The sequence below is a fragment of the Dactylosporangium sp. NPDC049742 genome (assembly GCF_040674675.1).
Classification (GTDB): Bacteria; Actinomycetota; Actinomycetes; order Mycobacteriales; family Micromonosporaceae; genus Dactylosporangium; species Dactylosporangium maewongense.
The window spans coordinates 1-55,488 of sequence record NZ_JBFANF010000003.1 but is presented as its reverse complement, the minus strand read 5'-3'; the positions used below and the strand labels follow the sequence as shown (position 1 = coordinate 55,488).

At 72.0% G+C, this 55,488-nt stretch carries 59 protein-coding genes (1 of these 59 only partly in view); 30 read left to right on the top strand and 29 right to left on the bottom strand.

The window, feature by feature from the left end:
• A protein-coding gene (locus AB0J72_RS05670; protein WP_363394756.1) for a dihydrofolate reductase family protein crosses the window boundary here: on the bottom strand, positions 1–162 show its start. It extends 393 nt beyond the left edge of the window; 162 of the gene's 555 nt are visible here — the first part of the coding sequence; it begins with the start codon at positions 160–162; its stop codon lies off the left edge, out of view.
• Between the two features lie 125 nt (positions 163–287).
• Here AB0J72_RS05670 and AB0J72_RS05665 point away from each other — a divergent pair, with 125 nt between their 5' ends.
• A complete protein-coding gene (locus AB0J72_RS05665) occupies positions 288–875 on the top strand; it encodes a dihydrofolate reductase family protein (protein WP_363394754.1) in 588 nt (195 codons plus the stop codon).
• On the opposite strand, the gene AB0J72_RS05660 is transcribed toward AB0J72_RS05665, so the two are convergent.
• The 3 genes from AB0J72_RS05660 to AB0J72_RS05650 are packed head-to-tail and all read right to left on the bottom strand — an operon-like array spanning position 856 to position 3,313.
• Complete coding sequence (locus tag AB0J72_RS05660) at positions 856–1,566, bottom strand: ABC transporter ATP-binding protein (RefSeq protein ID WP_363394752.1); 711 nt, start codon at positions 1,564–1,566, stop codon at positions 856–858. The genes AB0J72_RS05665 and AB0J72_RS05660 overlap by 20 nt on opposite strands.
• Positions 1,539–2,354, bottom strand: coding sequence for an ABC transporter permease (locus AB0J72_RS05655; protein ID WP_363394750.1), 816 nt, complete (start codon positions 2,352–2,354; stop codon positions 1,539–1,541). The genes AB0J72_RS05660 and AB0J72_RS05655 overlap by 28 nt, the downstream gene beginning before the upstream one ends.
• Complete coding sequence (locus AB0J72_RS05650) at positions 2,351–3,313, bottom strand: aliphatic sulfonate ABC transporter substrate-binding protein (RefSeq protein ID WP_363394748.1); 963 nt, start codon at positions 3,311–3,313, stop codon at positions 2,351–2,353. The genes AB0J72_RS05655 and AB0J72_RS05650 overlap by 4 nt, the downstream gene beginning before the upstream one ends.
• A 120-nt stretch (positions 3,314–3,433) precedes the next feature.
• Here AB0J72_RS05650 and AB0J72_RS05645 point away from each other — a divergent pair, with 120 nt between their 5' ends.
• The 6 genes from AB0J72_RS05645 (at position 3,434) to AB0J72_RS05620 (ending at position 7,590) form a co-directional block, all read left to right on the top strand.
• Positions 3,434–4,204: a hypothetical protein gene (locus AB0J72_RS05645; RefSeq protein ID WP_363394746.1), complete on the top strand. Its 771-nt coding sequence runs from the start codon at positions 3,434–3,436 to the stop codon at positions 4,202–4,204.
• 43 nt (positions 4,205–4,247) lie between these two features.
• Positions 4,248–5,018 carry a hypothetical protein gene (locus AB0J72_RS05640; protein ID WP_363394744.1) on the top strand — a complete coding sequence of 257 codons (771 nt, stop codon included), beginning with the start codon at positions 4,248–4,250 and terminating at the stop codon, positions 5,016–5,018.
• A 43-nt stretch (positions 5,019–5,061) separates the two neighbouring features.
• Positions 5,062–5,748 (top strand): hypothetical protein, encoded by a 687-nt coding sequence (locus AB0J72_RS05635; protein WP_363394742.1) that lies wholly within the window; start codon positions 5,062–5,064, stop codon positions 5,746–5,748.
• A 43-nt stretch (positions 5,749–5,791) separates the two neighbouring features.
• A complete protein-coding gene (locus AB0J72_RS05630; protein WP_363394740.1) occupies positions 5,792–6,472 on the top strand; it encodes a hypothetical protein in 681 nt (226 codons plus the stop codon).
• Between the two features lie 2 nt (positions 6,473–6,474).
• Entirely contained in the window at positions 6,475–7,218 is a 744-nt protein-coding gene (locus tag AB0J72_RS05625; protein ID WP_363394738.1) for a DUF5995 family protein, read from the top strand.
• A gap of 81 nt (positions 7,219–7,299) precedes the next feature.
• Positions 7,300–7,590 carry a peptidoglycan-binding domain-containing protein gene (locus tag AB0J72_RS05620; protein ID WP_363394736.1) on the top strand — a complete coding sequence of 97 codons (291 nt, stop codon included), beginning with the start codon at positions 7,300–7,302 and terminating at the stop codon, positions 7,588–7,590.
• A 28-nt stretch (positions 7,591–7,618) separates the two neighbouring features.
• On the opposite strand, the gene corA is transcribed toward AB0J72_RS05620, so the two are convergent.
• On the bottom strand, positions 7,619–8,635 hold the full coding sequence (gene corA / locus AB0J72_RS05615; protein ID WP_363394734.1) for a magnesium/cobalt transporter CorA: 1,017 nt from the start codon (positions 8,633–8,635) through the stop codon (positions 7,619–7,621).
• A gap of 215 nt (positions 8,636–8,850) precedes the next feature.
• Between corA and AB0J72_RS05610 the strand changes: the two genes are divergently transcribed.
• Positions 8,851–9,279: an STAS domain-containing protein gene (locus tag AB0J72_RS05610; protein ID WP_363394732.1), complete on the top strand. Its 429-nt coding sequence runs from the start codon at positions 8,851–8,853 to the stop codon at positions 9,277–9,279.
• Between the two features lie 24 nt (positions 9,280–9,303).
• Here the strand turns inward: AB0J72_RS05610 and AB0J72_RS05605 are convergent, their stop codons facing one another.
• From AB0J72_RS05605 to AB0J72_RS05585, 5 genes are all read right to left on the bottom strand, one after another.
• Positions 9,304–9,705 (bottom strand): VOC family protein, encoded by a 402-nt coding sequence (locus AB0J72_RS05605; RefSeq protein WP_363394730.1) that lies wholly within the window; start codon positions 9,703–9,705, stop codon positions 9,304–9,306.
• A complete protein-coding gene (locus AB0J72_RS05600) occupies positions 9,702–10,547 on the bottom strand; it encodes an AraC family transcriptional regulator (protein ID WP_363394728.1) in 846 nt (281 codons plus the stop codon). The genes AB0J72_RS05605 and AB0J72_RS05600 overlap by 4 nt, the downstream gene beginning before the upstream one ends.
• A 4-nt stretch (positions 10,548–10,551) precedes the next feature.
• Positions 10,552–10,878 carry a plasmid stabilization protein gene (locus tag AB0J72_RS05595; RefSeq protein WP_363394726.1) on the bottom strand — a complete coding sequence of 109 codons (327 nt, stop codon included), beginning with the start codon at positions 10,876–10,878 and terminating at the stop codon, positions 10,552–10,554.
• 14 nt (positions 10,879–10,892) lie between these two features.
• Complete coding sequence (locus AB0J72_RS05590; protein ID WP_363394725.1) at positions 10,893–11,183, bottom strand: LLM class flavin-dependent oxidoreductase; 291 nt, start codon at positions 11,181–11,183, stop codon at positions 10,893–10,895.
• Positions 11,184–11,320: 137 nt separating this feature from the next.
• The gene (locus AB0J72_RS05585; protein WP_363394723.1) at positions 11,321–12,421 is read right to left on the bottom strand and encodes a glycosyltransferase; all 1,101 of its coding nucleotides are present in this window, start codon (positions 12,419–12,421) and stop codon (positions 11,321–11,323) included.
• A gap of 79 nt (positions 12,422–12,500) precedes the next feature.
• On the opposite strand from AB0J72_RS05585, the gene AB0J72_RS05580 reads away from it, so the two are divergent.
• Complete coding sequence (locus tag AB0J72_RS05580) at positions 12,501–14,414, top strand: ATP-binding cassette domain-containing protein (RefSeq protein WP_363394721.1); 1,914 nt, start codon at positions 12,501–12,503, stop codon at positions 14,412–14,414.
• 2 nt (positions 14,415–14,416) lie between these two features.
• Entirely contained in the window at positions 14,417–15,640 is a 1,224-nt protein-coding gene (locus AB0J72_RS05575) for a multidrug effflux MFS transporter (RefSeq protein ID WP_363394719.1), read from the top strand.
• Positions 15,641–15,759: 119 nt separating this feature from the next.
• Here the strand turns inward: AB0J72_RS05575 and AB0J72_RS05570 are convergent, their stop codons facing one another.
• A complete protein-coding gene (locus AB0J72_RS05570; RefSeq protein WP_363394718.1) occupies positions 15,760–16,113 on the bottom strand; it encodes an Lsr2 family protein in 354 nt (117 codons plus the stop codon).
• Positions 16,114–16,240: 127 nt separating this feature from the next.
• On the opposite strand from AB0J72_RS05570, the gene AB0J72_RS05565 reads away from it, so the two are divergent.
• From AB0J72_RS05565 to AB0J72_RS05555, 3 genes are read left to right on the top strand one after another with little or no spacing between them, the layout of a single operon-like run.
• Complete coding sequence (locus AB0J72_RS05565) at positions 16,241–16,915, top strand: DinB family protein (RefSeq protein ID WP_363394716.1); 675 nt, start codon at positions 16,241–16,243, stop codon at positions 16,913–16,915.
• Positions 16,916–16,951: 36 nt separating this feature from the next.
• Entirely contained in the window at positions 16,952–18,232 is a 1,281-nt protein-coding gene (locus tag AB0J72_RS05560; protein WP_363394714.1) for an AMP-binding protein, read from the top strand.
• Entirely contained in the window at positions 18,229–18,807 is a 579-nt protein-coding gene (locus AB0J72_RS05555; RefSeq protein WP_363394712.1) for a GNAT family N-acetyltransferase, read from the top strand. Before AB0J72_RS05560 ends, AB0J72_RS05555 begins: the two co-directional genes overlap by 4 nt.
• Before the next feature lie 33 nt (positions 18,808–18,840).
• On the opposite strand, the gene AB0J72_RS05550 is transcribed toward AB0J72_RS05555, so the two are convergent.
• Genes AB0J72_RS05550 through AB0J72_RS05525 form a run of 6 tightly spaced genes read right to left on the bottom strand, consistent with a single transcriptional unit; the run spans position 18,841 to position 24,927 of the window.
• A complete protein-coding gene (locus AB0J72_RS05550) occupies positions 18,841–19,860 on the bottom strand; it encodes a hypothetical protein (protein WP_363394710.1) in 1,020 nt (339 codons plus the stop codon).
• Positions 19,861–19,868: 8 nt separating this feature from the next.
• Entirely contained in the window at positions 19,869–21,134 is a 1,266-nt protein-coding gene (locus tag AB0J72_RS05545) for a hypothetical protein (protein WP_363394708.1), read from the bottom strand.
• A complete protein-coding gene (locus AB0J72_RS05540; protein WP_363394707.1) occupies positions 21,131–21,796 on the bottom strand; it encodes a hypothetical protein in 666 nt (221 codons plus the stop codon). Before AB0J72_RS05540 ends, AB0J72_RS05545 begins: the two co-directional genes overlap by 4 nt.
• On the bottom strand, positions 21,793–22,977 hold the full coding sequence (locus AB0J72_RS05535) for an ATP-grasp domain-containing protein (RefSeq protein WP_363394705.1): 1,185 nt from the start codon (positions 22,975–22,977) through the stop codon (positions 21,793–21,795). Before AB0J72_RS05535 ends, AB0J72_RS05540 begins: the two co-directional genes overlap by 4 nt.
• Positions 22,974–23,948, bottom strand: a complete 975-nt coding sequence (locus AB0J72_RS05530; protein WP_363394703.1) for a glycosyltransferase family 2 protein — start codon at positions 23,946–23,948, stop codon at positions 22,974–22,976. The genes AB0J72_RS05535 and AB0J72_RS05530 overlap by 4 nt, the downstream gene beginning before the upstream one ends.
• Positions 23,949–23,961: 13 nt before the next feature.
• Positions 23,962–24,927, bottom strand: coding sequence for an NAD-dependent epimerase/dehydratase family protein (locus tag AB0J72_RS05525; protein ID WP_363394701.1), 966 nt, complete (start codon positions 24,925–24,927; stop codon positions 23,962–23,964).
• On the opposite strand from AB0J72_RS05525, the gene AB0J72_RS05520 reads away from it, so the two are divergent.
• Positions 24,823–25,068 carry a hypothetical protein gene (locus AB0J72_RS05520; protein ID WP_363395343.1) on the top strand — a complete coding sequence of 82 codons (246 nt, stop codon included), beginning with the start codon at positions 24,823–24,825 and terminating at the stop codon, positions 25,066–25,068. The two genes, AB0J72_RS05525 and AB0J72_RS05520, sit on opposite strands and share 105 nt — an antisense overlap.
• Positions 25,069–25,365: 297 nt before the next feature.
• Positions 25,366–25,908, top strand: coding sequence for a hypothetical protein (locus AB0J72_RS05515; protein ID WP_363394699.1), 543 nt, complete (start codon positions 25,366–25,368; stop codon positions 25,906–25,908).
• Here the strand turns inward: AB0J72_RS05515 and AB0J72_RS05510 are convergent.
• Positions 25,896–26,711: an SDR family NAD(P)-dependent oxidoreductase gene (locus AB0J72_RS05510; RefSeq protein ID WP_363394697.1), complete on the bottom strand. Its 816-nt coding sequence runs from the start codon at positions 26,709–26,711 to the stop codon at positions 25,896–25,898. The genes AB0J72_RS05515 and AB0J72_RS05510 overlap by 13 nt on opposite strands.
• Positions 26,712–26,788: 77 nt before the next feature.
• Between AB0J72_RS05510 and AB0J72_RS05505 the strand changes: the two genes are divergently transcribed.
• The 3 genes from AB0J72_RS05505 (at position 26,789) to AB0J72_RS05495 (ending at position 28,734) form a co-directional block, all read left to right on the top strand.
• The gene (locus AB0J72_RS05505) at positions 26,789–27,172 is read left to right on the top strand and encodes a helix-turn-helix domain-containing protein (RefSeq protein WP_363394695.1); all 384 of its coding nucleotides are present in this window, start codon (positions 26,789–26,791) and stop codon (positions 27,170–27,172) included.
• Positions 27,173–27,241: 69 nt separating this feature from the next.
• Positions 27,242–27,508, top strand: a complete 267-nt coding sequence (locus AB0J72_RS05500) for a hypothetical protein (RefSeq protein WP_363394694.1) — start codon at positions 27,242–27,244, stop codon at positions 27,506–27,508.
• The gene (locus tag AB0J72_RS05495) at positions 27,505–28,734 is read left to right on the top strand and encodes a nucleotide disphospho-sugar-binding domain-containing protein (RefSeq protein ID WP_363394692.1); all 1,230 of its coding nucleotides are present in this window, start codon (positions 27,505–27,507) and stop codon (positions 28,732–28,734) included. Before AB0J72_RS05500 ends, AB0J72_RS05495 begins: the two co-directional genes overlap by 4 nt.
• On the opposite strand, the gene AB0J72_RS05490 is transcribed toward AB0J72_RS05495, so the two are convergent.
• On the bottom strand, positions 28,731–29,144 hold the full coding sequence (locus AB0J72_RS05490; protein WP_363394690.1) for a hypothetical protein: 414 nt from the start codon (positions 29,142–29,144) through the stop codon (positions 28,731–28,733). The two genes, AB0J72_RS05495 and AB0J72_RS05490, sit on opposite strands and share 4 nt — an antisense overlap.
• Positions 29,145–29,295: 151 nt before the next feature.
• On the opposite strand from AB0J72_RS05490, the gene AB0J72_RS05485 reads away from it, so the two are divergent.
• The 3 genes from AB0J72_RS05485 (at position 29,296) to AB0J72_RS05475 (ending at position 35,087) form a co-directional block, all read left to right on the top strand.
• Complete coding sequence (locus tag AB0J72_RS05485) at positions 29,296–30,600, top strand: ThuA domain-containing protein (RefSeq protein ID WP_363394688.1); 1,305 nt, start codon at positions 29,296–29,298, stop codon at positions 30,598–30,600.
• 157 nt (positions 30,601–30,757) lie between these two features.
• Positions 30,758–32,953 (top strand): cellulose binding domain-containing protein, encoded by a 2,196-nt coding sequence (locus AB0J72_RS05480; RefSeq protein WP_363394687.1) that lies wholly within the window; start codon positions 30,758–30,760, stop codon positions 32,951–32,953.
• A gap of 34 nt (positions 32,954–32,987) precedes the next feature.
• Complete coding sequence (locus AB0J72_RS05475; protein ID WP_363394685.1) at positions 32,988–35,087, top strand: discoidin domain-containing protein; 2,100 nt, start codon at positions 32,988–32,990, stop codon at positions 35,085–35,087.
• A 1,324-nt stretch (positions 35,088–36,411) separates the two neighbouring features.
• Here AB0J72_RS05475 and AB0J72_RS05470 read toward each other — a convergent pair.
• From AB0J72_RS05470 to AB0J72_RS05455, 4 genes are all read right to left on the bottom strand, one after another.
• Entirely contained in the window at positions 36,412–36,909 is a 498-nt protein-coding gene (locus AB0J72_RS05470) for a hypothetical protein (RefSeq protein WP_363394683.1), read from the bottom strand.
• A complete protein-coding gene (locus tag AB0J72_RS05465; protein WP_363394681.1) occupies positions 36,906–37,301 on the bottom strand; it encodes a hypothetical protein in 396 nt (131 codons plus the stop codon). Before AB0J72_RS05465 ends, AB0J72_RS05470 begins: the two co-directional genes overlap by 4 nt.
• Before the next feature lie 74 nt (positions 37,302–37,375).
• A complete protein-coding gene (locus AB0J72_RS05460; RefSeq protein ID WP_363394679.1) occupies positions 37,376–37,669 on the bottom strand; it encodes a DUF2316 family protein in 294 nt (97 codons plus the stop codon).
• Positions 37,670–37,719: 50 nt separating this feature from the next.
• Positions 37,720–38,142 (bottom strand): MarR family transcriptional regulator, encoded by a 423-nt coding sequence (locus AB0J72_RS05455; RefSeq protein WP_363394677.1) that lies wholly within the window; start codon positions 38,140–38,142, stop codon positions 37,720–37,722.
• A 70-nt stretch (positions 38,143–38,212) separates the two neighbouring features.
• Here AB0J72_RS05455 and AB0J72_RS05450 point away from each other — a divergent pair, with 70 nt between their 5' ends.
• Together AB0J72_RS05450 and AB0J72_RS05445 are read left to right on the top strand one after the other, a co-directional pair.
• Positions 38,213–38,836: a maleylpyruvate isomerase N-terminal domain-containing protein gene (locus tag AB0J72_RS05450; protein ID WP_363395313.1), complete on the top strand. Its 624-nt coding sequence runs from the start codon at positions 38,213–38,215 to the stop codon at positions 38,834–38,836.
• A 25-nt stretch (positions 38,837–38,861) separates the two neighbouring features.
• Positions 38,862–39,329, top strand: coding sequence for a DUF5990 family protein (locus AB0J72_RS05445; protein ID WP_363394675.1), 468 nt, complete (start codon positions 38,862–38,864; stop codon positions 39,327–39,329).
• A 259-nt stretch (positions 39,330–39,588) separates the two neighbouring features.
• Here AB0J72_RS05445 and mmsB read toward each other — a convergent pair whose 3' ends face one another.
• The 3 genes from mmsB to chvE are packed head-to-tail and all read right to left on the bottom strand — an operon-like array spanning position 39,589 to position 43,480.
• Positions 39,589–40,806, bottom strand: a complete 1,218-nt coding sequence (gene mmsB, locus AB0J72_RS05440) for a multiple monosaccharide ABC transporter permease (protein ID WP_354898693.1) — start codon at positions 40,804–40,806, stop codon at positions 39,589–39,591.
• Positions 40,803–42,347 (bottom strand): multiple monosaccharide ABC transporter ATP-binding protein, encoded by a 1,545-nt coding sequence (gene mmsA, locus AB0J72_RS05435; RefSeq protein WP_363394673.1) that lies wholly within the window; start codon positions 42,345–42,347, stop codon positions 40,803–40,805. Before mmsA ends, mmsB begins: the two co-directional genes overlap by 4 nt.
• Positions 42,348–42,349: 2 nt before the next feature.
• Positions 42,350–43,480 carry a multiple monosaccharide ABC transporter substrate-binding protein gene (gene chvE / locus AB0J72_RS05430; RefSeq protein ID WP_363394671.1) on the bottom strand — a complete coding sequence of 377 codons (1,131 nt, stop codon included), beginning with the start codon at positions 43,478–43,480 and terminating at the stop codon, positions 42,350–42,352.
• Between the two features lie 224 nt (positions 43,481–43,704).
• Between chvE and AB0J72_RS05425 the strand changes: the two genes are divergently transcribed.
• From AB0J72_RS05425 to AB0J72_RS05400, 6 genes are all read left to right on the top strand, one after another.
• Positions 43,705–45,045 (top strand): AMP-binding protein, encoded by a 1,341-nt coding sequence (locus tag AB0J72_RS05425; RefSeq protein ID WP_363394669.1) that lies wholly within the window; start codon positions 43,705–43,707, stop codon positions 45,043–45,045.
• A 48-nt stretch (positions 45,046–45,093) separates the two neighbouring features.
• Positions 45,094–45,531, top strand: a complete 438-nt coding sequence (locus AB0J72_RS05420; RefSeq protein WP_344504391.1) for a cold shock domain-containing protein — start codon at positions 45,094–45,096, stop codon at positions 45,529–45,531.
• Positions 45,532–45,533: 2 nt separating this feature from the next.
• On the top strand, positions 45,534–46,520 hold the full coding sequence (locus AB0J72_RS05415; protein WP_363394667.1) for an SDR family oxidoreductase: 987 nt from the start codon (positions 45,534–45,536) through the stop codon (positions 46,518–46,520).
• Between the two features lie 83 nt (positions 46,521–46,603).
• Positions 46,604–47,023: a hypothetical protein gene (locus tag AB0J72_RS05410; RefSeq protein ID WP_363394665.1), complete on the top strand. Its 420-nt coding sequence runs from the start codon at positions 46,604–46,606 to the stop codon at positions 47,021–47,023.
• Positions 47,024–47,044: 21 nt separating this feature from the next.
• A complete protein-coding gene (locus AB0J72_RS05405) occupies positions 47,045–47,227 on the top strand; it encodes a hypothetical protein (RefSeq protein ID WP_363394664.1) in 183 nt (60 codons plus the stop codon).
• A gap of 174 nt (positions 47,228–47,401) precedes the next feature.
• Complete coding sequence (locus AB0J72_RS05400; protein WP_363394662.1) at positions 47,402–47,617, top strand: hypothetical protein; 216 nt, start codon at positions 47,402–47,404, stop codon at positions 47,615–47,617.
• A gap of 94 nt (positions 47,618–47,711) precedes the next feature.
• On the opposite strand, the gene AB0J72_RS05395 is transcribed toward AB0J72_RS05400, so the two are convergent.
• Positions 47,712–48,539, bottom strand: coding sequence for a hypothetical protein (locus AB0J72_RS05395; RefSeq protein ID WP_363394660.1), 828 nt, complete (start codon positions 48,537–48,539; stop codon positions 47,712–47,714).
• Positions 48,540–48,942: 403 nt separating this feature from the next.
• Between AB0J72_RS05395 and AB0J72_RS05390 the strand changes: the two genes are divergently transcribed.
• Positions 48,943–52,851 carry an NACHT domain-containing protein gene (locus AB0J72_RS05390; protein ID WP_363394658.1) on the top strand — a complete coding sequence of 1,303 codons (3,909 nt, stop codon included), beginning with the start codon at positions 48,943–48,945 and terminating at the stop codon, positions 52,849–52,851.
• A gap of 52 nt (positions 52,852–52,903) precedes the next feature.
• Here AB0J72_RS05390 and AB0J72_RS05385 read toward each other — a convergent pair whose 3' ends face one another.
• Complete coding sequence (locus AB0J72_RS05385; RefSeq protein WP_363395310.1) at positions 52,904–54,472, bottom strand: cellulase family glycosylhydrolase; 1,569 nt, start codon at positions 54,470–54,472, stop codon at positions 52,904–52,906.
• Between the two features lie 179 nt (positions 54,473–54,651).
• A partial coding sequence (locus AB0J72_RS05380; RefSeq protein ID WP_363394656.1) for a DUF305 domain-containing protein occupies positions 54,652–55,488 on the bottom strand: 837 nt, incomplete at its 5' end.

The window sequence follows — 55,488 nt, the reverse complement described above, 5'->3', positions numbered from 1 at the left end:
CGAGTACGTGCGCCGGCCGTTGAGCATGCCACCGGCGGCGCCGATCTCCTCGTTGAAGTGGATGTGCAGCTCGTCGGAGATGTCCTGCCAGGCAAGACTGTGCTCGGTCGTCTCGAAGTAGCCGTCCAGTGACATCGACATCATGAAGATGATCTTGTTCACGAGGGTTCGTCCTTCCGGATGCAGGGACACTCCAATACTGACGACGGCGACACTCCCAACTCATCGGGTACACCAGAAAGAAATCGGTACACCCGAAGAACACGAAACCGGAAGGACGGCAGAACATGGCTTTGGTCGAGGCGAACATCTCGATGTCGGTGGACGGCTACGTCACCGGGCCGGACCTGGACCGGCACCCCGGGCTCGGCGCGGGCGGCGACGCACTGCACGCGTGGGTCTGGACCGCCGACGGCAAGCGCCTGCTCAAGGAGACGTTCGGCGCGGCAGGTGCGGTGGTGACGAGCCGGCAGGTGTACGACGCGACCAACGGCTGGGCGAGCGAGAACGGCTACTTCGGCATGCCGGTCTTCGTCGTCACCCACCGCCCGCAGGAGCCGGTGACCAGGGGCGAGACGGCGTTCACGTTCGTCGAGGGGGTCGAGGCGGCGATCCGCGCGGCGGCCACCGTCGCCCAGGAGCGGATGGTGCACATCATGGGCGGCGCGAGCATCATCCAGCAGGCGCTGCGAGCCGGCCTGGTCGACCGGCTCGCCCTGCACGTGGCCCCGGTGCTGCTCGGCGGCGGCACGCCGCTGTTCGAGACCGGAGCCGACAAGAGCCCGGTGACGCTCATCCCGCTGGAGCAGCACCACACCGCCGAGGCCACCCACCTGACCTACCGCGTGGAGAAGCTCAACCAACCGGAACGTTGAGCAGCCCCAGCAGCGACCGGCGGGAAGCGCCGAACCCCGGCATGTCCACCGCCCGCGGGCGCGGCAGCGGCACCAGCCGGTCCTCGGCGATCCGGCCGCCGTCCAGGACCAGGACCCGGTCGGCGAGCAGCAGCGCCTCGTCCACGTCGTGCGTCACGAACAGCGCGGCGAAGCCGTGCGTCGCCCGCAGGCGGCCGAAGAGGGTCTGCATCCGCAGGCGGGTGAGGGCGTCGAGCGCACCGAACGCCTCGTCGAGCAGGAGGAGGTCGGGTTCCCGTACGAGCGCCCGGGCGAACGCCACCCGCTGCGCCTGCCCGCCGGACAGCTCCGCGGGCCAGGCGTCGCGACGATCGGCGAGGCCGACCTCCTCGAGGGCGGCGTCGACCCGCTCCCTGAGGGCGGGGCCGCGCACGCCGAGGGCGACGTTTGCCGCGACCCGCTTCCACGGCAGCAGCCGGTGCTCCTGGAACACGACGGCGGTGGCGTCGGTGGTGGACACGTCGCCGGTCGCCTCGCCGTCCAGGCCCGCGAGGATGCGCAGCAGCGTGCTCTTGCCGGAGCCGCTGCCACCCAGCAGCGCGACGACCTCGCCGGCGGCGATGCTGATGTCGACCCCGTCGAGGACGACGGTGTCGCCGAAGGCCCGCCGGACCCCGGTCGCGGTCACCGGGCCCGCAGTCCGTGCCGCCATGCCAGCAACCTCCTCTCACCGAGGCGCAGCAGCAGGTCGGAGACCAGGCCGAGCAGCGCGTACGTGACGAGGCCCAGCACGACGACGTCGGTCTGGCTGAACTCGCGGGCCTCCATCATCATGAACCCGAGCCCGCCCTGCCCGTTGACCTGCTCGCCGACGACGAGGCTGAGCCAGCCGGCGGCGAAGGCGAGCCGCACCCCGAGGAACAGCGACGGCAGCGCGCCGGGCACCACGACGTGCCAGACGCGCTCGAGGCCGGAGAGTCCGCAGGTGCGAGCGGCCTCCACGAGGCGTTCGTCGATGTTGCGGATGCCGGAGTACGTGTTGAGGTAGATGGGGAAGAACGCGCCGAGCGCCACGAGCGTCACCTTCAGGGACTCGCCGATGCCGACCCAGATGATGAGCAGCGGCACCAGGCCCAGGTGCGGCAGCATGCGGGCCATCTGCACGGTCGGGTCGACGAGGTCGTCGCCGAGCCGGACGAGCCCGGCGAGCGTGCCCAGCGCCAGGCCGAGCAGGCCGCCGATGAGCAGCCCGAGGACGGCCCGCTGGACGGAGTCGAGCAGGTAGTCGCCGAGGGTGCCTTCGAGCGCGAGCCGCCAGCCGGTCTCCAGCACCGCGCTCGGGGCGGGCAGCTTGTCGGGATCGAGCAGCCCGCCGCGGACCCCGCCCTCCCACCCGGCGAGCAGGACCAGCGGCGTCACCGCCCGCAGCCAGCGCCGGGCCGCGGGGCGCCGCCGCGGCGGGACCCGCAGCGACGGCGGGCGGGTCAGGAGCGTCGTCAACGCAGGATGTCCGAGAACTGCTCGTCGACGCGGCCCTTGATGTCGACCTTGCCGGGGATGAGTTGCAGCTCGGTGAACCCGTCGGCGATCTCCTGCAGCTCGGTGCCGATGGACGCGTCGATCGCGGCGAGCGGCTGGGCGCTGCGGTCCAGGGCGCGGCGGGCGACGTCCTCGGGGATGTTCAGCTCGGGTGCGAGGATCTTGACCCGCTCGTCGGGGTTGCCGATGCCCCAGTCGGTGACCTCGCGGTAGGTCTTGAGGAACTCGCGGATCTTCCCGGGCTTCGACTTCAGCGCCTGCGGCGACACGAGGATGTACTCGCGGTTGTTGGCCAGGCCGGTCGCGTCGGCGAGCACCTTCACGCCCGGCGTTTCGGCGAGGGAGAAGTACGGGTCCCAGATAATCCACGCGTCGACCTGGTCGTTGTCGAACGCGGGCCGGGCGTCGGCGGGCTTGAGGTAGTGCACGTCGATGTCCTTGATGGTCATGCCGTTCGCTTCGAGGAGGCGCACGAGCAGCCAGTTGACGTTGGACCCCTTGTTGAGCGCGACCTTCTTGCCCTTGAGGTCCTTGAAGGAGGTGTACCCCTTGGCCGCCTTGACGAGGACGGCTTCGCCCTTCGGCACCGGCTTCGAGGTACCGATGATCCTGAAGTCGATCTTGCCGGCCGCCGCGAAGATCGGCGGCGCCTCACCCACCTGGCCGATGTCGATCGCGCCGGCCTTGATGCCCTCGGTGAGCGCCGGCCCGCTCTCGAACAGCGACCAGGTCGTCCCGGCGGCCTCCGCCTTGCGCGCCTTCACCAGGCTGAGCCCGCCGAAGCGCTGGTACCCGACGCGCAACGGCTCCTCCGCCGCACCCGGCTGCGCGGCGGCCGGCTCCTTGTCCGCGGCACACCCCGCCAGGGTGGTGCCGAGCAGGACCATGACACCGGCCAGAACGACCGAGAGCCGACGCATCGATGACACTCCTCATTGACAGCCGTGTACAGCAACGTTCGAGCGGCACTATACCCACAACACCTACCGGTTGACTAGGGATTGATTGCCGGCGCCGCCGCGTTGCCGCACACTGCGACCGTGACCTCGCTGCCCTCACCCGCCTTCGCCCGGCCCTGGCGCGCGGGCACCGTCCCGCTCGCCGTGGCGGTCGCGCTGGTGCTGGCCTGGCTCACCGCCGCACTCATCTGGGGCGACGGCTGGAGCACCTCGGTGCGGGCCGAGGCATTGATGCTGCCGCCGGTGCTCTTCACCGGCTCCACGCTCGGCTACCTCACGTGGAGTCTCGCGCGCTCCCGCCCGGTGGCCTTCGAGGTCCGCGACGGGGCCTTCGTCGTCCCGCCTGCCGACCAGCTGTCGGCGGCGTTCGCGACGTCCGTGCTCGCCGGCGCCACCGCCAGCGCCGGGATGCTGATGTTCGACCGGTCGGAGGACTGGCTCGGCGAGTTCGTCGCCACCTGGTACATCTGCCTCGCGCTCACGGCGGCAACCTTCGTGTTGCGGCTCCTCATTCGCGCCCGCAGGACGGGCCGGATGCTGCTGCGCCCCGAAGGGCTGCTGATCACGTACGCGTACGGCAGCCGCGAGATCCCATGGGAAGCGGTGTCGGGCGGCCCGCCACGGACCGGGCTCACGGACCCGAGGCTGCGCATCGGCCGGCCAGACCTGGTGCGCGCCACCGGCCTCGCCCGCCGTGGCGCGGTGAAGGCCTTCCTGCCCACGGGCGACGCCTGGGTCCGGCGCGAGTTCCTGACCGACGCGATCAACTACTACCTGGCCGTCCCCGCCGCCCAGCAGAGTATCGGCACCGCCGAGGGGTACGTCCACCTGCGCCGCGTCCTGCGCGCCTGACAAACGCTTGTCGATGCTCGCACCGTTGCCGCACACTGCGACCGTGACCTCGCTGACCGCACCCGCCGTCGGCCGCCCCCGCCGCGCGGGCACCGCCGTCCTGGTGGCGGCGGTGACGCTGGTGCCGGCCTGGCTCACCGCCGGTCTCCTCTGGAGCGGCGGCTGGAGCGAGTCGGCGCGGGAAGACGCCCTGGTGGTTCCGCCGCTGCTGTTCGCCACCGTCACGTTCGCCTATCTCACGTCGTGTCACCGGCGCCGCGGCCCGGTGGCCTTCGAGGTCCGCGACGGCGCCTTCATCGCCCCGCCGGCCGACCGGCTGTCGGCGGCGGCCGCGGTCGCGGCGCTCGCGGGCAGCACCGTCGGCGCGGGCACGCTGCTGGTCGACGGGCCGGAGACCATGCCGGGCAGCGCCGTCGCCGGCTGGTGCACCGTCATCGCGCTCATGGTGGCGGCCTTCCTGCGACGGCTTCACATGCGCGCCCGCAGCGCCGGCCGGATACTGCTGCGCCCCGAAGGACTGCTGATCACGTACGCCTACGGCACCCGCGAGGTCCCGTGGGACGCGGTGTCGGCGGGGCCGCCACGGACCGGGCTCATGGCGCCGAAGCTGCGCATCGGCCGGCCGGACCTCGTGCGCGCCACCGGCCTCGCCCGCCGCGGCGCGGTGAAGGCGTCCCTGCCCACGGCCGAGGCCTGGGTCCTGCGCGAATTCCTGGCCGACACGATCAACCACTACCTGACCGATCCCGCCGCACGGCAGCACATCGGCACCGCCGAGGAGCACGAGCACCTGCGCCGCGTCCTGTGCGGCTGAGGAACACTTGTCGATGCCGGCGCGGCTGCCGCACACTGCGACCGTGACCTCACCGACGGCATTCATCGCCCCGCGCCCTCTCCGGTCCGCGGCGGTCGGCCTTGTGGTGCTGTCGGCGTCGGTACTGGTGTGGTACGCCGTCGCCCGGCGCTGGCACAACGCCTGGCACGACGACGCAGCTGGCTTCGCCGCCTTCTTCCTGCCACCGCTGGCGCTCGTCATCGGCGCGCTGATCGTCGTAGGGGTCCTGAAGGCGCGGCCGCGGCCGGCCGCGTTCGAGGTCACCGGGGGCGCCTTCGTCGCACCGGCGGCCACTCAGGTGGCGGCGGCGAGCGCGGCGTTGCTGCTCACCCTGGCGCACTCGTCGGCCATCCTGTCCCTGCAACAGATGCCCGACGACTGGTGGTCGCCCTTCCCGGTGCGGTTCCACCGTGTCATCCTCGCGTGCCTGGTGGCCGGCTTCCTGGTGAAGGTCGCCGCGCTGGCCCGGCAGTCCGGGCGGATCGAACTGCGCCCCGCGGGGCTGCGCGTCAGGTCCCTCTTCGCCGACCGCGACGTGTCCTGGGAGCAACTGGCGGCGAAGTCTTCCACCTGGCCGGCGGACGAGGCATGGGTCCGCCGCGAGTTCCTGACCGCCGCGATCAACCACTACCTGGCCGATCCGGCCGCGCGGGAGAACATCGGCACCGCTGAAGGGTATGAGCACCTGCGCCGCGCCCTGTGCGGCTGACGAACGCTTGTCGATGCTTGCGCGGTTGCCGCACACTGCGGTCGTGACCTCACCGAGCGCACCCGTCGCTCTGCGGTCCATTCGGGGTGCCATGGTCGCCGTCTGGGTGGCAGCCGCGCTGGCGGCGGCCTGGATCGCGGCGGCCGTGCGCTGGCACGAGACCTTCCTCCACGACATGGTGCTCGGCATCGGCGTCTTCTTCCTGCCGCCGACCGTGTTCTTCGGCGCCATGCAGGTCATCAGGTGGCGGCTGCAGCCACTGCGGCGCCCGGCCGCGTTCGAGATCGACGGCGGTGCCTTCGTGGCACCGGTGGCCACGAAGGCGCAGGCGGTGAACGCCGCGACCGCGCTCGCCGTCGCGACCGCCCTGGTTTGCACGTACGGGTGGCAGGAGCCCGGTAACTACTTCGACCTCGTGGCCTCGCGGGTCGGCATTCCGCTCATGGCGGTCCTGTTCCTGGTGCGGGTCGCCCGGCTGGCCCGCCGCGCCGGGCGGATCGAGCTGCGGCCCGAAGGACTGCGGGTCACCTCCCTCTTCGGTGTCCGCGAGCTGCCCTGGGAGACGGTCGAGGCGGCACGGTACGGACAGCCGACGCACACGCCCGGCGACACCTGGGTCCGGCCCGAGTTCCTGGCCGGTGCGGTCAACCAGTACCTCAGCAACCCGGCCGCCCGGCAGGCGATCGGGACCGCTGAAGGATACGAACAGCTCCGGGCGAGGTGAGCATGGACGACGCGGTCGCTGGGGTCATCCGGCGGATGGAGGACGGGCTCGCGCGGCTCGCACCCGCCGACGCGCGGCGGCACTTCCACGGGACGTACCTGCGGACCACCTTTGCCGTCGCGGAGGAGATCGAGCGGGGCGGGTTCCTGGACGCGGCGTGGCTGAACCGGTGGGACGTCGCGTTCGCCGAGCTGTACCTGGACGCGCTCGACGCGGACCTCGCGGGCGAGGAGGTGTCGCGGCCGTGGCGGATCGCGTTCGACACGGCGCGGGAGCGGCCGGGGCTGCCGGCGCTGCGGCATGTGCTGCTCGGCATGAACGCGCACATCAACTACGACCTGCCGCAGTCGCTGATCGCGGTGATCGGGCCGGCCGAGTTCGACGACGAGGAGCTGCGGGCCGCCCGGGAACGCGACCACACGCACGTCGACACCGTGTTGCTCGCGCGGGTCAGGGCCGAGGAGGTGGAGGGTCGCACCGCCGCCAGGCCGAGCCTGCTGGACCGGGTCCTGGCGCCGGTGAACCGGGCCGCGACCCGCCGGCTGCTCACCGAGGCGCGGGCCAAGGTGTGGCGCAACACGGCCGTGCTCGATGCCGCCAGGAGGCAGGGGCGGGAGTCGTACGACACCCGCATCCGCCAACTCGAGGACGCCTCGGCGGCGAAGCTGGCCACGCTCACCGCGCCGGGGCAGGTCCTGCTGCGCCTCGCCCGCACCGGATTCGGCGTCGTCATTCCAGGTGCTTAGGTGTGCCTCAGGGCAAACTCAGGGTCGGAGTGACCGAAAGCCCTGACGCGGCGGGCGGCCCGGCCGACCACACTTGAGGGCATGACAGTCCGCCGCACCCTGCAGGCCGTCGGCGCCGCGCTCGCCGGTGCCGTCAGCGCTCCCGAGACCGCCGCGCCGCCCGCCGACCCGCGCGAGGTCCGTGACCTCCTCGCCGAGATCGGCCTGCTGCACCCGCGCTCCCCCGTGTCCGACGTGCCGCTCACGCTGTGCCGGTTCCAGGCCAGGGCCGGGCTCACCATCGACGGCGTCGCCGGCCCCCGGACCGTGCAGGCGCTGACCCGGGCCGCCCGCGAGACCCGCCACATGCGCTCCCTCGGCCTGGCGGCGTAAGGCAAGTCGAAGCCGCAGCCGGACAAAGTCACAGCCAGCCGTTGCGGCGCAGCGCCCGGTAGAGCAGCAGCCCGCTGCCGAACATCAGCGCCAGGGCGAAGAAGTAGCCGTAGCGCCAGTGCAGCTCCGGCATGAAGACGAAGTTCATCCCGTAGATGCCGGCGATCGCGGTCTGCAGCGCGGCGAGCGCCGCCCACGACGCGATCTTGCGCATGTCGTCGTTCTGGTCGATGGTGACCTGCGCCAGGCGGGCCTGCAGGATCGAGTTGAGGATGTCGTCGTAGTTGACGATCTGCTCCACGACCCGGGTCTGGTGGTCGTTGACGTCGCGGAAGTACCGGCGGATCTCCTTGGCCAGGGCGAACGTCTGCTTGTCCAGCAGCGTGACCAGCGGCCGCTGCAGCGGGACCGCCGCCGTGCGGAACTCCATCAGCTCCCGCTTCAGCTGGTAGACGCGCTCGATGCTGATGCCGCTGTCCCGGCGGAACACGGCCATCTCCAGGGCCTGCACGTCGGTGTCGATGGCGGTGACGATGGCCAGGTAGGCGTCGACGATCCGGTCGAGGATCGCGTGCAGCACCGCCCACGGGCCGGCGGCCAGCTGCGCCGGGTTGGCCTCCAGGTCGTGCCTGGCGGAGCGCAGCTCACCGGCCTCGCCGTGACGCACCGTGACCACGAACTGGCGGCCGAGGAACACCCTGACCGACCCCGTGTCGATCACCTCGCTGGTCTCGGTCAGCTCCTCGTGCGGCACGTAGCGGGCGGTCCGGGCGACGAAGAACGTCACGTCCTCGTACCGCTCGACCTTCGGCCGCTGCGGCATCGGGTTCAGCGCGTCCTCGACGGCCAGCGGGTGCAGCCCGAACACCTTCTCGGCCTCGGCGAACTGGTCCGGATCCGGTTCGTGCAGGCCGATCCAGACGAACGCATCCGGTTGGTCGCAGGCCCGCTCGTACAGTTCGGCGAGCGGCAGCTCGTCAGGCTGCCGGACGCCGCCGACGTACAGCGCGCAGTCCACGACCGCCGGCCGAGTGTCCAATTTCACCGCAGAAGCACCTTTCGTCCGGGCGTGACGGTTCGCGGGGGCTACTGGTTGCGTACCCACCCCGGTTCGTCCATGAACACCCGCCCGACCAATGACCGGCCGCTGCTCGGATCACCCGAAGCGACGTCCGGCTGTCCAGTCACCGGCCAGTCGGGTGGTCCCTCCACCTGGACAGAGGTTCACGGACCGTCACGGCGGACCGTATCGTCGGCAGCATGGCAGCTCTCACCTTCGCGGTGGACCGACTCGCTGCCGCGACGGTGCTGACGTGTCACGGCGCGCTGGTCGCGGCCAGTGCAATGCAGCTGGAGACCGCGCTCTCCCAGCTGTTGCTGCGCCCCGAGCCCAGGATCGTGATCGACCTGGCGAAGGTCACCGCCATCGACTGCACCGGCGTGATGATGCTGCGCGTCACTGCGGGTATCGCCCTTGAGCAGGGCGGATCGCTGGTCCTGGCGGTGCCGGCGCCGGCGGTCGTCCACACGCTGCGTGAAGGCGGGACGCTGTCCACGATCCAGACGTACCGGACGCTGGAAAGCGCTCTCGCCGCCGACCCGCGCGGCCTGGTCACCGACGCGGACGCCGCCGCCCAGGCGACCGCCACCCCGTGGCCGATGAACTCGGACCGCCGCCGCAGCGCCTGAAGCACCACGGCAGCGATCAAGCGCTCAGCTGGGCTCGCCGCGGTAGGTGCCGAACGACCAGCGGTTGCCCTCGGGGTCGCGGACGATGAAGTCGCGGGAGCCGTAGTCGGTGTCGGTGAGCTCCATGACGACCTCGGCGCCGGCGTCGACCGCGCGCTTGTAGAGGGCGTCGGGGTCGTCGGTGACCACGTAGGCGCCGAACGTGCCGGGCCGCAGCGGCCACCTGTCGCCGTCGGCGTCGCGGACGCTGCCGAGCATGATGCCGCCGCCCAGCGGCCAGGCGAGCTGGGCGTGGTCGACCCGGTCGCCGTCGCCGTGCACAACGACCTCCCGGAAGCCGAAGACGTCGACGAGGAACCGGATGAGGGCGCGGGCGTCGGTGGCGCGCAGGGTCGGCCACACCTGCGGTGCTGGTGTCGTTGTCATGCGGCCCAGTCTGCCGACCAGGGCACGTCCGGGTCTTGGACGTTTCGGAACGGCGGCAGCCGCTCCTCGGCGAGCCACCGCGCCGGCGGCAGCCCGGCCAGGGCGCTGAACTCCCGGGTCAGGTGCGCCTGGTCGTAGTAGCCGCAGGCGGCCGCGACCGCGGCGAGGGAGTCCGCGCCCTCCTGCATGCGGCGGCGGGCGTCGTCGAAGCGGGCGACCCTGGCCGCCGCCTTCGGTGCCAGACCGATCTCCTCGTTGAACCGTCTGCTGAGGTACCGCCCGCTCCACCCGACCTCCCGGGCCACCGCCGCGGCGGTGACGGTGCCGCCGCGCAGCAGCCGCCACGCGTGCACGACCTCCGGCGCGGGCAGCACCGGGTCGGTGAGCCTCGTCGCCAGCATCTCGTCGACGATCCGGAACCGCTCGGCCCAGGTGCCCACCGCCCGCACCCGGTCGCGCAGCAGGTCGATGAACGGGCCGAAGACGTCCGTGGCGGCGACGTCCAGCGACGCGAGCTCACCGGCGGGCAGGCCGAGCAGGGCGCGGGCGCCGAGCGGCGACAGGCCGATCTGGATGCCGGACTGCCGGCCGTCGTGCACGATCGTCGCCGGCGTCGTGTGCAGCCCGCCGAGCAGCGTGTCGTACACCCCCGGCGGCGTCTGCGCCGAAGGGTGCGCCGCGACCCGCAACGGGTCGTCGAGAGTGACGATGAGCGTCAGGGTCGGTGACGGCAGCCCCCGGTGCACGGCGGGCGCGACCCCGGTCTCGCGGTAGCCGCTGTACCAGGTCGCGAACGGTCGCACCCGCGGCCCGGCGGGGCGGCGCACGTACTCCGACAGCACCCCGTCACCGTAGCGCCTTCTCCAGCTCCGCCTTCGTCATCCGGGAGCGGCCCTTGACGTTCTTGCGCCTGGCCTCCTCGTAGAGCTGGTCCCGGGTGCGGCCGGCCGGGCCGGTGGTCCGGGCCCGCAGCGCCCCGCGCTGTGCCGACGACATGTCCTGCGTCGACGTGCGGCTCGCCGTGCGCGACTCGCCGGCGCGGGCGCGTTCCTTGTTCACCACCCGGGCCGCGATCTCCTCCGCGACCTCCTCCGGCCGGCCCTGGGCCTTCTGCTGGCGTTTGACGTGCTCGTACTGCCGCTCCCGCTTGGCACTCCACACCCCTTGCGGCATGACAGCTCCCCCAATCACAGGAATTCGCGCTTGTACAGGTCGATGAGCTCGGCGTAGTGCGGTCCGACGTTCGCCATGAACCCGTCCGCGATCCGCCCGGCGAGCTCCAGGGCCTTCGGCCCGAACGCCGACATGTACACCTTCGGCGGGGTCTCCGGGCGCGTGTACACCTGGGCCTGCTCGACGGTGTAGTGGGTGCCGCGGTGGCTGACGAACCCGCCCTCCCACAGCTCCCGCATCACGGCGACGGCCTCGTCGAGCATCTCCAGGCGCTCGGCCGCGCTGGGCCACGCGTCGCTATCCACAGCCCGGTGAAGCCGGCGTCCTGGGCGAGCTTCGCCTGCTCGATCAGCTGCGCCGGGGTGTACTCCTCGCAGGACAGGAAGTAGCCGATTCGCATGCCCTTGCCCATACCCAGCCCGCCACGATCGACGCGCCGGCGTCAGGACATGGCGTGCAGCCGGTCCACCAGGCGCTTGAGCTCGGCCAGGTGCTCCGGCGGGTAGACCCGGCCGGCGGGGTCGACGACCCGCTGCACCGGCTGCAGCAGCCGCCACGCCTCGGCGACGTCGCCGAGCTGCGCGAGGGCCTGCGCGTCGAGCCAGTCGCAGTAGTCGCGGGCGACGCCGGCGCCGCGCAGCTGCGCGGTCAGCACCAGCACCGCCTCGTCCATGCCGGCGCCGAGCAGCAGCCGGGCGAGCGCGTCGGTGCCGAGGACCCACTGCCGGGTGCCGGGCGCCAGCTCCCGCAGCGTCTCGAACGCGTCGACGGCGTCCTGGGTGCGGCCCGCCCCGACGAGGCTGCGCCCCAGGTCCAGCAGGATGTCCGCGACCCGCACCGGGTCCCGGGCGCCGTCCGTGGAGCCGTCGGCGATCCCGTCCAGCATCGCCTGGGCCAGCTCGACGTTGCGTTCGGCCTTGCTGCGTCGTTCGTCCGGGTCCGCGTACCCCTGATGCTCCAGGCGGATCGCGTCGCGCGGCGCCGACGGCCACTCCGCGATCCCGATCCCCTGCACCGTGCCCGTCGCCTGCAGGTGCCCGGTGCCGACGCCGGTGCCGTGCCCGCGGTCGACGAACACGTCCGGCGCGGCGCCGCCGGCGATGCGGACCAGGTGCTCGTGCACCCGGCCCTGCCACCGCAGCTGCGCCGGGCGGAAGAGCCGGGCCGTGCGGAACGTGTAGGGCAGCTCGTCGTGGGCGTTGTCGATGTCGACCAGCAGCGCGTCGGCGGTCGTCGCGGCCAGGACCTCGCGGAGCTTGCCGGGCACGGCGACGGCCCGGTCGTCGGCGTCGATGCTGAGCACCCAGTCCGCCGGCGTCCACGGGGCGCCGCGGGCGGTGGCCGCCTCGGCGAGCGCGGTGTTGCGGGCGGCGGCGAAGTCGCCGGTCCAGGTGCCGTGGCTGACGACGGCGTCGAGCGCGGCCGCGATGGCCGGGGTGTCGTCCTTCGAGCCGGTGTCGTGCACGTGGATGAGGTCGACGACCCCACGCAGCGACGTCAGACACCGGTCCAGCATGGCGGCCGAGTCACGCACGATCAGCACCGCGGCAAGGTTCACCTCCGCCCGATCGGCGGCCGTCCGGCCGACCTGAGCGTTTACCTGCGCGAGGCACCATAGATGGATGGCGATCGAAAGTGCCGACCCGGCAGACGATCTCGCGGTCCCCTACTGGTTGACGGCCACCGCCGAGGCGGCGTCGGCGTCGTTCGGCCGGATGGTGCGCCGGCTGCCGGGGCTGCTGCTGCAGGCGTGGCGCCTGGCGTGGCGGACCGACCGGCGCACCACCGCCGTCGTCGTGGTGGGCAACCTCGCCGCCGGGGTCGCCTCCGGCGTCGGCCTCGTCAACGTCGTCGGCGTCCTCGACGGGCTGCTGCGCGAGGGCCCCACCCCCGACCGGATCCGCGCCGCCGTGCCGTCGCTGCTGGTCATGGTCGCCGCCGGCGCCGCCCGCACGCTGCTGGCCGCCGCGGCGACGGCCGCGCAGGGCAGGCTGTCGCCGCAGGTGTACGAGGCGGCCGAGCTGCGGCTGCTGGAGCTGACCACCCGGGTCGACCTGGCGACGTTCGACGACGCCGACTGGCGCGACCGGATGCAGCGGGCCCGCGACCGGGGCATCGACGCCGCGCAACGGGTCGTCGACCACGCCATCGAGCTCGGCACCAACGTCGTGTCGCTGGCCGCGGCCGCCGGGGTCCTGGCCGTGCTCCACCCGATCCTGCTGCCGCTGCTGGTGCTCGCCGTCGTGCCGAACTTCTGGGCCGCCGTGCGCTCCGCCCGTCTCGGGTACCGCCAGCAGCTGCGCCTCATCGCCGTGTGGCGGCGCAAGTGGATGCTGTCGGAGCTGCTCGCCGAGCGGGACCAGGCCGGCGAGCTGCGCGCGTTCACCCTGCAGCGGTACCTGCTGGCCGAGGTCCGGCGCCTCCTCGACGCGGTGACCCGCGAGCAGATCAAGGTGTCGTCCGCGCAGGTCCGCACCAACCTCGTCGGTCACGCGCTCGGCGCGCTCGCGACCGGCGCCGCGTACGCCGCCCTCCTCGGGCTGCTGCTGACCGGCCGGATGGACATCGCCGTCGGCGGCGCCGCGGCGTACGCGATCAGCACCGGCATCAACGCGCTCACCCAGGTCGCGTTCGCGGTGAACCACCTCTACGAGCAGGGCCTCTACTTCGGCGACTACGAGTCCTTCCGCGCGCTCGCCACCGCCCGCTCCGAGCCGCTCGACCTGCCGCCCGCGCCGGCCGGCTTCGAGACGCTGACCCTGGACGGCGTCACCTTCACCTACCCCGGCGCGCAGCGGCCCGCGGTGTCCGGCGTGAGCCTGACCATCCGCCGCGGGCAGACGATCGCGCTCGTCGGCGAGAACGGGTCCGGCAAGTCCACCCTCGCGAAGCTGCTCGCCGCGCTGTACCGGCCGGACCATGGCGTCATCGCGTGGGATGGCGCCGACCTCGCCGGGCGCGACCCCGACAGCGTCCGGGAGCACGTCGCGGTCGTCATGCAGGACCCGACCAACTGGCCGCTGTCCGCGGCGGAGAACATCACGGCCGGCCGGCACGACCGGGCCACGACCCAGGCCGAGATCGAGGCCGCCGCCGGCCGCGGCGACGCCCACGACTTCATCGTGGAGCTGCCCCGCCAGTACCAGACGCTGCTCTCCAGGCACTTCAACGACGGTGCGGAGCTGTCCGGCGGCCAGTGGCAGCGCCTCGCGATCGCCCGCGCGTTCTTTCGCGACGCGCCGCTGCTGATCTGCGACGAGCCGACCGCGAACCTCGACCCCCGCGCCGAGCACGCCGTCTACGGCCGGCTGCGGGAGCTCGCCGCCGGCCGGACCGTGGTGCTGATCACGCACCGCATGGCGAGCGTCCGCGAGGTCGACCGGATCTTCGTCCTCGACCACGGCGCCCTGGTCGAGGAGGGCACGCACGACGAGCTGACCGCCGCCGGCGGCCTCTACGCCCAGCTGTACGCCCTTCAGGCGACCGCGTATCAAGGGAATGAAACGTCTGTCCACACGCTTGACCACAGGATGTGACCGTGAACCCCGTCCGTCTTGTGCTCGTCCTCGGTTCGCTCATCGCGATCGGCCCGCTGACCATCGACATGTACCTGCCGGCGCTGCCGAGCATCACCGGCGACCTGCACACCACCTCGACGGCGGTGCAGCTCACCCTCACCGGCACCCTCGCCGGCCTGGCGCTCGGCCAGCTCGCCATCGGCCCCTGGTCCGACGCGGTCGGCCGCCGGCTGCCGCTGGTCGCCGGGCTCGTCCTGCACGTGCTCGCGTCGGTCGCCTGCGTGTTCGCGCCCAACGTCGGCGTCCTCGGCGGCCTGCGGGTGCTGCAGGGCCTCGGCGTCGCCGCGTCGTCGGTCGTCGCGATGGCGATCGTGCGCGACCTGTTCAGCGGTGCCGCGTTCGCCCGCCTGTTCTCCCGGCTGATGCTGGTCATGGGTGCCGCCCCGATCCTCGCGCCCACCCTCGGCAGCGCCGTGCTGCGCTGGACCGAGTGGCGCGGGGTCTTCGTGGTGCTCGCCGCGTTCGGGGTCCTGCTCACCACCCTGGCGGTGCTCGCCCTGCCCGAGACCCTCCCGCCGGCCCGCCGCCGCTCCGGCCGCGTCACCGGCGTCCTGCGCGTCTACGGCTCCCTGCTGCGCGACCGGATCTTCGTCGGCCTGGTGCTCGTGGCCGGTTTCGCGATGGCGGCGCTCTTCGCCTACGTCGGCGGCTCCTCGTTCGTCCTGCAGCAGGTGTACGGCCTGAGCGAAGCGCAGTTCGGACTGGCCTTCGGCGCCGGCGCCGTCGGACTGATCGGCGGCACGCAGTACAACGTGCGGCTGTTGCGCCGGTACTCGCCGCAGCGCATCCTCGTGTCGGCCCTGGCGGGTGGCACGCTCGCCGGAGCGGTCATGGTCCTGCTGGCCGCCACCGGCCTCGGCGGGCTGCCGGCCCTGCTGGCGGCGCTGTGGGCGGTCCTCACCGCGGCGGGCCTGGCCCTGCCCAACGCCCCGGCGCTCGCCATGTCCCGCCACGGCGAGGCGGCGGGGACGGCGGCGGCGCTGCTCGGGGCGGTCCAGTTCGGGGTCGGCGCGGTCGCGGCCCCGCTCGTCGGCGTGCTCGGCACCGGCGCGACGGCGATGGCGGTGGTGATCGCCGGCGGCATGCTCACCGCGACCGCGACGCTGTTCCTGGTCGTCCGCCCCGGCTCCCTGCCGGTGACCGTGGACGACGCCACGGAGCCGGCCCTGGCCGCCGCCCACTGACCACGCTGTTGATCGAATGGCGGATCCGGTCGTGATGACGGCCGGATCCGCTACTCGATCATGGATGGCTCTTGGCGGCGGCGGGTGGCGGCGGCTTCAGCGGACGACGGTGGTGGTGGTCAGCGGCCGGCGGCGGCGTGGTACTGGTCGACGATCTCCTGCTTGATCCGGCCCCGGTCGGAGACCTGGTAGCCGGCGCCCAGCGCCCACTCGCGGATGGCCCGGTTCTGGTCGCGGTCACCCCGGCTGGCACCCCGCCCGCGGCCCGAACCGGACCGGGCGGCGGGCATCGCGCCACGCCCGACCTTCGTGCCAGCGGAAATGTAGGGCTTCAACGCGACGCGCAGTTTCTCGGCGTTCTTCTTCGACAGGTCGATCGCATACTGCACGCCGTCGAGGCCGAACTGCACGCTCTCGTCGGCCGGCTTGCCGTCCAAGTCGTCGATCAGTTCTTGAATGACGCGCTTGGCCATGACGGCGCCTCCTCGGCAAGGGAAACGGGTGACGGCGGCGACCGAACGGCCGCCATCGCAGAAAATAGTATCGCCCATTCTGCGGATTTGAAGTCCGCTCGGTTTCAAATAGGCACGATCACCGATCGTGTCGGTCCAATTACGACCCGGGTGGGTCGCTGCGCCTGATCCCGGCATCGGCGAGACTCTACCCATGACGAACACTTCCACACCCGATTGGGGCGACCTGCTCACCGGCCAGTTGGCGTTCTACTGGGACGCGCATCTGCGACCCAGGCTGGACGGCCTCACCGACGAGGAATATTTCTGGGAACCGGTGGCGGGCTGCCTGTCGGTCCGCCCGGACGCCGACGGGAATTACCGCGCCGAGCCCGGCAGCCGCGACGCGGACCCGGCGCCGGTCACGACCATCGCATGGCGCATGATGCACATCGCCGTCGGTTGTTTCGTGATCCGGAGCAGCACGTTCTTCGGCGACGGAAGTGCCGGCGACGGCGCCGACATGTTCGACCCGCGGCACGTACCGGCGGATCTGCCGCACACCGCCGAGGATGCCGTAGCGTTCCTGGACGCCAGTTACCGCGAGTGGCACGGGCACGTTTCCGCACTCGACGAGGCCGCACTGAGCGCGCCATTGGGACCGAAGGGCGCCTATTTCTCCGCGGACCCGATGGCGGCCCTGATCGCGCACGTCAACCGCGAGACGATGCACCACGGCGGCGAGATCGGAGTGCTGCGGGACCTGTTCCGGGCGACCGGCGCGGCACAGCGCACCGACCGGCTCGCCGCGACGAGTTCGTGACATCGATCCAGGGCCCGGTCTGGAAGACTTCCGGGCATGTCGACGATCGATGGCCTTCTTTCTATCCGGTCCGTGCTGCGGGCGCAGCGCCATGACCGGGGCACGCTCGACCGGTTGACCCTGGCCGGGCTGCGGGACGCGCTCGAGCACGCTCGCACCCGCGTCCCGGCCTACAGCGGCGACCGGTACGACATCGGCACCCCACACGACCTCGCCGACTTCGCGCGCCTGCCCATGCTCCGCAAGGCCGACGTGCTCGCGCTCGGCGAGGACCGGTTCCGCGACCCGGCCTTCACCCGCGACGCCGTCACCGTCTACACCACCAGCGGCACCAGCGGGCAGATCCTCGAGGCGTGGCACGATCCCGCCAACTACGCCCACGACCGCGCCTGCAACATCCGCCGCTTCGCCGCCGCCGGCGGGCGCTACCGGCCCTGGTCGCGCCTCGTGCACTTCAAGCCGTTCCCGCTCGACACCGCGTGGTATCAGAAGCTCGGCGTCTTCCGCCGCGCCGTCGTGCTCAGCGCGCTGCCCGTCCGCACCCGGGTCGAGCACCTGCTGCGCGAGCGCCCGCACGCGGTCATCGGGTATCCGGTGCTGCTCCGCGACCTGCTGCGCGGCATGCGGCCCGACGAGCTCACGACGCTGCGCCGCACGCTGCGCGCCGTCTTCACCGAGTCGGAGCTGCTGACCCCCGAGGTCCGCCACCAGCTCACCGAGGGCTTCGGCGTGCCGATCTTCAACGAGTACTCCGCCTACGAGCTCATGCACATCGCGTACGACTGCGCCGAAGGCCAGCTCCACGTCGCCGAGGACCGCGTCCACGTCGAGATCGTCGACCCCGACGGCCACCCCGTCCCCGACGGCACCGAAGGCCACGTGGTCGTCACCGGCTGGCGCGAGCGCGCGATGCCGCTGCTGCGGTACTGGCTCGGCGACCGCGCCACCCGCCACACCGGCCGCTGCGCGTGCGGCCGGACCTTCGCCCGCCTGCACCTGACCAAGGGCCGCGCCGACGACTACGTCGTCCTTCCCGACGGCGAGCGCATCTACGCCGGCACGTTCATCGGCATGGCCATCAGCACCCCCGGCGTCGCCGAGTGCATGGTCCGCCAGGACTCCGCCGGCAACATCACCATCTTCCTCGTCCCCGACGGCCGCGCCGACCGCGGCTTCGACGACCTCGCCCGCGAGGCCCGCGCCTGGCTGCACACCACCGCCGGCCGCCCCTTCGACCTCGACGTCCGCCACGCCGACGCGCTGGAGCTCACCGCCGGCGGCAAGGGCCGCTTCGTCGTCTCGGAGTTCCAGCGATGACCTCCACCCGCCGGCTTCCACCGTCGCCCCAGGCCGCGGCGGTGACGCCCGCCGGAGACATCCGGACCGAGCGCCTCCTGCTGCGCCGCCCCGCGGTCGGGGACGTCGAGGCCATCCTCGACGTCCACCGCGACCCGCTCGCCTGCCTGCACAACCCGGGCGACCGCCTGCGGACCCGCTCCGAGGCGCTCGAACGCCTGCACCACTGGACGACCCACTGGGACCGTCACGGCTTCGGCTACTGGACCGTGCTGACCGCGCCGGCCGCCGCACCCCCGGCGCTGGTCGGCTTCTGCGGCCTCAAACTCATGCCGCTGCGGGGCGAACCGGCGCTGAACCTGTTCTACCGCCTCGCACCCACCGCATGGCACCAGGGCTACGCCACCGAGGCCGCGGCGGCCGCCGTCGCCTGGGCCGCCCAGCACCGCCCGGACCTCCCCTTGGTGGCCCGCGTCCGCCCGGCCAACGTGGCGTCCCAGCGCGTCGCCACCCGGATCGGCCTGCACCGCGCCCCCCACCTGGACCATGGCGGCGAGGACGGCCCCGACCTGCTCTACCAGGCCACCCCGGCATAGCCCTCGACCCACCCGCGACCGCCGGCCACCACGTCAGGCGGTCACGGCGCCGTGCTGGGGAACGAGGTGGGCGCCGAGGTCGGACTTCAGCTCGGACATGCCCTTGCCGAGGATCATGCCGCGCGCCCCGCGGTCCACGACGCGCTCCACGAGGCGGCGGAACAGGTCGAAGTACAGGTGCCGCCGGCCGCCGTCCTCGACGGGCAGCGCGCCCCACGACAGCCAGACCGGCCAGACCGGGTCGTCCAGGATCGTCGCGGCGCCGAGGAGCCGGCCGGCGGCGTCGCGGTACGCCACGACGCACACGTCGGCACGGCCGGCCACCGCCGCCTGCCACACCTCCGAGCGGGGGCCGCTGCGCAGCTCGACGCTGCCGGCCGCGTGCTTGGCGAAGTTGAGCCGGGTCAGGTGGGCGAGCTCCGCCGGGGTGACGACCTCGCCGACCCTGCCCGTGCGCACCAGAAGGTCGGGGTCGGCGGCGACGAGCCGCTGGGTGCGGCGCACGCTCGCCCGGCGCTTCTGACCCAGGCCGGCCAGCCACGCGTCGACCGACGCAGGTGCGTCCAGCACAGCGAGTGGCTCGGTGTCTCTGGTGTACCGCGGCCACGGCAGCCACGCGTCGTCACCGTCGCCGAGCTGCCGCCACAGCACCCCCCGGACACCCGGCCCGAGGGTCCGCCGGGCCGCGCGGCGGAACGCGCGCACCAGCGACGCCCGCTCCTGCACCGCGGACGGCGCGAACCAGAATCCCGGCACGGCGCTGCTCTGCGGCGCCTGGACGTGCAGGTACCCCAGCCGCGGAAACCCGGGTCCGCCGGCCCGGTGGCGCGGCGCCACCACCGACGCGGCGACCAGGCCCACCGGACCCTCCACATCGGACAGCACCGCGAGCAGCACCGGGTCGGCGCCGGAGAGCACCCCGGCCCGCATGACCGGCCAGGCCCAGTTGGCGCGCAGGCCGGCGCGGGCGCGCAGGGCCTCCCAGTCGGCCGGCTCCGGGTCGGTGACCGGGTCGTGCAGCCCGACCGTCAAGCCCTCCCTGACAGCTGTCACATCTACCATCATGATCCCCCGTGTGGAACTGTGCGACGCCACCTTCCACTGAGGCCGGCGTCGAGACTCAGCGCGCTCGCTCCGGCGGACAGCAGCAGCGCCGCCATCGCGCCGGACGAGGCGGCGTGCGGGACCAGTACCGCCGCCGAAACCGTGACGACGACCAGCCCCACGGCCGCGGCGGCAGCGGTGAGGCGGGGCGAGCGGCCGTCGGTGTTCTCCACCAGGTAGCCGGCGTAGGCGACGAGCGCGAAGAGCGGCGTCTCCAGGCAGGTCAGCAGGGTGAGCAGCAGCGTGCCCGGCGCCAGGAACGCGACCAGCGGCACGCCGGGCAGGCAGAGCAGCACCGCGAACCGCAGGATCCGCCGCGCCTTCGCCCGCCCCGCCCGGCCCGCGGGGCCGCGCAACCGCAGCGACGTCACCGGTTGGCGGAGGCGCAGCAGGTACGTGAGCGCCGCCGAACAGAAGCCCGACGCGGTCACGGCGACGTAGAAGGGGCCGCTCTCGGTGCCGTGGCCGGCGATGCGCAGGACCAGGTAGCACACGGCGAGGCTCAGGCTGGCGATCAGCTCGGGCAGGCCGAGCAGGACGCAGGTCCGCAGCACCAGCCGGGCGACCCGGCGGCGGCGCACGGCGGTCCCGACACCCCGGGCGGCACGACCCGACACCGACCAGCCGGACGGCAGGCGCCACAGCAGGACCGCGGACGCGGTGAGGGCCGCCGCCGCCAGCATGGTGAGCTGCCACAGCGGCGGCCACGCGAAGTGGAACGTGACGGCGGACAGGGTCAGCAGCGCGCCGGTCATCACGGCGAACGTGACCGCGTCGGTGCGGGGGTGGCCGCGGACCCGGTGCAGGCCGACGGCGAGCTGCAGCAGGCCGAGCGCGGCGGACCACAGCAGCGCGGCGGCGACCACCCGCAGGTGGTCGCGCCCAGACAGGAACGCGGCGGCGAACGCGACCGCCGCCACCGTGACCGGCACCGCGGCGACCCGCAGCACGACCCGGGCGATGTACCCGCCGAGGCGGGGGGTGCGGGGCACCAGCTTGAGGGCGGCCTTCTCGCCGCTGGAGGCGACGAACACCGTCCACGCCGACACGCCGACGGCGCCGGCGTAGTCGGCGAAGCGGGCCGCGCCCCACGGCACGGCGAGCACCAGCGGCGCGAGCTGGCTGGTCGCCCGGAACGCGCCGCGGCCGGCGAACAGCGCCAGCATCATCCCGCCGCCGGGGGCGGCGGTGCGCGGCTCTGCCTCCGGTGCGAGCAGGGTCATGAGCGGTCGGCGAGGAAGCCACCGCCGCGGGCGGTGTCACGGCCGGCCGGCGCGGCACCCGCGGGCGGGCCCACCAGGCGCGGCGGGGACGGCCAGCACAGCACCGCGACGGCGGCGACGAGGTGGGCGGCGATGAAGACGTACGCCTCCGTACGACTCGCGACGTGGCCGAGCCGGACGGTCATGTGGTCGGCCCAGTCCCACCGCTGCGGCACCGGCTGCCCGCGCCACAGCCAGAACGACAGGTCCTCCAGCCCCGACAGCATGACGAGGATGCTCGCGTAGCAGATCCGCCGCACGGTCGCCGACGCCGAGCCGCCCAGCCGCTGGTGCAGCGCGAACGCGAGGATCAGCAGCGGCGCGAGCACCCGGACCAGCGAGTAGAAGCCCTCGAAGTCGTCCGCGATGACCCGGTCGAACATGCGCGGGACGAAGCCGCAGAACACGGCCGTGAACGTGAGGACCCCGACGACCTCGGGCAGCCGCCACCGGCGCAGCCATTCGGGTTCCAGCGCGGCGATGGTCTCCGTGGCGAGGACGAAGGGCAGCAGGTACGCCAGGAACAGCCACAGCGAGTCGAGCTGCTTGCCGTCCGGGGCGAGCGCCACCAGCAGCACCCCGGAGACCAGCGTGGCGGCGACGAGGCCGAAGAAGCGCTTCACGGCCGCACCTCGAAGCGCACCGTCGACAGCAGCCGGTCGGCGGCGGCGCGTAACCGTTCGGGGGTGTCGGCGGTCAGCAGGGCGTAGCCGAGCTTGCTGGTGAGGTCGATCGTCGAGGTGACGGCCCGGCCCGGCTCGGCCAGCAGCGCGATCCTGAGCACCTCCGGCCAGGTGCGCGCCTCCTCGACGCCGTGGATCGCGGCGAGTGTACCGGTGTCCGCCGCGTTCAGCAGCTGCACCATCACCGGGTGCGGCACCATGGCGGGCGGGACCGGTGGCAGCGGCGCGCCGACGGCGACGCTGATCGACGCCTCGATCGGGTCGACGCCGTAGCAGTGCTTGGCGAGCTCGCCGAGGGGGTCGCCGCCGGTGCGGGCGCCCATCTCGATGAGCCGGGGCCGGCCGTCGGCGTCGACGACGAGGTCGAGGTTGAGCGGGCCGCGGCGGTACCCGAGCCGGGCGCAGATCGCGTCGACGTCGGCGACGATGGCGTCGTGGGTGCCGTCGGGGACGCCGGCCGGCAGCAGGTGCGCGGTGGTGGTCGCCTGCGGCGGCGGGGTGAGCCGGCGTTCGGTGAGGGCCATGAAGACGACCCGCCCGCCGTCGATGACGCACTCGCAGCCGCAGTGCTGCCCCTGGACCTCTTCCTCGATGACGATCCCGGCGCCGTACGAGAAGCGGAGCGCCTCGGCGATCGCCGCGTCCACTGTGGACTCGTCCGGGCAGCGGGCCACGCCGCGGCTGCTCTGCGCGTCGGCGGGCTTGACCACGAGCGGGAACGTCAGACCCGCGCCGCGCCAGTCGGCGCCGTCGACCCAGCGGTAGCCGGGCAGGCCGAGCTCGTCGCAGACGGCGCGGAAGCGGCGCTTGTCCACCGACGCCGCGACGGTCTCCTCGGTGAGGCCGCACGGCAGCCCGAACCGTTCGGCGAGCGCGAGCTGCGTCGGCAGCGCGATGTCGCTGCTGGGGGCGAGGACCCCGGCGACGTCGGTGCGCCGGCGCAGGATCTCGCTGAGGGCGGCGACGTCGCGGGTGCTGACGGGCAGCAGCTCGTCGGCGAGCGCGACGGCCGGCGCGGTGTCGCGCAGGTCGACGGCGATCGTCCGGAACCCCAGCGCCCGGGCGGTGCGGTAGGTCGCCATCGCACCGTCGGCGGCGCCCAGGATCAGCAGGCTCTTCATGCGGCGTCTCCACGCTGTACGGGGATGTGCGGCACCGCTCTGGCGCCGGGGAACAGCTGGTCGGAGGCGTCGACCGGGATCGACGCCTCGCGGATGTAGAACATGGCGGGGCGCGGCTGCGCGTCGGCGACGAGCACCGTGTAGCGGAGCATGACGGCGGCGCCGGCGAGCGCGACGCACTCGGCGAGCAGCGCGCCGCCGATCGCGGGCGCGACGCCGACCCAGCCGGCGAACGCGGCGGCCGCCAGCCCGGCCGTCACGAGCGCGGCGAGCAGCAGCACGATCGCGACCCAGTGCACGGCGCGGCGGGAGAAGGCGACGTACAGCTCCAGCGCGTGCCCGATGAGCCGCCCGAGGCGGAACTTCGACGTGCCGCGGGTGCGTTCCCGGTGCTCGACCGGCACGGTCGCGATCCTCGACGTGAGCAGCGGGACGGTGGCCAGGAAGTACGGCGTGCCGAGGCGCAGCTCGACGACCCGCCGGGCGAGCTCGGTGCGCAGCACCCGGAACGTGGTCGCGCCGGGTGGGATGCGGACGCGCAGCCGCCGGCCGAGCCAGTGGTAGCAGGCGGCGCCCCACCGGCGGTGCCACGGGTCGTGCCGGGTGCGCCGCACCCCGAACACGGCGTCGAAGCCCTCCAGGGCCCGCTCCACCAGCAGGTGCACCTCGGCCGGCGGGAACTGCAGGTCGGCGTCGAGGTGCACGAGCCACGGTTTCCGCGCGTACTTGTACCCTGCCGAGAACGCCGCCTCGAAGCCGAAGTTGCGGCTGAACGACAGGTACTGGACGCGGTCGTCGGTGGCGGCGAGCCGCTGGATCTCCGCGAGCGTGCCGTCGCCGCTGCCGTCGTCGACGAAGAGGATCTCCAGGTCGTAGCCGCCGAGCGCGGCCACGATCTCGGCGTGGGTCTGCGCGACGCTGTCCGCCTCGTCGTAGCAGGGCACGACGGCGGTGAGGCCTAACGGGTGCATAGGGCCGGCGGGTTCAGCGGGCGGCGAGCGCGAGCGGCTCGGGGGCCGTCCAGTGCTCGCCCTGGGTGGCGATGAACCAGTCGACGGTGCGCTCCAGGCCCGTCTCGAGCGACACGAGGTCGGCGGGGTCGATGCCGACGGCGCGCAGCGTCTCGGCGTTCGCGCTGACGACGGCGCCGGCCTGCTCGCCGGGGCGCATCGGCAGGTCCACGATCTCGACCCGCGGGTAGCCCTTGCGCTCGCACTGGTCGATGACGATCTCGGCGACGTGGCGGATCGTGGTCGACGAGACGGGGCCGCACTCCACCACGTGGTCCAGGACGGTGCCGGCCTCGGCGGCCTCGAACGCGGAGACGAGCGCCTTGGCGACGTCGCCGACCCACACCATGTCGGAGACCTGGTGGCCGCCGCCGTAGAGCTCGACCGGCATCCCGCACAGGGCGCGGCAGACGACCGCCGGGGTGATCTTGCGGACCTTGCCGGGCCCGAACGGCGCGGCGGCGAGCTGGCGCGGCCCGTAGGCGTTGACGGCGCGCACCACGTTGACCCGGCTGCCGCGGTCGGCGTTGAACATCGACACGAACCGCTCGACGGCGGTCTTGGAGATGGAGTAGCTGTTGTTCATCCAGTGGTTGCCGACCCCGATGTAGACGCCCGGCAGCTGGTACTGGGTGACGGCCTCGAGGAAGTTCAGCCCGCCGACGAGGTTCGTCTCGGCGGCCGGGCGAGGGTTCAGGATCGTCTCCTGGGTGCCGAGCACGGCGGCGAGGTGGATGATGCCGTCGCAGTGGGCGGCGAGCTCGACCATGGCGGTCGCGTCGCGGATGTCACCGAGCATCACCTCACGCTCGGGCGCCTCCGGACGGCGCCGGGCGTGCGCGTGGTGATCAAATACCAACGCCTCATGTCCTCGCGCCTCGATCTCCTCACAGACGTACCGCCCGATGAAACCATTACCCCCGGTCACGCCGATCTTCATTGGCCGTTTCCTATTCACTCGATGGGCGGGTCCTCGCCCACGGCAGGCTTCGGCGACCCCCTCCACGGGGTGGTGCCCCGGGTTGGGAACGCCGTTGAACAGCAAAAACACGATGAGGACATCGATCTTCGCCAGGAGTGATCGAATCCTCACGCCGCGGTCGCAATCTACCGTCCAGGCGCCAGTGATCACAGTCCGAGGGGAAAGATTTATTGACTCAGTCGCATGTGAGGCATCGTTTTGCCGACGTTGCCCACGATCCGGCGGAATTTACGTGAAGCGATGGTTTTTGCGCCTCTCACGGACGGCGGAACCTCCCGGAACGCTGTGATCCCTGGCAAAACCCTGGCAAACGCTCCGCCCCACACAGAGGTGGTCGAAGTTGACCCCGTCGGGCCGAGCGGCGCCCGGCTGCACGGCACCACGGATGGAGCACATGTGACCTCGATCAGCGGCATCAGCGGCATCTCGGGCTCGTTCGCCAGCCAACGGACGGCGCTGCGACCCCCACCGCCACCGAAGGACGGCCAGGACCCGATGAGCGCGGTGTCCAAGGCGCTCGGCCTGTCGGGCGACCAGCTGAAGACCAAGCTGGACAGCGGACAGAGCCTCACCGAGGTCGCGGAGGAGCAGGGCGTCTCGCACGACGACCTGATCGCCGCGATCAAGGCCGGCAAGCCGGCGAGCGCGGCCACCGCGGTCTCGGCGTCCGTCGAGGAGGACGACGACGCCGTCGCCGAGCGGATCGCGGCACAGAAGGGCACGCCCGGCCCGCCGCCCGGCGCACCCCGCGGCGGCGCCGCCGGCCTGTCGGACGAGTCGAAGCTGCAACAGCTCAGCACCCTGCTGGAGACCGACAGCGGGTCCCTGCGCGGCAGCAGCGCCACCGACGTCGTGAAACGCGTGCAGGACAAGGGCATCGACCTGTCCCGGCTCCGCTCGGTCCTCGACAGCGGCGACCTGGTCGACTACGCCGCCTGACCCTCAGCCCTCAACAGCAGCCGCCCGGTGAGATCCATCAGCCGGGCGGCTGCCGCGGCGTCCAGGGTCGGGAAGTCCGGCGGGAGGCGCCGGCCCCGGTCGACCGCGGTCAGCGCGTCCGCCGGCGGCTCGTCCACGAACCCGTGGATCGGCGCGACCGACGCGGCCACCGGCCGGGCCGCCAGCGACGCGACCGCGAGCAGCCCCCGGACCACCGGTGGCAGGCCCGAGCGGTCGCCGCTGCGGGTGAAGCCCGGGTGGTAGAGCACGTACCGGGCGCGGCTGCCGGACCGTTGCGCGAAGCCCGCGCCGAGCAGGTCGTTGGCGCGCCCGGCCTGCAGCTGCGCCCGTACCGTGGAATAGCCGGTCGACAGCTGCGGGTCGGCCCACTGCACGGCGCCCTTGGTGACCCCCACGCCGGCGACGTTGACGATCACCGGGCGCTCGGCGCGGTCCAGGGCCGGCCGGAGACCGAAGCTCAGCAGGTACCGGCTGACGTAGTACAGCGCGAAGGTGCGTTCGAGACCGTCGGCGGTCACCTCGCGCCGCGCCGACACGGCGTTGGCGAACAGCGCGAGGGCGTCGACCACCGGGTGCGCGGCGAGGACCTCCTCGACCACCCGCCGGTTCTCCGCCACGCTGCTCAGGTCCGCGGGCAGGAACGTGATCGCGCCGCCCACCATCGCCTCGCCCCGCTCGCGGTCGCGCCCCACGACGACGACCCGGTCGCCGCGCTCGGCGCGCCCGAGGGCGAACGCGCGCCCCATGCCGTTCGTGCCGCCGCTGACCACGACCACGCCCATCTGCGCCCCCACTACCGTTGGTTGCCGACGGGCTCATCCTCGGCGCGACGGCCGGGGCGGCGGAAGAAGGCACTGTCATGTCCACTGCGCACACCGGTGTGCCCACCCCGCTCCGGGAGCACGCCCTGCCGGCGCCGGTGCCGGCCGGCGAATACGAGCAGTGCCCGGTCACCGAGCTGCTGCGGCGGCTCGGCGACAAGTGGACGCTGGTGACACTGTCGTTGCTGGCGCGGCGGCCGTACCGCTTCAACGAGCTGCACCGCGCGGTCGAGGGCATCAGCCAGCGGATGCTGACCCGGACCCTGCGCACCCTCGAGTCCGACGGGCTCGTCGAGCGCGAGGTGTTCGCGACCCTGCCGCCCAGCGTCGAATACCGGCTGACCCCGCTCGGCGTCAGCCTCCTGGAGCCGCTGTCGGCCCTGGCGGCCTGGGCGGTCGCGAACCCACGCCGCGTCGGGTAGCCGACGCCCGGGCCGGACCCGGACCTGGTCGCCGCCGCGTTCCGGCGGCACTACAGCCGGTGGGCGCTGGTGCTGGAGCGCAACCTCACCCAGGAGGACAGCTCGCCGGCGCTGAAGGCCAACGCCGAGGGCGGCCGGGCCGCGCACCGGGCCTGGCTCGCCGCCGCGTTCCCGGGCCTCGATCCCCGCACGTCCGGCCGGCTCGCCGGCGTCACCGGCGTCGAGCTGTGGCTGGTCCTCACCAAGCACGAAGGCCTCAGCGTCGACGACGCCGAGGCGACCGTCGCAATGCTCATCCGATCCGTCATCCCATCCGATCAAGGACAGTCATCATGAACCGATACCTGGTCTACACCCCGCCCGCCGCCGGGCACGTCTTCCCGCTCGTGCCGGGGCTGCTGCGCCTCCGGGAGCGCGGCCACGCCGTGCACGTGCGGACCGCGCCGGACCTCGTCGAGCGGCTGCGCGCCGAGGGCCTGGACGCCGAGCCCGTCGACGAGCGGATCACCGCGTCGGTCCGCCGGCCCGGCGGTCCCGGCGGCGTCGACGGCATGGCCGACCTGTTCGCCCGCGGCGGCTGGGAGGCCGAGGACCTGCGCCGGGCGGTCGCCGAGGTCGCGCCGACCGCGCTGCTGGTCGACACCAACACCTACGGCGCCGCGACCGCCGCGCAGGCCACCGGGCTGCCCTGGGCGATCGCCGTGCCGTCGATCCTCGCCATGAAGGGCAAGGGGATCCCGCCGTACGGCATCGGCCTCGCACCGAAGCGCGGTCCGCTGGGCGCGGTCCGGGACGCGATCCTGTGGAAGGTCGTCGAGCGGGTGTTCGGCAAGGACATGCTGCCGGGCCTCAACACGCTGCGCGCCGCCGCCGGACTCCCCGCGCTGCGCAGCCCGCTGGAGTACTACCGGCTCCCCGACCGGCTCATCGTGCTCACCGGCGACCCCCTGGAGTACCCGCGCACCGACCTGCCCGCGCACGTACGCATGGTGGGCGGGCAGGTGTGGGACCCGCCGGCCGCGACCCCGGACTGGCTGCTGGAGCCGGGCGACCCGTGGGTGCTGGTGACCTGCTCCACCCATTACCTCGGCGACGAGGACCTCGCCGTCAAGGCCGTCGAGGCGTTGCGGGACAGGCCGGTCCGGGTGCTGGTGACGCTCGCCGACGCGTACACCTCCCAGACCCTGCCGACCGCGGCCAATGTGCGGGTCGAGCGGTTCGTCCCGCACGGCCCCGTGCTGCGTCGCGCCGCCGCGGTGGTCTGCCCGGCCGGCATGGGGATCGTCACGAAGGCCGTCGCCGCGGGTGTACCGGTCGTCGCCGTCCCCTGGGGCCGCGACCAGCCGGAGGTCGCCCGGCGGGTGCAGCAGGCCGGCACCGGCGTGATCCTGCCCGCGAAGCGGCTCACCTCAGCCCGGCTCGCCGCGGCCGTCGACACGGCGCTCGGGCTGCGCGACCGGGCCCGCGCGGTGGCGGCCGGCATCGACCCCACCCGCGCGGCGGAGCGCTTCGCCGACGCCGCCGAGGAGGTCGCCGTACGACGCCCGCAGCCGGCGGCCTAGCTCCGCGCGATCCGCGTCATCACCGCGACCAGCACGGCGCCGACGGCAACGACGACGGTGTACGGGAACCAGGGCGTGGGGTAGGTGGCGGCCACCAGGCCGACCACCGGCGGTCCGGCCAGCGCGGCGACGGTGCCGACCAGCGTCGGCGACATGGCCCGGCCGACGAGCGTGCCCCGCACCAGCAGCGAGATCCCCACGCCGGCGGCGAACAGCGGCACCCCGATCACGGCCAGGAAGAACGCGGTAAGGAACTGGATGTCGGGCTGGCCGCACCACGTGCCGCCGCACAGCGCCCACGTCCAGGGGCCGAAGGCGTAGGCGACGAAACCTGTGGTCACGGTCAGGCCGAGCCCCACGAACCAGAGCGTCATCACGTTGTCGGTCCGGATACGCGCGGCAGCGTCCATGCCCGACACCCTAGCGCCACCTGCGCGGACGACTTAATTGGAGACTTACTTTAACTATTAGGACTCTTTACCTTGTGGTGGCGTCATCGATGGCTGATGATGCGAGGGGAGCGGATCCGCCCATCCCCTCCCGCCTACCGAAGGACCACCCGTGCTCAACAAGCTCCCCTTGAGCGCGCGACGCCTCGTGCTCGCCGCGCTCGCCCTGGTGACCGCGCTGGGGGTGGGCCTGGTCATCAGGCCCGCCCTGGCCGCCGCCGCCCCGTTCAAGGTGCTCGCCTTCTACAACGGCACCTGGGACGCGGCCCACATCGACTTCGACAAGGAGGCCCGGGACTGGTTCCCGGCGCAGGCCGCGCAGAACGGCTTCACCTGGGAGGCGACCACCGACTGGAGCCTGCTCAACACCGGCAACCTGGCCCAGTACAAAGTCATCATGTTCCTCGACGACGCGCCGCCGTCGGGACAGCGGGCCGCGTTCCAGCAGTACATGAACAACGGCGGCGCCTGGATGGGCTTCCACGTCAGCGCGTTCACCACCGACCCCAACTCGTGGAGCTGGTACTACAACACGTTCCTCGGCTCGGGCGCGTTCCGGACCAACACGTGGGGGCCGACCGCGGTCACGCTGAAGGTCGAGGACCGGGCGCACCCGTCGACGGTACGACTGCCGGCCACGTTCCGGTCCGCGGTCAGCGAGTGGTACTCGTGGAGCAACGACCTGCGCCAGAACCCCGCCATCGACATCCTCGCCTCGGTGGACCCCAGCAGCTTCCCGGTCGGCACCGACCCCAACCAGTCGTGGTACAGCGGCTACTACCCGATCCTGTGGACGAACCGTAACTACAAGATGCTGTACGCCAACTTCGGCCACAACGGCATGAACTACTCCACCAACACCCGCACGTCCTCGACGTTCGCCAGCGCCGACCAGAACCGCTGGATCATCGACGGCATCCTGTGGCTCGCCGGCGCCTCCACCACCCCGCCGTCGTCGTCGCCCACCCCGTCGGCCAGCACGGGACCGATCTCGCCGACCGCCTGGTACGGCGTCATCAACAAGAACTCGTCGAAGTGCGTCGACGCGCGGGCGGCCGGCACCACCAACGGCACGGCGATCCAGCAGTACGCGTGCAACGGCTCCAACGCGCAGCAGTTCCAGTTCCAGCCGACCAGCGGCGGGTTCGTGCGCATCAACAACCGCGGCAACAGCGCGCAGGCCCTGGACGTCACCAACGTGTCGAGCGCCGACAACGCGCTGATCCAGACCTGGACCTACGGCGGCGGCAACAACCAGCAGTGGCAGCCCGTGGCCGAGGGCGGCGGCTGGTACCACTTCGTGAGCCGCCTGTCGGGCAAGTGCCTGGACGTGCCGGCCGCGTCGACCGCCGACAGCGTGCAGCTCGTGCAGTACACCTGCAACGGCACGGCGGCGCAGTCCTTCCGGCTGTCCTGAAAGTTTCGGCTTCCAGGACCGCTCCGAGCATTGACGCGTGGTGATGCATTGCCCGGCCCTGGACACCGGGACTACGGTCTCGCCGTCCCGGGTCGGGCAATTGTGACATTGTGACACTCGCCCGACCGCCCGCATGTTGTACAGCGAGGAGCGGATCGTGCGGTTCATCCCCCATCGGCGGCGGGCCGTCGCCATCGTCGCGGCCGGCGCGGTGGCCGTCGCCGCGGCCGCCGTCACCGTGACCGTGGCCTCGGCCGCCGCGTCCGGCTGCCGCGTCACGTACACCGTGACCAACTCCTGGCAGGGCGGCTTCGGCGCGAACGTCGACATCACCAACCTCGGCGACGCCGTGAACGGCTGGACCCTGGCGTGGACGTTCCCGGCCGGGCAGACGGTCACCCAGGCGTGGAACGCGACCGTCACGACCAGCGGCGGCCAGGCCCGCGCGACGGACGCCGGCTACAACGCGCCGATCGCGACCGGGGCGACCGTGTCGTTCGGCTTCAACGGTACGTGGACGGGCAGCAATCCATCACCTGTTGGATTTTCGCTGAACGGCGTCACCTGCACCGGAGCTCCCACGTCGTCGTCCGCGCCGCCGCCCTCTTCTTCGGCGCCGCCGCCTCCCACGGGCAACGCCAAGCAGATGGAGGATCTCGACCGCGGGCTCATCTCCGTGCGGTCCGGCAGTGGCAACCTCGTCTCCTGGCGGCTGCTCGGCACCGAGGCCCTGTCGACGGCGTTCAACCTGTACCGCGGCGGCACCCGCATCGCGACGGTCACCACCGGCACGAACTACCTCGACGCCGGCGCCGCCGCGGACGCCTCCTACACGGTGCGTGCGGTCGTCGGCGGCACCGAGCAGGCCGCGTCCGGTGCGTCCCTGCGCTTCGCCAACGGCTACCTCGACGTGCCGATCTCCTCCCCCGGCTCCGGCTACACCGCCAACGACGCCTCCGTGGGCGACCTCGACGGCGACGGCGACTACGAGATCGTGCTGAAGTGGGACCCCGCCGATGCCAAGGACAACTCGCAGTCCGGTGTCACCGGCGTCGTGTACGTCGACGCGTACCGGCTGGACGGGCAGCGCCTGTGGCGGATCAACCTCGGGCGCAACATCCGGGCCGGCGCCCACTACACGCAGTTCCAGGTGTACGACTACGACGGCGACGGCCGCGCCGAGGTCGCCATGAAGACCGCGGACGCGACGGTCGACGGCACCGGCCGCGTCATCGGCAACGCCTCCGCCGACTACCGCAACAGCTCCGGCTACGTGCTCAGCGGCCCCGAGTTCCTCACCATGTTCAACGGCCTCACCGGCGCCGCCATGTCCACAGTGGACTACGTGGTGCCGCGCGGCACCGTCTCGTCGTGGGGCGACAGCTACGGCAACCGGGTCGACCGGTTCCTGGCCGGCACCGCGTACCTCGACGGGCAGCGCCCATCGCTGATCATGGCCCGGGGGTACTACACCCGGTCGGTCATCGTCGCCTGGGACTTCCGCAACGGGTCGCTGACCCGGCGCTGGACGTTCGACAGCAACAGCTCCGGCAACAGCGCCTACGCCGGCCAGGGCAACCACCAGCTCGCCGTCGCCGACGTCGACCAGGACGGCCGCGACGAGATCGTGTACGGGTCGATGGCCGTCGACGACAACGGCGCCCGCCTCTGGAACACCGGCAACGGCCACGGCGACGCCCTGCACGTCGGCGACCTCGACCCGTCCCGCCCCGGCCTGGAGGAGTTCAAGGTCGACGAGGACGGCAGCAAGCCCTCCTCGTGGATGGCCGACGCGCGCACCGGGCAGATCCTGTGGACCACCCCGGCCAACGGCGACAACGGCCGCGGCGTGTCCGGCGACATCTGGGCCGGCAGCGCCGGCGCCGAGTCGTGGTCCTCGGCCGCCGACGGCGTCCGCAACCCCAAGGGCACCGTCGTCTCGACCCGCAAGCCGAGCTCGACCAACTTCCTCGCCTGGTGGGACGGCGACACGACCCGGGAGCTCCTCGACGGCACCCACATCGACAAGTACGGCACCTCCGGCGACACCCGCCTGCTGACCGCCTCCGGCGTGCACTCCAACAACGGCACGAAGTCGACGCCGTCGCTGTCCGGCGACATCCTCGGCGACTGGCGCGAGGAGGTGATCTGGCCCACGTCGGAGAACACCGCGCTGCGCATCTACAGCACGCCCGACCCGACGTCGACGCGGCTCTTCACGCTGATGCACGACCCGCAGTACCGGTGCGCGATCGCCTGGCAGAACACCGCCTACAACCAGCCGCCGCATCCGTCGTACTTCATCGGCAGCGGCATGTCGACGCCGCCGGCGCCCGTCATCTACGTGCGTTAGCGTTCCTGTCATACCTGGGCGGTAGCTTGTTGGCATGACGTCGGCGAGCTCGGACCTGATCCGCAGGGTGGATCGGTGCGTGCTCGCCGGCGACGTGCCGGGATTCCCCGTGGTGCCCGACGGGTGGCTGGCCGTAGCGGTCGCCCCCGCCGTTTCCGTCACCGCCTCGGACCTCGCCGCGGCCGTGCCGCCCGACGCCGAGCGCGTCGTGCTGCTCGCCGCGGGCCCGCTCGGCCCCGACCTCGCCGCGGCGCTGGACCGGCCCGTCGTCGCACCAGACGGCCCGGTCGTGCAGACGCCCGGCGGGGTGATGGTCACGACCGACGCCGGCGGCGGCTGGTGGCGGCACCGGCCCGGCCGGCCCGCCGAGCCGCTCGGCCCGCGCTGGCCCGCACCCGACTGGCAGGGGTCCGCGCCGCTGTGGCCCTCCACGGTCATCGCCCAGCCCGTCCCCGCCGGCTGGCTGCTGTCCCCCGGCCCGGTGGGCTCGGCCGCCGCCTTCGACGGGGTCGAGTTCGCCGTCGCCGTGGACCCGTCCCGCCCGCGGCTGCTGCTCGACCCGGCCCTCACCGGCGAGCAGCTCGCGCAGGCCATGGCCGCCCTGCCGACCCGCGTGCGGCGCGTCGCCGACCTCGTGCCGCTGGGCGCGGGCCAGGGCGCCGGCCGGATGGTCGCCGCGACCGCCGCCGCCCGCCTCGGCGAGCCCGTCCACCTGGTCAACGGGGTGCCCCTGCACACGCCCGCCGGGTCGATCGTGGTGTTCGCCCTCGACGCCCACCGCCGGCCCGTCTGGGCGGAGCCCGCGTGGCTGCTGCGCCTCACCCCTGACGGCGGCGAGGAGGTCGTGGCGTCGTCCCCGCCGCACGCCTCGCTGCGGCAGCTCTCCCCCGCCACCTATGCGATGGACATGGGCTGGCAGGTGCGGTTGAGCGGCGGCGGGATCCATGCGTTCCCCGGCCCTCCCCCGCCACCCGCGAAGGGCCGCGCCTCGTTGCCCGACACCGCGGCCGTCACCCAGTCGTTCGCCGCTGTGGATGCGGGCCTCCCCGGTGGTCCCTCGGTCCCGGCTTCGTCCTCCGCTTCGTCCTTCGCTTCGTTCGTCGAGCGGCCGGGTGCCTACCGGGTCGTCGTCGGCAGCGCCGGGGAGGCGATCGACGACCTGGTGTGGCCGCCGCTGTCGGCGATGTTCACCGCGCTCCTGTCCGACATTCCCGCCGCCGTCGACCTCGTCGTGGAGGGCACGTCCTCGGCGTGGGGCGAGGCCGCCGAGCGGGAGCTCGCCGAGCGGCACCCCGGCGGCGGCGTGACCAACGGGCAGGCGCGCGAGTTCCAGCGCGCCGACCTGCTGCCCATGCCGCCCGCACCCCTGCCGCCCGACCCACCGGCCGCGGTCCGCCGCGCCCGCAACGGCCTGGCCCTGCTGGCCGCCGCGGCGGTGGTCGTGCTGCTGCTCGCGGTCGCGGGCCTGGTCGCGTTCTGGCCGCGCGGCGGCGACGGCGCCAACCTCGCCGGCGACGCCGGGCCGCAGGCGGCGACGCCCCCCGGCACCGCGCCCGGCACCCCGTCCGCGGCGGCTTCGGCGAGCGGCAGCGCCACCCCTCGGGCCAGCACGTCCGCCTCGCCCCGCGGCTCCACCCAGGCGTCGGCGTCCGCCGCGGCCGGCCCCAGCCTCACAACCTCGGCCGCCGGCACGCCCCCGCTGCCACTGGACACCGGCACCGACGTCGCACGCGGCCGGCCGGCCACGGAGAGCAGCCACACCGAGTCGTATGCCGCGAGCCGCACCACCGACGGCGACCCGATGAGCTACTGGGAGAGCCGCAACAACGCCTTCCCCCAGTGGATCCAGGTCGACCTCGGCGCCCCGGTCGCGGTCCGCCGCATCGTCCTGCGCCTGCCCCCGTCGTCCGCCTGGCCCGCCCGCACCCAGACCGTGACGGTCCTCGGCAGCCCCGACGGCGCCACCTTCAGCGTCCTCATCCCGGGCGCCGCCTGCCGCTTCGACCCCAACAGCGGCCAGCAGGCCACACTCGCCGTCAACTCAGGCAACCACCGCTACGTCCGCATCCTCATCTCCTCCAACACAGCCCAGCCCGCCGGCCAACTCTCCGCAATCGAGCTGTACCGCGGCTAACCCGTAGGACCGCGCCCAGACCACTCACGCCATCGCCCCGCCACGCCATCGCACCGCCACGCCATCGTCGCGCCGCGCCGGTGCTCCCTGCGACGCCCCGCAACACGCGGCTTCGACCCCACCAGCGGCCAGCGCGCCACGCTCGCCGTCGGCTCAGACGACCACCGCTACGTCCGCATCCTCATCTCCTCCAACACAGTCCAACCCGCCGGCCAACTCTCCGCAATCGAGCTGTACCGCGGCTAACCCGTAGGACCGCGCCCAGACCACTCACGCCATCGCACCGCCACGCCATCGTCGCGCCGGTGCTCCCTGCGACGCCCCGCAACACGCGGCTTCGACCCCACCAGCGGCCAGCGCGCCACGCTCGCCGTCGGCTCAGACGACCACCGCTACGTCCGCATCCTCATCTCCTCCAACACAGTCCAACCCGCCGGCCAGCTTTCCTCGATCGAGCTGTACCGCGGCTGACCACCTCCCACCACGTGGGCCGCCACGCCGGACCACTCCGGATCACGGCTGACCCTCACGACCACGCGCCAGCCCACCACGCGGACCGCTCATGACCACATCACCGTCGCGGAACACGCCAGGCGCCACCGGGCGTGGAGCCACCGCCGTGGGGTCGTGCCCCCGTTGGCGTTGTCGCCGCCACCACCAGCCATGGCGCTCTGCCTGTCACACCAAGCCATCGAGTCGGGCCGCGTCATCTCGCGTCACACGCCGCGCCAGGCCACCACGCCAGGCCACACCATCGTCGCGTCATGCACTGCGCCACCACGCCGAGCCACCACGCCGAGCCACCACGCCACGCCGAGACACTACGTAGGCCACCACGCCGGACCATGTCACCGTCGCGTCGCACCGCCAGGCCGGCACGCCAGGCCGTCGTGCGGGGCGACCGTGCCGGGGAGCGTCATTGTGCGTCGCGCGCCACGTACACCGGCAAACCCCGGGCGAACCTCCGCTCACCGGACACAGCGTCCAACCAGGAGAGGGCCAGCATCGCCAGCAACGCCACACCTTCAGGGCCATGGCGGCGAACACCGCACCGCTCAACCGCGGCGGCGCACCGTCCCGACCGTCCAGGCAGCCCGGCCACCACATGCCGCACTGCTCGCTCACACGACGAGAGATCGAAGGACGGATTCGGCCGCCCGCACGACCAGGACCGTCCTTGGATCACAGCGGGGCGTCGGCGAACTCGGCAAGCCGGACCGGGACGTGCGGACGTTCGCCGGAACCGGCGAGCAGCACCATCGCCGCCGCGGGTGCGCCGCGGGCCGCGAATCCGATCGTCGTGCCGAGCCGGTGAGGGCAGGTGTTAGTCGTGCGAGTAGCTGTCGACGGTGATGCCGTCGCGGCGGACGGTGATGTGGGCGTGCTCGCCGAACGCGTCGAGCAGTACCTGGTCGAACGCCTCGCTCTCGAGGGCGTCGGTGAGGGCACGGGCCCGGTCGAACCGCGCCTCGTCCGGGCCGGTGTATGCGCCGTACTTCCAGCGCCCCCTGACCGACCTGCACTCCCGGCGACCGAGCGACGGGTGCTCCCCGCCGTCGAGCCGGAGCTGGTAGGTCAGCTGCGGCTCCAGGACCGGGTCATCAGGGGTCCGGAACCACGGCGTGCGGACGCTGAACACGCACGGGTCCCCGTCGTTGTAGTAGGGCGTGTACTGCGTCCAGCCGAACTCGACGATCATGTCGTCGGCGAGGAGTGCGCGGATCAGGGGTTCGAGGTCCGACAGCGGGCGCTGCTCCACCGTGGGGGCGGGGCGGATGATGGTCCCGTCGACCGGGATGCCGAGGAAGTTGAAGTGGCTCATTCGACTGGTTCCTCGGTCCGGGGTTCACTCTGCAGAAGGTGGGACAGCGGGAGTTGCTTGCGTTGCGTGCCGGACATCCACGGCGCGATCGGCATGCCGGCGATGTAGTCGGCCGGCGACGGGAGCCAGCCGAGGTCTTCCAGGACGTGCCGCTCCGCGATCAGCCGGACGGGCACCTGGACCGTCCCGCCGGCGCTCCGGGAGACCTCGATGGTGCGGCCGAAAATGCGTTGGCACAGCCAGACGCCCTCGGTGTGGTGGTAGAGCGACCGGTGCCGGACGTCGCCGATGATCTTCTTGGAGGAGTCGATGAACTCCTCGATCTCGATGTAGTCCTCAGGGGTGCCGCCCCACTTGCGCGCCGCTGAGACCGCATGGTGCCAACTGTTCACGCGCTCTCCCGCTCCCGGCGACGCCACGCCGGTAGGGAATGTAGATCATCGCCGGGCGGCGGGCAACGGCGGCGTCAGGGCAGGCGGCGGAGGTTGAACCAGGTGGTGGCGGCGGCGCGGGCGGGTTCGGTGAGGACGGTGTAGGGGACGGGGGTGCCGCCGTGGGTGAGGACCTCGCGTTCGAGGTGGTCGCGCAGGAGCCAGACGTCGGCGGGGTCGATGGCGGGGCGCAGGTGCAGGAGGTCGTCGAGGTAGGCGGTGGTGAAGCCGAGGTCGGCCGCCAGGGCGTCGGGTGTGCGGCCGGTCAGGCGCTGGTTGGCCTGGAGCTCGGCGGCGGTCTGGGCCTTCTCGGCGAGGTTGAGTGACATGGGGTCCTCCGTGCTGGGTTGTGCTGCGGCGCTGGGTTCTCCGGGCTGGTTCAGGTCAGTGCGGTGGCGCGGGTGCGCAGGGTGGCGAGGGTGTGCGCCAGGGCGGCGCGCTCCTCGGGCGTCAGGTCGGCGAAGAGCTCGGCCAGGAACTCGTGCCGGGTCGCGGTGGCCAGGGCGTTGGCGCGTTCGCCGGCGGGGGTGAGGCGGACCAGGCGGGCGCGGCGGTCGCGTGGGTCGTCGGTGCGCTGGACCAGGCCGTCGCGGGACAGGCCGTCGATCAGCTCGGTGATCGTGCGCGGGGCGACGTCCAGCGCGGTCGCGAGCTCGCTCTGCCGGGAAGGGCCGGCGGCCAGGGCGCCGAGGACCCGCTTGCGGGCGACGGACACGCCGTGTTGCTGGAGGCGGGTGTCCAGGACCCGGCGGATCTGGGTCACGCAGCCCAGCAGCTGGTCGGCGAGGTCGAGATCGTTCACACCCAAACGATAGCCCCTCATCGTGAGGGCCCTCAACAAACTGTGAGGCGGCGAATAGGATCGATGGGTGATGCAATCTGCGTTTCTCGATGCCAGTGACACCGCCGCGGGGCTGCTGCGGGACCCGGCCGTGGCGGCGAGGTGGGGCGAGCCGAGTGCGTTGCCCGGGTTCACCGTCGGCGGGCTGGCCCGGCACCTCGCCAACCAGGTCACCAGGACCGTGCCGCTGCTCGCGGGGCCGCCGGGTGAGGCCGCCGTCCCCGTCCTGGACCACTTCACCGGCGCGGGCTGGGTCGGGTCGGGCAGGGACAGCGACGACAACGTCCTCATCCGTACGCGGGGTGAGGAGGCCGCCGCGCTGACCAGCGCCGCCGAGCTGGCCGCCGAGGTCGGCGCGGCGCTGGACGAGCTGCGCACGACCGTGCCGGCGCAGCATCCGGAGCGGATCGTGGACCTCGGGGAGTGGGGGCTGACGGTCGACGACTTCCTGCTGACCCGGGTGCTGGAGCTCGTCGTGCACGTGGACGACCTGGCGGTGAGCCTCGACGTACCGACGCCGCAGCTGCCGCCGGAAGCCGTCGCGGCGACCGTGGAGCTGCTCGGCAGGCTGGCGGTGTGGCGGCACGGTGCGCTACCGGTGGTCAGGGCACTTGCCAGGCAGGAGCGGGCCCCCGCGTCGATCGCGGCGCTGTAGAACCGAGCGGCATAGGGTCAGGGGTGTGCGAATCCGGATCGAGGGCACGGACCTGCCGGGGCGGCGCCCCGGCGCCGACACGCTGCGGCTGCACAACGTACACGTGGGCGTGCAGCGCAAGGCCGAGGTGGTGGACAGGGTCCGGGCCGACGCGCCGGACGTGACCTGGGACCTTGAGGTGACCAGCCGGGAGGTCGACGGGCTGCTCGACGTCGGCGGCCCGTGGGTGCACGGCCGGCCCGGGGCGCGGTTCCTCTACCTGAGCTGGGGCGCTGTGACGGGCGACGAGTTCGCGATGTTCCGCCGGGCGAAGCTCATGTTCGGCGACATCCCGACCGAAGTGCTACGGGCGGCGCACGACGGGGCCGGCACGCTGCACGGCCGGCTCGGCCTGACCGACGCGGCGGGCGACCCGGTGTGCGCGCGCGTCCGCCCGCGATCACGTGGGCGGTGCACTGACCGGGCCACGACGAGCGGCCCGCAACAAAGCTGACCGGGGCCACGACGAGCGGCACCGCAACAAAGCTGACCGGGGCCACGACGAGCGGCACCGCAACAAAGCTGACCGGGGCCACGACGAGCGGCACCGCAACGAAGCTGACCGGGGCCACGACGAGCGGCACCGCAACGAAGCTGGCCGGGCCACGACGAGCGGCCCGCAACGAACAGGAGGCCCAGGGGACCGTCAGCATCCCCCGGGCCTCCACCATCCACCGGTTCGCGTCCCGCCCAGGCCACGTACCGGCGAAACCTCAGCGGGAACGGCCCGCCCGGCGCTTCGCCCAGACGTCGAACGCGACCGCCGCCAGCAGCACCAGACCCTTCACGAGCATGACCCGCTCGCTCGGGGAGCCGATGAGGGACATGCCGTTGTTGATGACGGCCATGATCAGGCCGCCGGTGATGGCGCCGACGACCTTCCCGACGCCGCCCTGCACCGCCGCGCCCCCGATGAATGCCGCGGCGATCGCGTCCAGCTCGAACGCGTTGCCGGCGGTCGGGCCGGCCTGGTTGAGCCGGCCGGCGAAGATGATGCCGGCGATCGAGGCGAGCAGCCCCATGTTCACAAAGATCCAGAAGGTCACCGACTTGACCTTGACGCCGGAGAGCCCGGCGGCCTGCAGGTTGCCGCCGACGGCGTAGATGTGCCGGCCGAAGACGGTGCGCTGGGAGATCAGCGTGTACAGCAGGACGAGCGCGGCGAGCAGGACCAGCACCCACGGCAGGTTCTTGAAGCGGGCCAGCTGGACGATGATGAACATCAGCACGAGCGACGCGCCGGCGATCTTCGCGACGAACACGGGAAGGCTGTCGACGGCCTGCCCGTAGCCGATGCGGCCGCTGCGGGCCCGCCACTGCACGACCACGATCCCGGCGACCGCAGCCAGGCCGACGAGCAGCGTGAAGAGGTCCGCGCCACCGAGGACGCCGAGGCCGATGTTGTTCAGGAAGCCCGGCGTGAAGCCGTTGGCGAGGGTCCGCACGTCGTCGGGGAACGGCCCGATGCCCTGGTTGCCCAGGACGGTCATGGTGAGCGCCCGGAAGACGAGCATGCCGGCGAGCGTGACGATGAACGCCGGGATCCCGAAGTACGCGATCCAGAACCCCTGCCAGGCGCCGATGAGCGCCCCGACGGCGAGGGTGGCCAGGATCGCGACGGGCCACGGCACGTCCAGGTCGACCATGAGCACCGCGGCGACGGCGCCGGTGACCGCGACGACGGAGCCCGCGGACAGGTCGATGTGCCCGGCGATGATGATCAGGATCATGCCGATGGCGAGGATCAGGATGTACGAGTTCTGCACGACGATGTTCGAGATGTTCTGCGGCTCCAGCAGCGAGCCGGACGTCAGGACCTCGAACAGGACCACGATCGCGGCGAACGCGATGTAGATGCCGCTCTGGCGCAGGTTGACCGAGAAGCGGGTCGGCGCCACGGTCTCCGTGTCGGCCTCCACGATGGTCGTCATGAGCGTTCCTTAAAGCTGGTCATGAGCTGCATGAGCCGCTCGGGGGTCGCGTCGGCGCGGGGCAGTTCGCCGGTGACCCGGCCCGCCGACAGGGCGTAGATGCGGTCGCAGATGCCGAGCAGCTCCGGCAGCTCGGAGGAGATGACCAGGATCGCCTTGCCCTCGTCGGCGAGCCGGTTGATGATCGTGTAGATCTCGTACTTGGCGCCGATGTCGATGCCGCGGGTCGGCTCGTCGAGGATCAGCACGTCAGGGTCCGTGAAGATCCATTTGGCGAGCACGACCTTCTGCTGGTTACCGCCGCTGAGCGTCCCGGTGACGGTGCCGACGCCGGGCGCCTTGATGTTGAGGCTGTGCCGGTAGTCCTCGGCGACCCGGAACTCGCGGTTGTCGTCGACCCAGCCGCCCCGGGCGATCCGCGGCAGCGCGGCGCCGGAGACGTTGCGCTGGATGTCCTCGATGAGGTTGAGGCCGTACCGTTTGCGGTCCTCGGTGGCGTACGCGATGCCGTGCGCGATCGCGTCGCCGACGGTCCGCAGCTCGACGGGGACGCCGTCCTTGTACACCTGGCCGCTGATGCCGGTGCCGTAGCTGCGCCCGAAGACGCTCATCGCGAGCTCGGTGCGCCCGGCGCCCATGAGTCCGGCGAGTCCGACGATCTCGCCGCGGCGCAGCGTCAGGTTGGCCTTGTCGACGATGACCCGCCCGTGCTGGGTGGGGCTGTGCACGGTCCAGTCCTCGATCCGCAATGCTTCGTCCCCGAATGAAGCCGGCGTGGCGGCTCGTGGCGGGAAGCGGTGCGACAGGTCCCGGCCGACCATGCCGGAGATGATGCGGTCCTCCGTCACGCCCTTGCCGCGCATGTCGAGGGTCTCGATGGTGCGGCCGTCGCGCAGGATCGTGGTGGTGTCGGCGACCGCCTCGATCTCGTTGAGCTTGTGCGAGATGATCACGCAGGTGATGCCGCGCTCGCGGAACTCGCGCAGCAGATCCAGCAGATGCTGGGAGTCGGACTCGTTGAGCGCCGCGGTCGGCTCGTCGAGGATCAGCAGCCGGACTTCCTTGGACAGCGCCTTGGCGATCTCGACGAGCTGCTGCTTGCCGACGCCGAGGTCCATCGCCGGGGTGACCGGGTTGTCACGGAGGCCGACCCGGCGCAGGAGCGCGCCGGCGTCGGCATTCGTGCGGTTCCAGTCGATGAGGCCGCGGTGCACCCGCTCGTTGCCGAGGAAGATGTTCTCGGCGATCGACAGGTGCGGGATGAGCGCCAGCTCCTGGTGGATGATGACGATCCCGCGCCGCTCGCTGTCGCGGATCCCGCCGAAGTGGCAGGGCTCCCCGTCGAAGTCGATGTCGCCGGTGTACGAGCCGTGCGGGTACACGCCGGACAGCACCTTCATGAGGGTCGACTTCCCGGCGCCGTTCTCACCGCAGATCGCGTGGATCTCCCCGCGGCGGACCTCGAGGTTCACATCCTGCAGCGCGGCAACGCCGGGAAACGTCTTGGTGATGCCGCGCATCCGCAGAATTACGTCGTTCATGGTTACTTGAGGTCGCTCTCGGTGTAGTAGCCCGAGTCGATGAGGACCGTCTTGTAGTTCGACTTGTAGACGATGACCGGCTCCAGGAGGTACGACGGGACGACCTTCACGCCGTTGTCGTAGTCCTTGGTGTTGTTGGTCTCCGGCTTGCCGCCCTTGAGGACCGCGTCGGCCATCTTCACGGTGACGTCGGCGAGCTTGCGGGTGTCCTTGTAGATCGTCGCGTACTGCTCACCGGCGATGATGGACTTGACCGACGCCTTCTCCGCGTCCTGGCCGGTGACGATCGGGTAGGGCTGGCCGGCGGTGCCGTAGCCGCTGCTCTTCAGCGCCGACAGGATGCCGATCGAGAGGCCGTCGTACGGGGACAGCACGCCCTGGACCTTGGTGCCGCCGACGTAGGTCTTGGTGATGATGTCCTCCATGCGCTTCTGCGCCGTGGCGGGGTCCCACCGGAGGATGGCGACGGTCTTGAAGTCGGTCTGCCCGGACTTCACCACGAGGGTGCCCTTGTCGATGTACGGCTTGAGCGTGTCCATCGCGCCGTTGAAGAAGAAGGTGGCGTTGTTGTCGTCGGGCGAGCCGGCGAACAGTTCGACGTTGAACGGCCCGGTCGCGGTGCCGTCGCTGCCGTCCTCCTTCTTCAGGCCGAGGCCGACCAGCAGCGACGTCGCCTGCTGCACGCCGACCTTGTAGTTGTCGAAGGTGGCGTAGTAGTCGACGTTCGGGGACTTGCGGATGAGCCGGTCGTACGCGATGACCGGGATCTTCTTGTCCGCGGCCTGCTGGAGCTGGGTCGTGATGGCGGTGCCGTCGATCGAGGCGACGATGAGCAGCTTCGCGCCCTTGGTGATCTGGTTCTCGATCTGGTTGACCTGGGTCGGGATGTCGTTCTCCGCGTACTGCAGGTCGACCTTGTAGCCGAGCTTCTCCAGGGCCGCCTTGACGTTGTTGCCGTCGGCGATCCACCGCTCGGAGGACTTCGTCGGCATCGTGACGCCGATGAGGCTGCCCGCGCCGGCGGCGGCGCCCGCCTCCTTGTCGGCGGTCTTCTCGGCGGAGCCGCAGCCCGTGACGCTGAGCGCGACGGCGAGGCTGAGGCCCGCGGCGGCCAGTGCTCTGGTGAACTTCATCTGGGGTGTCCTCCACGGTGTACGCAGGGTGCAGCGCCCGGTGACGCCTCATGTGAGCGCTATCAGCGGTGCCGGCGGAAATCTGTGGGTGTCTTGGTCATGGAGGACTTGAAAGCCGGGAATCGTTTCAAGTCCGTGGCGGGGGTGTTGCTCGGCACAGTGTTAACGCTCACAAATGGAGGTGTCAAGACACCGTCGGATCACGAAATGGGAGGATGGTCGTCATGCGCCTGCTCGCCGGCACCACCGGCCCGGGATCCGCCGACCGGCCCGACGCGGTGACCGTCGACGGCCGGACCCTGTCCTCCGAGGCCCTGCTCGGCGCGGCCCTCGCGGTGGCCGCGGACGTGCACGGCGCGGCCACCGTCGCCGTCGACGCGACCCCGTCCCTGGAGACGGTCGTCGCCGTCGTCGGCGGGCTCCTCGCCGGCGCCGCCGTCGTGCCCGTGCCGTCCGACGCCGGCCCGGCCGAGCGCTCGCACATCCTCGACGACTCCGGGGCGTCGATCGTCCTGGACACCGTCGACGTCACCCGGCGCTCGTCGGTCAGCCTGCCCACACCGGCGCCCGAGTCCCCGGCGCTCATCATGTACACCTCCGGCACCACCGGCGCGCCCAAGGGCGTCGTGCACACGCACGCGTCGCTCGAGGCCGGCGTGGACGCCGTCGCCGACGCGTGGGACTGGACACCGGACGACCGGCTCGTGCACGGCCTGCCGCTGTTCCACGTGCACGGTCTGGTCCTCGGGGTGCTCGGTGCGCTGCGGGCCGGTTCTCCGCTCGTACACACGCGGAAACCGCAACCCGAGCGGTATGCCGCGGCCGGCGGGACCCTCTACTTCGGCGTGCCGACCGTGTGGTCGCGGATCTGCGCGCAGCCCGCCGCGGCCCGGGCGCTGTCCCGCGCGCGGCTGCTCGTCTCCGGCAGCGCCGCCCTCCCCGTGCCGGTCTTCGAGCACCTGCGCGCGCTGACCGGCCACGCACCGGTCGAGCGGTACGGCATGACCGAAACCCTGATCACGATCAGCAGCCGCTTCGACGGCGCCCGCTTCCCGGGCGACGTCGGCGTCCCCGTGCGCGGCGTCGAGACCCGCGTCGAGGCATCCGACGGCGACATCGGGGAGCTGTGGGTGCGCGGACCCATGCTGCTGCGGCGGTACGTCCACCAGCCCGCCGACCTGATGGACGGCTGGTTCCGCACCGGCGACATCGCCCGCAAGACCCCCGGCGGCCGGCACCGGATCGTCGGCCGCGCCTCCACCGACCTCATCAAGTCCGGCGGCTACCGCATCGGCGCCGGCGAGGTCGAGGACGCCCTGCTGGCGCACCCCGCGGTCCGCGAGGCGGCCGTGATCGGCACCCCGCACGCCGACCTCGGCGAGGCGGTCACCGCATACGTCGTCGCCGCCCCCGGCACGGCACTGCTCGCGGATGAGCTCGTCGACTTCGTCGCCAAGCAACTCTCCGTGCACAAACGGCCGCGCGTGGTGCACCTGGTCGAGTCGCTACCACGCAACGCCATGGGCAAGGTGCAGAAGAAGCGCCTCGGTGGTCCTATGCTCTGATGTGCCGGACCCAGCGGACGCGGGCCGGCTCGATGGCTGGTGGTGGTCGTGGTGGAGACAGGCAGAATTCTGCGGTTCGACGAGGTGCGTGGTTACGGGTTCATCGCCCCCAACGCGGGCGGCGAGGACGTGTTCGTCCACGCCAACGACTTCGGCGAGCAGCGGCACCTCGTGCATCCGGGGATGCGCGTCGAGTACGAGGTCGAGGAGGGCGAGCGGGGCCTGAAGGTCGCCACCGTCCGCATCCTCGACGCACCCGCGCGCCGCGAGCACGCCCGGCCGTCGCGCCCCGTGCACCACGACGACGAAGACGCCGAGCCCGGCGACGACGACGGCCTGTGCGACGTGCTCAGCAGCCGCGAGTTCTCCGCCGAGGTGACCGAGCTGCTCATCCAGCACGTCCCGTCGCTCACCGGCAGCCAGATCTCGCAGGCGCGCCAGCACCTGGTCAGCTTCGCGCGGACCCACGGCTGGGTGGAGAGCTGAGGATGAGGGTCCTGTTCATCGGCGGCAGCGGCATCATCAGCTCCGCCTGCACCGACCTGGCCGTCTCCCGCGGCATCGACCTGTACCTGCTGAACCGCGGCACCAGCACGACCCGGCCGCTCCCGCCGGGCGTCACGGTCCTGCGCGGCGACATCCGGGACCCGCTGTCCGCCCGCGCCGCGCTCGACGGCCTGACCTTCGACGCGGTGGTGGACTGGGTCGCCTTCACGCCGGAGCACGTGCGGACCGACATCGAGCTGTTCCGCGGCCGGACCGGGCAGTACGTCTTCATCAGCTCCGCGTCGGCCTACCAGACCCCGCCGGCCCGGCTGCCCGTCGTCGAGTCGTCCCCGCTGCGCAACCCCTTCTGGCAGTACAGCCGGGACAAGATCGCCTGCGAGGACCTCCTCGTGCGGGAGTACCGGGAGTCCGGGTTCCCCGCGACCATCGTGCGCCCCTCCCACACGTACGACCGCACCCTCGTGCCCTTCGACGGCGGCTGGACCGCACCCGCCCGCATGCGCGCCGGCCGCGAGGTCGTCATCCACGGCGATGGCACGTCCCTGTGGACCCTCACGCACCACACCGACTTCGCCCGTGGCTTCGTCCCGCTGCTCGGCCACCCCCGCGCCATCGGCGACGTCTTCCACATCACCAGCGACGACGTCCTCACCTGGAACCAGATCGCCGAACACATGGCCGCCGCCCTCGGCGTCACCGCCAAGCTCGTCCACGTCCCGTCGGACGCGATCGCCGCCGCCGACCCGGACTGGGGCGCCGGCCTCCTCGGCGACAAGGCCCACTCGATGGTCTTCGACAACAGCAAACTGCGCGCCCTGGTCCCCGACTACGTCGCCACCGTCCCCTTCCACGTGGGCGCCCGCGAGATCGTGGCCTGGTTCGACGAGGACCCGTCCCGCCAGACCGTCGACGACCGCCTCGACAAGCTCATGGACGACCTGGCCGCCCGCTACCGCGTCCAGTCCTGACGGGCGGCGCCGCGCTCGAACTGCGGACGCCGCCGGGGTCGGAGCGGCACACTGGGGTCGGGAGATCAGCGCGAGGACAGGTCATGAGCCGGGACCCGACCGGGGACGATGAGGCGAAACGGTGGGCGCGGTTCGCCCGCGCCCCGCACCCGCCCGCGACGCGCCCGGGCCGGGTCCGGAAGGCCGTCGCGGTCTACGTCGCGGCGGTGAGCGCGGTCGCTTGTGGCGCCATGACCGAGCTCGGCCGGCTCGACCACGAGTCCCCGTCGGCCGACTTCGCCACGCCGCTGTTCTGGACGGCGATCGCCCTGACCGTGCCGCTGGGCCTGCTGTGGCACGCGTGGCTCCCGCTCGTCATCGACGTCGTCAACACCGTCGGCCGCCTCCCGGCCGTCCTCTTCGGACTGTCGTTCGGCGTGATCGCCGCGGCGAACGCCGCCCTCGTCCTGTCCCTCGCCTCCGCCGCCAGATCCCTGTGGCGCCGCACCAGGCACCATTCCTGACCACCCGGGAGGGTCTCCGAGATGGGAGTCTTGTGGCGGGCCGCCGGGGAGTCGCTCGACCAGTCTCTGCGGGAGCACGGGCTCGATCCGGCCGGCATCGACACCGTCGAAGCGGCGTGGCGGGCGTTCTGCGCGTTTCTGCGGGTCGAGATCGACGGGCTCGACCCCGAACCCGACTCCGACGCGGATGGGTTCATCGTGTAGTGGGGGCGGTACTCGTGGAACGGCGGGCTGCCGTCGCTCGACTTCACCCGGCAGCTCGCCGTCCTCGAAGTCGACGGCTCGGACGACGGCTCGGACGACGGCTCGGACGACGGCTCGGACGACGGCTCGGACGACGGCTCGGACGACGTGGAGGTCGGGCCGGAGCTGTGGCAGGTGAGCCTTCAGCTGTGGTTCGCCGACGGACCTGAGCTCGCGGGCATCGGCGAGCTGCGCCCAAGTGACAGCGGGTTCGACTTCACGCCGGTGGGAGCGGGCCGGGACGCGGCCCTCGCGGCCGTGCGCGACCAGATCGAGCGGTTGCCGCCGGTACGGGCGGCGTGGCGGGCGAAGCCCGTCGGCAGCAGGCTCACCTTCGAATGCTCATGCTGAGCCGCCGCGCCGGTCCTGGGACCAAGACCGGCGCGGCGCGTCACCGGACGGTGCCGAATGGCGCCGGGCCGTCGCTGCCCGGCGCCACCTCCGGTTACGGCAGCTGGAAGATGATGGACGTGCCGGACTGGGCCGCCTTCCGGCTCTGCTGGATGAGGAAGCCCGACGCCCCGGTGTCGTTGGCCATGTGCTTGGCCAGGCTCACCTTGTCGGGCTCGGAGCACTGCGCGTAGGTCGCGCACCCGTACATGACGTTCGCCATGACGTCGACCGTCGCCCGGTTCTGCACGTAGTACGCGTCGAGCTTGGCCTTGGCGTAGTCGTTGTAGTTCCTGAACTCGCTGATGTCCCGCCCGAACTGGAACAGCCCGATGCCCTTCTGCAGCATGCTCAGCAGACTCGCGAACCGGGCCGTGACCTTCGCGCTGAAGTCGGTGCTGAGCTTCGAGTACAGCTGCAGCGCCGACGTCGTGAGATCCGTCAGGTAGTTGTGCTCCGGCAGCTCGAACACCACCGTCGACGCGACGAACGTGCAGGTCGTCTCGTCGTCGAGCGGCCGGCCGCTACCCGTCACCGACACGTGGTACAGCCCGGGCAGGTAGTAGTGGTGCCGGAACGTCGTCGCGCTCGTGTACGTGTACGAGCCGGCCCCACCCCACGGATCGGCCCAGTTCACCGTCGCGGTGAACTCGCACGCCCCCGAACCGGTGACGTTGTACTGGACACTCGCGTTGCCGTCGGGGATGCAGACCGCCCCGGCCGTCCCGCATCCCGGCGCCCCTGCCGGGGTCACCACCCGCCCGGTGGCGACCCGCTTCCCGGGATTCGCCGGCCCCGGATCGGCGTGCGCGGTCCCAGAACCCACGACCACCACGGCGAGCACCGACACTGCGACCGCCAGCCTTCTCAGGTTCATTCGCATGCCTGTCATCACACTGCCGGCATGCCGCCGACCGCCCGCGTTCCGCCCGCTTCTAACCGATCATCCCGGCCGCATCTGGATACCCCGCCCGCCGCCCCGCACCGTTCGCTGCACGAAGACGAGCCGTTCGACGACCCACCCACGGCGACATCCGGATTGCCTTCCCGACCGGCCAGGAGCGGCTCCCGGGCACCCCGGCCACTCCCTCGCCGACGTGCAGCAGGCATTGACTACAGTAATCCGTGCCCGGGTCGGATCCTGACCTTCTGGAGCGGTCGTGCGCGGCAAAAACATACAAGAATTTCACGTATTCATCGCATCCCCCGGCGATGTCGCGGTCGAACGCCAAGCGGTTCGTGACGCCTTCGAACAGATCAATCGCACGGCCGGGATGAACTGGGGCGTGCGGTTCCAGGTCATCGACTGGCAGAATGCCGCGTCGATCGGGGTGGGGCGGCCGCAGGAGCTGATCACGGCGCAGACGTTGGAGCGGTTCCGTTCCAGCCTGGTCCTGGTGGTCGTCATCATGGCGCAGCGGTTCGGCAGCCCGAGCGGTGCCGCAAAGTCCGGCACCGAGGAGGAGATCCGCTGGGCGCTCGCCGCCAACTCGCCGAGCGGCTTTCCCGAGGTGAAGTTCTTCTTCCGCGACATTTCCCAGCTCGTCTTTCCCCCGGACCTGGACGAGGCCGCCGCGGCGCTCGAACAGTGGAAACTGGTGCTGGCATTTCGCGAAGAGGTCGAGACCGGCCACAAGATTTGGCGGAAGCGATATCCGGACGCCGCTTCCTTCGGTGAGGTGTTCCGGCAGGATCTCGACCTCTGGCTGCACGACGAGGGCCGTCCGTGGGCCCGGCACGACGCGGTTCGCGTGGTCAAGGACGAGCCCGACAGGCCACCGGTCGAATATCTCAGGAGCCTGGTTCGCGACAACCAGTGGCTGGACATCGCCGGCATCGACTCCGATCGCGCGTTCAAACTGCCCCTCGAGGAGATCTACGTCCGGCTCCGGGTGATCTCCGCTGGCCCCGACGGCACCGGGGACAACGAGGACGCGGCGCCGTTCGACATCCAGACCGCGCTGGAGCGGTACCGGCGCCTCGTCGTGGTCGGTGACCCCGGCAGCGGCAAGTCGACGTTCCTGCGGTTCATCGCGCTGGTCCTCGCCGGTTGCCTGATCAACGGCGACCCGGCGCAGGCACACGAGCGGCTCTCACTGCCCGCCCCGATCCCGGTGCCCATCTTCGTGTCGTGCTGGGACCTGGCCGAGCACCTGCGCAGGGTCGGCGGCCGGGGCAGGCTCGGCGTGATCCTGGAGTTCATCGTCGAGCGGCTCACCGAGTCGGGCTGGCCGCTCGCCCTGGACGGCCTGCGGCGGCTGCTGGCCGGTGGCGGGTGCATCCTCCTGGTCGACGGCCTCGACGAGGTGCCCACCGAGGAGGGCCGGCACCTCGTCAGCGACCTCATCGAGCAGTTCGTCGCCAGGCACCCAGGCAACCGGTACGTCGTCACCTCCCGCGTCCGGGCCTATACCGGGGAAGCGCAGCTGCAGGAGGAGTTCGCCCGCTGCGACATCCAGCCCTTCGCCGAGCCGGAGCGCAAGGCGTTCCTCACCAACTGGGTGGGGCAGCTGATGAAGCAGCGCGGCGACACGGCCGACGCCGGCACCGAGCTGGACGCCCTCACCACGGCCATCGAGACCAGCTCCATCCGAGAGCTGGCGATCAACCCGCTGCTGCTCACCGTCATCGCCATCGTCCACTGGAACCGCAAGCGCCTTCCGGAGCAGCGCGTCGACCTCTACGACGAGTGCATCGACGTCCTGCTCGGCCAGCGCAAGCAGGCCGAACAGCTGCGTGCCTCCCGCGACCTGAAGGTGCTCGAACGCGAGGTCGGCGAGCGCCGCTCCAACCAGCGGGTATGGGTCCGGAAGCGCTTCGCCGAGATCGCCCACGCGATCCTCACCCACAGCGACGAGGAGATCGGCCACGCCGCCGCCGTCAAGCTCCTGGTGTCGCACTTCCGCGACAAGGAGGACCCGCGCGCCGCCGCCGAGCGCTTCCTGGACGAGCAGGAGCTCAGCAGCGGCCTGCTGGTCCGCCGGCGGTCCCACTCCTACCGGTTCGTCCACCTGACGTTCCAGGAGTACCTCGCCGCGTGGCACCTCGCGAGCCGGGTCCTCACCGACACCCTCGACACGATCACCCCGCATCTGCGCGACCCGAAGTGGTTCGAGACCCTCCAGCTGCTGGGCGGCGTGCTGGCCAACCGGTCCGACGAGGACCTCGACAGCTACGTCGGCTTCCTCGTCGGCCAGGCCGGAGCGACGATCGGGGAACAGGCCCCGGTAGTGGCCCTGTGCGCCAACATCGTCCGCGACACGGGTGCGGTGGCGACGGTCGAACCGGGGACCCGTCACCGCTACGAAGACCTGCTCCGGGCGACCCTGGCGGCATTCGCCCCGGGGTCGGGCGTGCCCGGCAAGACCCAGTTGGAGATCCTGACCGCCCTCGGCACCCTGGGCGCGTCGGTGAAGGAACACCTCATCTCCGCGACGCGTTCCGGTCTGCTGGAGGTCCGCCGCCGCGCACTGGAGATGCTGGTGCCCCACCTCTCCGACGCGGACCTCTTCGGCATGACCCACGTCCTGTCCGACCGAAGCAAGGAGCCGATCAAGACCTACATCAACGAACTGGCCGACCGCGATCCGATCCGCGCGGGCGAGACTCTGCTCGACCTTGCGCTGTTCGGCGAGAAGACGTTCGACGCGCTCGTCGAGGTGCGGTCGTTGCCGCTGCGCGACTACGGCACGCCTGCCTGGCCCGCCTTCGTCGGCAACGGTTTCGGTCGCATCCACGCCCGGCAGAAGCGCGCCGTGCAAGCACTCGAGGTGTTCGGCGACCACCGCGACGAAACCTGGACACTGCTGGGACGCTTGGCGGAACAGGGCAGCAAGGCAGCGGTCACCGCGCTCGCACGGTGGCCCGCTCGCTTCGACGACACGTGGGAGCTGATGTGCCGGCTGGTCGAGGCGGGATCTACGGAGGCCTTGGACGTTGTTGTCCAGACGTACGGTGGCTCGGCCGTTCGTGAGCTGATCGAGCGGCTCGCCAGGTCCGGATGGGAACCTGCCGTCAGTGTCTTCGCGAGGGGGACCGGTGCCTCGAAAGGCGGCCTCGAACCGCTGACGGCGCTTGCGGAGCGCGGATCGGCCGCAGCCATCGCCGCCCTGACACAGTGGCGCCTGTACTCCTCCGGAGGGAGCGCTGTGCTCATCCGGCTCGCCGAATCCGGATCCAAACCGGCCATCACGGCGCTGGTCATGTATCGGGAGTTCTACCCCGAGATTCATGCCCTGCTCACCCGGCTCGTGTCGGCCGGTTCCGAGCCTGCCATCATCGGCCTGGCGAGAAGCGAACCTGAGAACACGAAGATCCGGGTGCTCCTTCGCCGGCTCGCCGGGACCGGTTCCGCGGCAGCGATCGAGTGCCTGAACGACATTCGGCCGAAGAGCCCGCAGGACTTGACGGTCCTGACCCGCCTTGCGAAGACCGGAGACGCACACGCCATCAACGCATTGAGCCGGCGGCGGGACAGCACCGGGGCAACGGATGCGCTCCTGATGCAGCTCGCCCGGGCCGGGTCGCTGCCGGCGGCTCGAGCGCTGGTGCAATCACGCCCTTTCAACCCAGGTACCCAGAAGATCCTGTTGAGCCTCGCCGCGCGTGGATACACCGACACGCTCGAGTTGCTGGTCAGCAACGACCCTGGCGATGCCGAGGCGTGGACGCTCATTGAGCGGGCCGACGACGAAACGCTGCGGACAGTCGCACCGCGATTGCAGTATGACGACCTCGACTCGGGACTGGCCACGCTGGGGAGCCGGCATGGTGCACCGCCGCCGCTGCTGGTGCGACTGATCGAGGCGGGCTCCGGCGCGGCCGGTGAGGTGCTCCTGGCGCACTGGCCTGACGACGACGAGACGTGGCAGTTGCTGCGGCGGCTGCCCGGAGCACACGCCGGGCCGGCCCTCTGGGTGGCGCTGATCGAAACCTTTGGCGAACGCCCCGAGGTCTGGGAGATCGTCGGCCGCCTCACCGACGACGACGTGGCGCGCATCGCGCAATGGAGGTCAACACCCGCCGGATTGACGCGGCAATCCGGCAACGACGCGGTGCGCTGGGCGTTCCTCGGCCGGCTCGCGGCGGCGGGATCGGCGGAGGCGGGCCGGCTCGTGGCGTGGCGGGACTGGGCGTACGCCACCGCGGGCGAGACCGGGGTCCGTGCGTTCTTCGGCTGGGACGCCGAGCAGTAACGGCGGCGGGGCCCGGAGACGCGCTCCGGGCCCCGCCTGAATGCCGGCCGCTCTACGAGCAGGCCGCACCGTTGAGCTTGACGTTGCTCGGGGCGGGGGTGGAGGGGCCGTTGGCGGTGAAGCCGACCGACACCGACGCACCCGCGGCGAGGGACGGGGCCCAGGAAGGGCCGGCGGCGGTGAACGTGGTGCCCGACTGGGTCACCGTGGCGTTCCAGCCGCTGCCGAGGGTCACGCCCGACGGGACCGTCCACGTGATCGAGAACGGGTTGACCGCGGCGCTGCCGGTGTTCTTCACCGTGATGGCCGCCTGGTAGCCGCCCTGCCACGCGTTGTCGATGCGGACGGTGGCGGTGCAGGAGCCGGTGCCCGTGTTGCCGGACGGCGACGTCGAGACCGACGGCGAGACCGACGCCGACGCCGAGCCGGTCGGGTTCGTGCCGCCGACGGGCGGGATGAGGTACGGCTGCAGGATCGACTGCTTCTGCTGGTTGACCGTCTTCCAGTCGTCGCCGACGATGCCACCCGTGTCGCCGGAGTTGGGGTTCCAGGACCAGTAGGTGAAGTCCATGCCGGTGACGCCGGTGCCCATGTACTCCATGAGCTTCTTCAGCCACAGCACGTCCTGCGGGCTCTGCAGCGTCGAGCCGAACTCGCCGACGAGCACCGGCGCGATGTTCTGCTTCTCCAGGTAGCCCCAGAACTGGTCCCAGATGGCGGGGAGGTTGTTCGGGAACGCCGGGTCGTCGAACCACGCCTGGTGGTAGACGGAGTTGCCGTACTCGTGCGCGGAGTAGACGAGCTTGTTGGCCTTGTTGAGCCGGACCGGGAACTGGCCGGCCTTCGACAGGTTGCCGCCCCACCAGCCGCACGGCTCGTCGGGGATGTTGTCCCACGCGTTGGCGTTGCCGCCGCTGGGGCAGCTGACGCCCTCCACGACGATGAGCCAGTTGGGGTTGACCTCCAGGATGGCGTTGCCGGCGCGCTCGGCGGCCAGGCGCCAGTCCCGGTTCACGTCGCCGCAGCCCCAGCACGATCCGGTGCCGTTCGGGTCCGTACCGTCCGCGTGCGGCTCGTTGTGCAGGTCCGCGCCGACGACGGTCGGGTTGTTCGCGTAGTGCTGGGCGAGCATCCGCCAGTTGCTGATCCAGGTCGCCTCGGGCGTCGCCGACACGTACCAGAGGGCGCTCTGCCCGGCGCTGGTCGGGCGGTGCCGGTCCAGCAGGATGCGCATGCCCTTGGTGCCGGCGTAGGCGACGACCTTGTCGAGGATCTGCAGCGGGGTCAGGCCCTGCAGGTCGGGGTTGGTGTAGCCGTCGACGCTGTTGGCGGCCGCGCCGGGCTTCAGGGCGTCCTCGGAGAACGGCACCCGCAGCGTGTTGTAGCCGAGGCTCGCCATCTGGTCGATGTGGTCGCGCCACGGGCGGGCCCACAGGCCGTGGAACGTCTTGTTGTCGGTCTCCATGCCGAACCAGTTGATGCCGGTCAGGCGCACCGGGTTGCCGCCGGCGTCGATGATCTGGTTGCCGCGGGTGCTCAGGTAGCCCGTGCCGGTGCCGCCCACGGCCGCCGACGCCGTGCTGTTGAGCCCGATGACGGCAACCGCGCCGACGACGGCCAGGCTGCTGGCCGCGACGGCGGCCCAGAGTCTCTTCACCACACCCTCCTCAGTCGAAACTGCCACCGGGACGGGAGTCGTGGCAGTGGCAGGCCGACGCTAGGAGCGGGCGATCGCACGTGTCGTCGCCGCCGCCACGGTACGAGCAAAACCGCAGGTCAGCCGGGCGTGGAGGGCGAAAGTTACATCGTGGGAAGCTGCGCCAGCAGCTTGCTGTGCGCGTCCAGGACCTGCTGGGCGGCGGCCTTGGTGGCGGGGTCGGCGCCGTTCTTCGCCTCCGACCCGCACAGCGCGGTGGTGCCGGTCAGGTGGTCGCGGAGCACCTCGAGGGCCTTCGCCGGCTGCTGCGCGGCGGGCACGGCACGGATCGCCGTCATGTCGGCGTCGACGACCATCCCGGGCAGGTCGTGTCCCGCGTGGATGCTGGAGTCCTCGACGGCGCCACCGTCCGCGAGGGCCTTGCGCAGCGCGGCGAGCTCGGACCGGTGACCGTCGGCGGCGGAGCGGGCGATCGGCGTGAGCGCCGGGTCGCCGCCGGTGACGATGAGGTCGAACAGCTGCCCGGCGCTGGTGTTCAGGGAGATCATCAGCTGCAGGTACGCGATGTCCGTCGGGTTCAGCGATGTCACCGCGACCGGTGCGGTGCTGCGCTGCGCCGTGGGGGCCGCCGGCTCGTGGGCGGGCCTCGCCCAGAGGACCACGACGGCGAACGCGGCGACCAGCACGATCAGGACCGCCCCGACCCTGCGCCAGCCGTCCCGCCCGCGCTCCCCGGCCTCGTCGGGCGCCTCGATTTCCGCTGCTTCCGCGGTACCGGTGGAGTCCGCGCTTTCAGAAGCCTTCGGTGCTTCCGGGGCCTCCGTCGCCGCGGCCTCCTCAATCGGCGCCTCGGTGGCGGCCTCGGTGACGAGTGCTTCCGCCTGCGGGGCCTCGGCGGGTTGGTTCGACGTCACCGGCCGCCACCCCCACCGCGGCGGGGAGGGAGGTCCGCCGCGGTCGGGGTGGCGGCCCCGGCCGAC

Bases quoted from the DNA above. Each gene is read 5' to 3' on its own strand.
- AB0J72_RS05665 (WP_363394754.1), top strand. From the start codon at position 288: ATGGCTTTGGTCGAGGCGAACATCTCGATGTCGGTGGACGGCTACGTC.
- AB0J72_RS05660 (WP_363394752.1), bottom strand. From the start codon at position 1,566: ATGGCGGCACGGACTGCGGGCCCGGTGACCGCGACCGGGGTCCGGCGG.
- AB0J72_RS05650 (WP_363394748.1), bottom strand. From the start codon at position 3,313: ATGCGTCGGCTCTCGGTCGTTCTGGCCGGTGTCATGGTCCTGCTCGGC.
- AB0J72_RS05625 (WP_363394738.1), top strand. From the start codon at position 6,475: ATGGACGACGCGGTCGCTGGGGTCATCCGGCGGATGGAGGACGGGCTC.
- AB0J72_RS05620 (WP_363394736.1), top strand. From the start codon at position 7,300: ATGACAGTCCGCCGCACCCTGCAGGCCGTCGGCGCCGCGCTCGCCGGT.
- AB0J72_RS05610 (WP_363394732.1), top strand. From the start codon at position 8,851: ATGGCAGCTCTCACCTTCGCGGTGGACCGACTCGCTGCCGCGACGGTG.
- AB0J72_RS05605 (WP_363394730.1), bottom strand. From the start codon at position 9,705: ATGACAACGACACCAGCACCGCAGGTGTGGCCGACCCTGCGCGCCACC.
- AB0J72_RS05595 (WP_363394726.1), bottom strand. From the start codon at position 10,878: ATGCCGCAAGGGGTGTGGAGTGCCAAGCGGGAGCGGCAGTACGAGCAC.
- AB0J72_RS05580 (WP_363394721.1), top strand. From the start codon at position 12,501: ATGGCGATCGAAAGTGCCGACCCGGCAGACGATCTCGCGGTCCCCTAC.
- AB0J72_RS05570 (WP_363394718.1), bottom strand. From the start codon at position 16,113: ATGGCCAAGCGCGTCATTCAAGAACTGATCGACGACTTGGACGGCAAG.
- AB0J72_RS05560 (WP_363394714.1), top strand. From the start codon at position 16,952: ATGTCGACGATCGATGGCCTTCTTTCTATCCGGTCCGTGCTGCGGGCG.
- AB0J72_RS05555 (WP_363394712.1), top strand. From the start codon at position 18,229: ATGACCTCCACCCGCCGGCTTCCACCGTCGCCCCAGGCCGCGGCGGTG.
- AB0J72_RS05545 (WP_363394708.1), bottom strand. From the start codon at position 21,134: ATGACCCTGCTCGCACCGGAGGCAGAGCCGCGCACCGCCGCCCCCGGC.
- AB0J72_RS05535 (WP_363394705.1), bottom strand. From the start codon at position 22,977: ATGAAGAGCCTGCTGATCCTGGGCGCCGCCGACGGTGCGATGGCGACC.
- AB0J72_RS05530 (WP_363394703.1), bottom strand. From the start codon at position 23,948: ATGCACCCGTTAGGCCTCACCGCCGTCGTGCCCTGCTACGACGAGGCG.
- AB0J72_RS05525 (WP_363394701.1), bottom strand. From the start codon at position 24,927: ATGAAGATCGGCGTGACCGGGGGTAATGGTTTCATCGGGCGGTACGTC.
- AB0J72_RS05510 (WP_363394697.1), bottom strand. From the start codon at position 26,711: ATGGGCGTGGTCGTGGTCAGCGGCGGCACGAACGGCATGGGGCGCGCG.
- AB0J72_RS05505 (WP_363394695.1), top strand. From the start codon at position 26,789: ATGTCCACTGCGCACACCGGTGTGCCCACCCCGCTCCGGGAGCACGCC.
- AB0J72_RS05495 (WP_363394692.1), top strand. From the start codon at position 27,505: ATGAACCGATACCTGGTCTACACCCCGCCCGCCGCCGGGCACGTCTTC.
- AB0J72_RS05490 (WP_363394690.1), bottom strand. From the start codon at position 29,144: ATGGACGCTGCCGCGCGTATCCGGACCGACAACGTGATGACGCTCTGG.
- AB0J72_RS05475 (WP_363394685.1), top strand. From the start codon at position 32,988: ATGACGTCGGCGAGCTCGGACCTGATCCGCAGGGTGGATCGGTGCGTG.
- AB0J72_RS05470 (WP_363394683.1), bottom strand. From the start codon at position 36,909: ATGAGCCACTTCAACTTCCTCGGCATCCCGGTCGACGGGACCATCATC.
- AB0J72_RS05460 (WP_363394679.1), bottom strand. From the start codon at position 37,669: ATGTCACTCAACCTCGCCGAGAAGGCCCAGACCGCCGCCGAGCTCCAG.
- AB0J72_RS05450 (WP_363395313.1), top strand. From the start codon at position 38,213: ATGCAATCTGCGTTTCTCGATGCCAGTGACACCGCCGCGGGGCTGCTG.
- mmsB (WP_354898693.1), bottom strand. From the start codon at position 40,806: ATGACGACCATCGTGGAGGCCGACACGGAGACCGTGGCGCCGACCCGC.
- mmsA (WP_363394673.1), bottom strand. From the start codon at position 42,347: ATGAACGACGTAATTCTGCGGATGCGCGGCATCACCAAGACGTTTCCC.
- chvE (WP_363394671.1), bottom strand. From the start codon at position 43,480: ATGAAGTTCACCAGAGCACTGGCCGCCGCGGGCCTCAGCCTCGCCGTC.
- AB0J72_RS05425 (WP_363394669.1), top strand. From the start codon at position 43,705: ATGCGCCTGCTCGCCGGCACCACCGGCCCGGGATCCGCCGACCGGCCC.
- AB0J72_RS05415 (WP_363394667.1), top strand. From the start codon at position 45,534: ATGAGGGTCCTGTTCATCGGCGGCAGCGGCATCATCAGCTCCGCCTGC.
- AB0J72_RS05410 (WP_363394665.1), top strand. From the start codon at position 46,604: ATGAGCCGGGACCCGACCGGGGACGATGAGGCGAAACGGTGGGCGCGG.
- AB0J72_RS05405 (WP_363394664.1), top strand. From the start codon at position 47,045: ATGGGAGTCTTGTGGCGGGCCGCCGGGGAGTCGCTCGACCAGTCTCTG.
- AB0J72_RS05395 (WP_363394660.1), bottom strand. From the start codon at position 48,539: ATGCGAATGAACCTGAGAAGGCTGGCGGTCGCAGTGTCGGTGCTCGCC.